The organism is Brevibacterium sp. S22 (genome assembly GCF_004745485.1).
Taxonomy (GTDB): domain Bacteria; phylum Actinomycetota; class Actinomycetes; order Actinomycetales; family Brevibacteriaceae; genus Brevibacterium.
The window spans coordinates 115343-173013 of the sequence record NZ_RHFG01000003.1 but is presented as its reverse complement, the minus strand read 5'-3'; the positions used below and the strand labels follow the sequence as shown (position 1 = coordinate 173013).

Genomic DNA, 57671 nt, shown 5'->3' with positions numbered 1-57671 from the left:
CGCATCCCTGGTCGAGATGCGCCGCGTCCGCGACCTCGCCCCCTACATCGGCCAGCAGGTCGAAGCCAAGATCATCGAGCTCGACAAGAACCGCAACAACGTGGTCCTGTCGCGCCGTGCCTGGCTCGAGCAGACCCAGTCGGCCGTGCGTCACGACTTCCTGCAGACCCTGCAGAAGGGCCAGGTCCGTCCTGGTGTCGTGTCCTCCATCGTCAACTTCGGTGCGTTCGTCGACCTCGGTGGTGTCGACGGACTCGTCCACGTCTCCGAACTGTCCTGGAAGCACATCGATCACCCGGGTGAGGTCGTCACCGTGGGTGACGAGGTCACCGTCGAGGTCCTCGACGTCGACATGGACCGTGAGCGCGTTTCGCTGTCGCTCAAGGCCACCCAGGAAGATCCTTGGCAGCACTTCGCTCGCACGCACGTCATCGGACAGATCGTGCCGGGCAAGGTCACCAAGCTCGTTCCGTTCGGTGCATTCGTGCGCGTTGAAGACGGCATCGAAGGCCTCGTCCACATCTCCGAGCTGGCAGTGCGCCACGTGGATCTGCCCGAGCAGGTCGTCTCGGTCGAAGAGACCATCTACGTCAAGGTCATCGACATCGACCTCGAACGTCGCCGCATCTCGCTGTCGCTGAAGCAGGCGAACGAAGGCGTCGACCCCGAGGCCGAAGAGTTCCTCGACCCCGCTCTCTACGGCATGCCGCAGGAGTACGACGAGGACGGCAACTACAAGTACCCCGAGGGCTTCGACCCCGAGACCAACGAATGGGTCGAGGGCTACGAGGCTCAGCGCGAGACCTGGGAGCAGCAGTACGCCGCCGCTCAGGAACGCTGGGAAGAGCACAAGAAGCAGGTCGCCAAGGCCATCGCAGCAGACGCCGAGGCTTCCGCGGCAGACGCCGTCGGTTCTGCCGAGGCTGCTCCCGCCACCGGATCGTTCTCCTCCGAAGAGGCAGGCGACGAGGGCACCCTGGCCAGCGACGAAGCTCTCGCAGCCCTGCGTGAGAAGCTTGCAGGCAGCTGATAGCAGCCACCACTTGGGCTCCCGGTCGAAAGGCCGGGAGCCCTTTGTGTATGCCCCCATGACTCGGTCGCGCTTGCGCCCCTGGCTGTGGTACACACTTCTGCTGTGCATCGGCAGCCTGACCATCTTCGGCTCCGTCGCTGCCGACCCTGGCGGCAGCGTCGTCGCCTCCAACGACGACACCTCCCTGTTCATCTGGTGGCTCGGACACGGCGCACACGTGGTCGCCGGAACGCTCGGATTCGGACCGGGGGAGACCGGCGGCCTGCTGTACACGGAATCGATGAACGCCCTCGGCGGGGGAGTCAACGGCGCCTGGAACACCTCTCTGGCCGGCTTCGCGGTCCTGCTGGCACCCGTGACCTGGGTGGCCGGACCCATCGTGAGCTACAACCTGCTCATTCTCACCTTCCCGGTGCTGGGCAGCCTGGCGACGGCGGTGCTCTTCCGCCGCTTCCTCGACCGGCTGCCCGCATTCATCGCCGCAGCCGGAGTCGGCTTCTCCAGCTATGTCATCGCCCAACTCGGCGGCCACCCGAACCTCGCATACGTCGTCACCCCGCCGCTGACCGCCTGGGCGATCCTCGCCCTCCTCGACCTCGGACGAATCAGGCAATACCACGGCCGCTCCCTGCTCAGCGCCCGCCGCTTCTGGCTGCTCGGAGGCGGTTTCGGACTCCTCCTCGGCTTCCAGTTCTACGTCTCCACCGAAGTCTTGGCCGGCACCTTCCTCGCCGCCCTGTGCCTCCTGCTCAGCCTCGCCGTCTTCGGCCGCCGCCTCCACGCCGCCCGTTCCTGGCTGACTCTCGGCCTCGGCTCCGCCCTCGCCGGCATCATCGCCCTGCTGTGTGCCATCCCGCTGCTGGTGACCATGGCCGGTCCGAACGCACCGCAGGGTGCCATTCGCCCGCACGGAGTGTGGAACACCGATCTGCTCGACCCGGTCCTTCCCGCTGCCCCGGCCTGGCTGAGCTCCGGAGTCTCCCCACTGCCCCGGATCATGGACATCGACCCGGCCGAACTCGGCGCCTACATCGGGGCACCGGCCCTGTTGGCGGCCGTCATCATCGTGGTCGGATTCGCACACCGATCTGCACACGCAATACCGCTGCGCATCGCCGCGGGAACAGGCATCCTCGTCTTCCTGCTGGCGCTCGGCTCCCCGATCCTCCTCGGGGGCCGTGTTCTCCTGGAGACCGGCCCGTTCGCCCTGGTCGAAACCATTCCCGTGCTCAACAACATCCTGCCCATGCGCCTCGTCCTCCATTCCACGATTGCGCTGTTCGCCGTGCTCGGCATCGGTCTCCAATGGGCGCTGGCCCACTCGACGCTCCGGCGCGCCCGATACCTCCTCATGCTTCTCGTCCTCGCCGCCGTCACCGTCGTCCCTGCTCCGCAGACTGCCCACGAGGTGAGCGTGCCCGCCTTCTTCGAAGAATCCATCGCCGAGGCGATTCCCACCGGATCCGTCGTCAAGACCTTCCCCCGCCCCCTGGCCTGGGCAGAGCCCCACGCCGACGAAGCCATGGTGTGGCAGGCGGTGAGCGGTTTCCGCTATCGAGAGACCGGCGGCTACTTCATCGGTTCCAGCCCGGAGTCGCCGGTGATCTATTCCGCACCCGAGGATGCCCTCGACGAACTGCTGCACGGTTCTGTGTTCGACGGGGAGCCCATGCCGGACGCGAAGAGCCCGGAGGTCGCTTCGGCGGTCGCCGAGCTGCGGGATTCCGGGGTCGACTTCATCGTGCTGGCCCCCGAGGCTCCGCTCCTGCCCGGAGGCGACGGCGAATACGAAGATTTCCTCGACATCGCCGTCGGAGATCCGATCATCGCTGATGAGGGAGTGCGGGTCTACCGGCTCGACCGGTAGGATGAACCCATGCTGAGAATCGGTCTCACCGGCGGAATCGGCGCCGGAAAGTCAACGGTGTCCGCGATGCTCGTCGACCACGGTGCAGTGCTCGTCGACGCCGACCAGATCGCCCGTGAGGTCGTCGAACCAGGACAGCCGCTGTTGGAGAAGCTGGCCCAAGCCTTCGGCCCGCAGGTGCTGCACGCCGACGGTTCGCTCGACCGGACGGCCCTGGCGTCGGCAGCCTTCGTCGATGCCGAACACACAGCGCAGCTCAACGGACTCATGCATCCGGCGATCCGCGACCGCACCGCCGAACACTTCGCCCGGCACGCCGACGCCGAGCTCGTCGTCCACGATGTGCCGCTGCTCGTAGAGAACTCCATGACGCCCGCCTATCACCTCAATCTGCTCGTCGACGTACCCGCCGAGGTGCGGCTGCAGCGACTCATGGACTCTCGCGGAATGGACCGTGAAGACGCCGCCGCACGGATCTCCCGCCAAGCCGATGACGACACCCGCCGGGCAGCCTGCGACGTCATCATCGACAATTCCGGCCCGGTCGAGGAGACGACCGAGGCGGTCAGGCAGCTCATCGATTCGCGGATCCGACCGTTCGCCGCCAACCTTGCGGCTGAACAGCGGGCGCCGAAGGCGGGACTCGACCTCGTCGACCCAGCGGACGCGGACTGGGCCGGTGACGCGCAGAGAGTGATCGCAAAGCTGCGCTGCGGCTCAGGCGACGAGTTCGCCGTCGAACACATCGGGTCCACCTCTGTGCCGGGTCTGCCCGCCAAGGACGTCATCGACCTCCAGCTCCTCGTGCCCGACCTCGACACCGCCGGAGCTCTGGCCCCTCGCCTGGCCGAACTCGGCTATCCGGGCACAGAGATGGGCGACCACCTCGGCGAGGGTGCGACCGAAGGGAAATGGTTCCACGCGAATGCCGACCCCGGCCGGGCCGTCAACCTGCATGTGCGTTTGGCCGACTCCGTCGGGGCGCGCTTCGCCCGCGCATTCCGGGATCTGCTCACCGAGGATGCGGCGGAGCGCGATCGATACCTGCAGGTCAAGAGCGACCGCCTCGCCGCAGCGAAGGCGAAGGGCGGGACGGACGCGCAGATGATGCGAACGTACGCGGAGTCGAAGGAGCCGTACTTCCTCGAGATGCGTCGCAGGCTCGTTCCCGACAGCTTCGGCTGACACGGTGACACACCGCGGCGGGCATGTCGCCGACGGTGTCATTCCGGCTCCGATCTGCCCAATGTCAGGGGCGGGGTCTAGGGTTGGACTATGAGCTCAGAACGCCCCCTGCCAGCGATCGGCCACCGTCCCGACGTCACCCGCGAAGTGGCGCCCTTCGAGGTCGTCTCCGAGTACTCGCCCTCCGGTGACCAGCCGACGGCGATCAATGAGATCTCCGACCGGCTCGACGCGGGGGAGCGGGACATCGTCCTCCTCGGTGCCACCGGTACGGGCAAGTCTGCGACGACTGCATGGCTGATCGAGCAGGTGCAGAGACCCACCCTCATCATGGCGCCGAACAAGACTCTGGCCGCTCAGCTGGCCAACGAGTTCCGACAGCTGCTGCCCAACAATGCGGTCGAGTACTTCGTCTCGTACTACGACTACTACCAGCCCGAAGCCTATGTGCCGCAGACGGACACGTTCATCGAGAAGGACTCCTCGATCAACGACGAGGTCGAGCGGCTCCGGCACTCGGCCACGAATTCGCTGCTGACCAGGCGCGATGTCGTGGTGGTCTCGACGGTGTCGTGCATCTACGGTCTCGGCACACCGGAAGAATACGTCGACCGGATGGTCACCCTCCACAAGGGTGACGAATGTGACCGGGACGAACTGCTCAAACGCTTCGTGTCCATGCAGTACGCCCGCAACGATATGGCCTTCACCCGCGGAACCTTCCGCGTCCGCGGGGACACCGTCGAGATCATCCCGCAGTACGAGGAGCTGGCGCTGCGGATCGAGTTCTTCGGCGATGAGATCGAGACCCTCCAGACTCTGCACCCGCTGACAGGGGAGATCGTGCGCGACGAGGAGACCATCCACGTGTTCCCCGCCAGCCACTACGTCGCCGGTGAGAACCGGATGGCGAAGGCGATCAGCGGAATCGAGGAGGAGCTGCAGAAACGGCTGAGCGAATTCGAGACGCAGAACAAACTGCTCGAAGCCCAGCGGCTGAAGATGCGCACGACCTACGACCTCGAGATGATGGAGTCGATGGGCTTCACCTCCGGCATCGAGAACTACTCCCGGCATATCGACGGGCGCGACCCCGGTTCGGCGCCGAACTGCCTGCTCGACTACTTCCCCGAGGACTTCCTCCTCGTCGTCGACGAATCCCATGTCACAGTCCCGCAGATCGGCGGCATGTATGAAGGCGATATGTCGCGCAAACGCACCCTCGTCGAACACGGATTCCGCCTGCCCAGTGCCATGGACAACCGGCCGCTGAAGTTCGATGAGTTCCGGGAGCGCGTGGGACAGAGCGTGTACCTGTCCGCCACGCCCGGCAACTTCGAACTCGGCAACGCCAACGGCTACGTCCAGCAGATCATCCGTCCGACCGGCCTCGTGGACCCCGAGATCAGAGTCAAGCCGACGAAGGGGCAGATCGACGACCTGCTCGATGAGATCAAGACCCGCGTCGATACGAACGAACGTGTGCTCGTGACGACGCTGACGAAGAAGATGGCCGAAGACCTCACCGACTATCTGCTCGAGCACGATATCCGTGTTCAGTACCTCCACTCGGACGTCGACACCCTGCGACGTGTGGAGCTGCTCACCGAGCTGCGTGCCGGTGAGTTCGATGTGCTGGTCGGCATCAACCTCCTGCGTGAGGGTCTCGACCTGCCCGAAGTCTCCCTCGTCGCGATCCTCGACGCCGATAAGGAAGGGTTCCTCCGGTCGTCGACATCGCTCATCCAGACGATCGGTCGTGCTGCTCGTAACCTCAACGGCCAAGTGCACATGTATGCCGACACCATCACGGATTCGATGCGCACAGCCATCGACGAGACCGACCGCAGGCGCGCCATCCAGATCGCCCACAACGAAGAGCACGGAATCGACCCGGCCCCGTTGGTCAAGAGGATCGCGGACATCACAGAACGTCTGCAGCGTGAAGACGAAGACACTCGTGAGCTGCTCACCGAATTCGACTACGGCAAGGGCAAACGGGGTTACAACTCGACACTGACCGACGAACAGCGGGACGCCGCGTCCAAACCCGGTTCGCTGCGCCCGCCGGCAGCCGACCTCACCGAGCTCATCGAATCGCTGACTTCGCAGATGCATTCGGCGGCCGCGGAGCTGCAGTTCGAACTCGCCGCACGTCTGCGCGATGAGCTCTCCGACCTCAAGCAGGAGCTGCGCCAGATGAAGGAGGCCGGGCACGCCTGAGCCGCACCTGTGGCGCGCGAACGATGTTTGCGTGTTTATACTGGTGTGCTGGCGAAAGGGAGTATCCCGTCCATCCGCGGTCGTCACCACGACCCCTCGAGGGGTCCGGTTGCGGAGCGCACGCAGAATCACCGCGTGGGAGAGACTTTCGACCTGGATACATCCTATTCACCACGAAAGGCTTCCATGGATACCCTGTCCTCCACGCTCGCCGCCGGCGGCAATGCTGCGGCTGCGAGCGAATCTCCGATTCCCGTCTGGTTCATGATCACCTCGGGAATCATCGTCGTTGCGATTCTCGTCTTCGACCTTCTCCTGGTCGTCAAGCGACCACATACCCCGTCGATGCGGGAAGCGAGCATCTGGGTCGCCTTCTACGTCGCTCTGGCACTGGCCTTCGCCGGTGCGCTCTTCGCCATCGGCGATGCCCAGCACGGCAGCGAATTCCTCACCGGCTGGCTGCTCGAGTACTCATTGAGCATCGACAACCTGTTCGTCTTCATCATCATCATGGGCAGCTTCTCGGTACCGCGGAAGTACCAGCAGGAAGTGCTCATGGTCGGCATCATCATCGCCATCATCTTCCGCGGCATCTTCATCCTCGCGGGTGCGGCGATCATCAACGCCTTCGTCGAAGTCTTCTTCATCTTCGGCATCTTCCTCCTCATAGTCGCCTACCGGCAGGCCTTCGGCTCCGAAGACGACGGCGACGGCGAGAACGGCCTCATCCGGTTCCTGCGGAAGCGGATCAACGTCGTCGACGAATACCACGGCAACAAGCTGCGAGTGACTCTCGACGACAACAAGAAATACTGGACCCCGATGTTCATCGTGTTCATCGCCATCGGCTCGACCGATGTGATGTTCGCACTCGACTCGATCCCCGCGATCTTCGGCGTCACGCAGAACGCCTTCCTCGTGTTCACCGCGAACGTGTTCGCCCTCATGGGACTGCGTCAGCTGTACTTCCTGCTCGGAGGACTCGTCGACAAGCTCGTGTACCTCCACTACGGAATCGCAGCGATCCTCGCCTTCATCGGCGTCAAGCTCGTCATCCACGCTCTGCACTCGAGCGATTGGGAGTTCCTCTCCTGGGGCCATTCGATCCCCGAAGTCCCGACGTGGCTGTCCCTGACCTTCATCGTCATCGCCATGGTGGTGGCTACGGTGGCCTCACTGATGAAGATGAAGAAGGACGGAATCTCGTTCAAGGACATCAGCTCCGACGAGTCCGAAGAGGCCTGAGCCGAACGGACCCGGTTGTGCAGGCACCGCCTCGGCGCCTGCACAACAAGAGCGGGGTCCGTCTCGATCTCTCGAGACGGACCCCGCTCCTCTCTGCTCCTCCCGGGCCGACCCGGACGGGCAGGACGGCCCTCAGCCCTCGGCGAACGGCCCGAACACAGGAGTCCACTCGCGGACGACCGTCGACTCGATGACACCGACGGAAGCATAGGGATCCTCAGCGAGATGCCCTTCGACCTCGCCGCGATCGGCGGCACTGACGATCAGCAGCCCTCCCGGCTGCGGATCATCGTCCAGGGGACCGGACGCGAGGATCCTCCCGGCCTCGTTCATCTCCGCTTGCCAGCGGCGATGCGCGGGGCGGTGTTCCATCCGCGTATCCGTATCAGGACCATAGTGATATGTGACGGCGAAGACCGGCATATGTGACTCCTCGGTGTCGAGCAATAGGATGGAACCAGTCTAATCGGAAAGGTCTGTGCATCAGCGTGGCCAGATTGCAGGAGATCCCAGCAGAATTCGCGGACGACGACACGATCTATGAGTCGTTCGGCGAATACTGCGCAGAGATCGGCGTAGAGCCGTACCCGGCTCAGGACGAGGCGTTCCTCACGATCCTCGCCGGGGACAATACGATCATGGCGACACCGACGGGATCGGGGAAGTCGCTCGTCGCGCTCTTCGCCCTCTACCAGTCCTTCACCCGTGGGATCCGGTCCTACTACACTGCCCCGCTCAAGGCGCTGGTGAGCGAGAAGTTCTTCTCCCTCATCGACGCCTTCGGCGCCGAGAACGTCGGGATGATCACCGGTGACTCCACCGTCAACGCCGATGCTCCCGTCATCTGCGCCACAGCAGAGATCCTGGCTAATCAGGCGCTGCGCGAAGGAGGAATGCTCGACGCCGGAATGGTCGTCATGGACGAATTCCACTATGTCGCCGATCCCTCACGAGGCTGGGCCTGGCAGGTTCCCCTCCTCGAGATGCCGCAGACCCAGTTCGTCCTCATGTCCGCCACCTTGGGCGACACCACCGACATCCGACGGACGATGACGGAGACGACCGGCCGCGACTCCTCCGTGGTCACCTCGGCGACCAGGCCCGTCCCATTGGACTACGAATATTCGACCGAGACGCTCTCCGACACTCTGCGCGGACTCGTCCGCAACGGCAAAGCACCGGTCTACGTCGTCTCCTACTCCCAGAACGGAGCCATCGACCTCGCCACCAACCTGCTCTCGGTCGACCTCGCCTCCAAGGAACAGAAAGCCGCGATCGCCGGGGCCATCAAGGGCTTCACCTTCAGCAAGGGATTCGGGCAGAGCCTGCGCAAGCTGCTCCTCCACGGCGTCGGCGTCCACCACGCAGGAATGCTGCCGAAATACCGTCGACTCATCGAACAGCTCGCACTGAAGGGCCTGCTGCTCGTCATCTCCGGCACCGACACCCTCGGTGTGGGCATCAACGTGCCCATCCGCTCCGTGCTGCTGACCGGACTGACGAAGTTCGACGGCCGGAAGATGCGCAGACTCACCGTCCGCGAGTTCCAACAGCTCGCCGGACGAGCCGGCCGCGCGGGATTCGACACCCGCGGCTACGTCATCGCCCAGGCCCCCGAACATGTCATCGACAACCTCAAAGCCGAAGCCAAGGCCGCGAACGACGACAAGAAGAAAAAGAAGAAGGTCAAGAAGAAGGCCGCCCCCGTCGGATTCGTCGGCTGGTCGGAAGAGACCTTCACGAAACTCATCGAGGGCGAATCCGAGACCCTGCGCCCGCGGATGAAGATCGACCATTCGACGATCCTCAACCTCGTCGCCCGTCCCGGCTCCGATGTGTCCACCATCAGCGACTTCATCGACAAGACCCACGAGAACCAAGACCGTCGCCTCGACCTCAAACTGACCGCGATCAGCATCGGGCGCTCCCTCATCGACGCCGGCCTCATCGAGGTCCGCGGGCGAGAACTCGTCGCCACTGAGGACCTCGGCCCCCAGTTCGCGCTCAACCAGCCTTTGGCGCCGTTCGTCCTCGCCGCACTCGACCTCCTCGACGAAGATGACGACAACTATGCCCTCGATGTCGTCTCCATCGTCGAAGCGACCACCTCGGTGCCGTTCCAGATCCTGAAAGGTCAGCTCGACCGGATCAAGGGGGAGACGCTGGCCGAACTCAAGGCCGAAGGCGTCGAGTACGCCGAACGGATGGCGATCCTCGACGAGATCGAGAGCCCCGCACCGCTGGCCGAGGTGCTCGACCCGGCCTTCGACCATTTCGTCGAAACCCATCCCTGGCTGCACCGAGGCGGCTTCGAACCCAAATCCGTCGTCCGCGATATGTGCGAACAGGCCATGGGTTTCACCCAGTTCGTCGGCTACTACAGCCTCGCCCGGGCCGAAGGCAGCCTGCTGCGCTACCTCACCGACGTCTACCGTGCGCTGCTGCACAATGTGCCCGCAGAGAACCGGACCGAGGAGCTCGAGACCATCATCGAATGGTGTGGTGAGACCATCGCCCGCACGGACTCGTCACTGCTCGACGAGTGGCGGACCCTGCAGGGCCTCGACCCCACCGAACACTCCGATGATCTGCCTGCACTCGACCGGCGCTTCTCCGAGAACACGAAGATCTTCACTGCAGAGATCCGCAACGCCATGTTCCACCGGGTCCTGCTGGCCGAACGTGCGAACTACACCGAGCTCGGCCGCCTCGACGCCGAATCCGGATTCGACTCCCGCGCTTGGGAGGACGCGATCGAGGACTTCTACGACGAATACGGGGAGCTGCTCGTCGACCAGAAAGCCCGCGGTCGGGAATATATCGACATCACACCCGGTTCAGACACATGGAGCGTCCGACAGATCCTCGCCGATCCCGACGACAACAAAGATTGGGCCATCGACGCCGAGGTGGACGTGGCCGCCAGCGACGAATCCGGAGACATCGTGCTGCGCATCCTCTCCGTCGGAGAGGTCGGCGGATGATCCGGAGACCGCTGCGAATACAGCAATGTCAGTGCCGAGTAATACAGTGGTCAGGTGATGAAAACCAATAACGGTGAGCAAGTGACAGGCGTCTCCCATCTCGACACCCTGTGGGTCAAAGGCGCGCGAGCACACAATCTCAAGAACGTTGAGATCGCGCTGCCCCGCGACTCGATGGTCGTGTTCACCGGCTTGTCCGGTTCCGGCAAATCCTCGCTTGCCTTCGACACGATCTTCGCCGAGGGGCAGCGACGCTATGTCGAATCCCTGTCCTCATATGCGCGGATGTTCCTTGGGCAGATGGACAAGCCCGATGTCGACTTCATCGAAGGACTGTCTCCGGCGGTGTCGATCGATCAGAAGTCGACCTCACGCAACCCGCGTTCGACCGTCGGCACGATCACCGAGGTCTATGACTTCCTGCGCCTGCTGTGGGCACGGATCGGCATCCCCCACTGCCCTGTCTGCGGTGAGGTGATCACGAAGCAGACCCCGCAGCAGATCGTCGATCAGCTGCTCGAACTCGAGGAGCGGACGAAGTTCCTCGTCCTCGCCCCCGTCGTCCGCTCCCGCAAGGGCGAATTCGTCGACCTCTTCACCGATCTGCAGTCCAAGGGCTTCTCCCGCGCCGTCGTTGACGGTGAGCAGATCAGCCTGAGCGAACCGCCGACCCTGGAGAAGCAGTACAAGCACACGATCTCCGTGGTCGTCGACCGCCTCGTCGCCAAACCCGGAATGCGTCCCCGCCTGACCGATTCCGTCGAGACCGCCCTCGGGCTGGCCGACGGACGCATCGACATCGACCTCGTCGACGCGGGAACGACCCGCACATTCTCCGAGCACATGTCGTGCCCGAATGAACACCCGCTGACGATCGACGAGATCGAACCCCGCTCATTCTCCTTCAACTCACCGTTCGGCGCCTGCCCCACCTGCGACGGCATCGGCACCCGCCTGCAGGTCGACGAAGACCTCGTCGTCCCCGACGAGGACCTCAGCCTGGGCTCCGGCGCGATCGCCCCCTGGTCCGGCGGAAAACAGGTCTCGAAGTACTTCAACCGTCTGCTCAAGGGCCTCGGTGACGAGGTCGGCTTCGATATGAAGACGCCGTGGAAGAAGCTGCCGAAAGCGGCGAAGACCGCGATACTGACCGGCAAGGACTACAAGGTCCACGTCAGATACAAGAACCGCTTCGGCCGTGAACGCACGTATTCGACCGGCTTCGAAGGCGTCTACCAATACATTCAGCGCAAACACGAGGAAACCGAATCCGACTGGTCGCGGGAACGCTACGAGTCCTATATGCGTGAGATCCCGTGTGCCAGCTGCCAGGGCACGCGTCTCAAACCGGAGATCCTCGCCGTCAAGGTCGGGGACAAGTCCATCGCCGAAGTCTCCGAACTCGCTCTCGACGAGGCCGCCGGCTTCCTGGGGTCTCTCGAACTCAGCGACCGCGATGCCGCCGTGGCGGCGCAGGTGATGAAGGAGATCAACGCCCGCCTCGGATTCCTCCTCGACGTCGGCCTCGACTATCTCAGCCTCAATCGGGCGGCCGGCACTCTCTCCGGCGGCGAAGCTCAGCGCATCCGCCTGGCCACGCAGATCGGCTCCGGACTCGTCGGCGTCCTCTACGTCCTCGACGAGCCCTCGATCGGTCTGCACCAGCGCGACAACCGCCGACTCATCGAAACGCTCAACAAGCTCAAAGACCTCGGCAACACCCTCATCGTCGTCGAACACGATGAGGACACCATCGAATCCGCTGACTGGATCGTCGATATCGGCCCCGGTGCCGGCGAGCACGGCGGAGAGGTCGTCTACTCCGGTCCCGTCGCCGGACTCAAAGATGCCGCAGGATCGATCACCGGTGACTACCTGTCCGGTCGCCGCGAGATCCAGATGCCTCCCACCCGCCGCCCCGTCGACAAGGACCGGATGGTCACCGTCGAGAAGGCCGTGGAGAACAACCTGCGCGACGTCACGGTGTCCTTCCCGCTCGGCATCCTCACAGCCGTCACCGGCGTCTCCGGTTCGGGCAAATCGACTCTGGTCAATGAGATCCTCTACACACAGATGGCGAACGTCCTCAACGGCGCCTCCAGAGTGCCCGGACGCCACAAGCGAGTGACCGGTCTGGACAGCCTCGACAAGGTCGTCCACGTCGACCAGTCGCCGATCGGCCGCACCCCGCGGTCGAACCCCGCCACCTACACCGGGGTCTTCGACCACGTCCGCCGCCTGTTCGCCGAAACGGAATCGGCGAAGGTGCGCGGGTATCTGCCCGGACGGTTCTCCTTCAACGTCAAGGGCGGACGCTGCGAGAACTGCAGCGGCGACGGCACGATCAAGATCGAAATGAACTTCCTGCCCGATGTCTATGTCCCCTGTGAGGTCTGTCAGGGCGCCCGGTACAACCGGGAGACCCTGGAGGTCACCTTCAAGGGCAAGAACATCGCCGAAGTCCTCGACATGCCCATCGAGGAGGCCAACGACTTCTTCGCCGCGATCCCCGCGATCTCCCGCCACCTCAAGACCCTCGTCGAGGTGGGGCTGGGCTATGTCCGACTCGGCCAGCCGGCGACGACTCTCTCCGGTGGCGAGGCCCAGCGTGTCAAGCTCGCCGCCGAACTGCAGAAGCGCTCCCGCGGGCGCACCGTCTATGTGCTCGACGAACCGACGACCGGCCTGCACTTCGAGGACATCTCCAAACTGCTCATGGTCCTGCAGGGGCTTGTCGACAAGGGCAATACTGTCATCGTCATCGAACACAACCTCGACGTCATCGGCAACGCCGATCACATCATCGACCTCGGGCCCGAGGGAGGTCGCGGCGGAGGTCAGATCATCGCCCAGGGAACTCCCGAAGAGGTCGCCGAGGTGGCCGAATCGCACACCGGACGATTCCTCAAACCGATGCTCCAGCCCTGATCCGAATGCCTGACCCATCCAGCTACCGTCCGGCCACCGGGTCGATTCCCACCTCCGCCGGGGTCTACAAGTTCCGTGACCCCGACCGGCGGGTGATCTATGTCGGGAAGGCGAAGAACCTCCGGAACCGACTCAACTCGTACTTCGCCAATCCCGCCCAACTGCACCCGCGGACCTCGACGATGGTCCACACCGCGAATTCGGTGGAATGGACCGTTGTCGACACCGAGGTCGAAGCGCTGCAGCTCGAATGGACGTGGATCAACGAGTTCAACCCGCGGTTCAACGTCATGTTCCGCGACGACAAGTCCTATCCGTACCTCGCGATCACCATGAACGAGGATGTGCCCAGGGCATTCATCACCCGCGGAAAACGGCGCAAGGGCGTTCGCTACTTCGGCCCCTTCGCTCAGGTGTGGGCGATCAAGGAGACCCTCGACCTGCTGCTCAGGGCGTTCCCGATGCGCACCTGCACCTCCGGTGTCTACCGGAGGGCCGAACGCAGCGGTCGGCCCTGCCTGCTCGGCTATATCGACAAATGCGCTGCCCCCTGCGTCGGTCAGATCAGCAAGGACGACCACAAGGACCTGGCCCGCAGCATCTCCGATTTCATGTCCGGCAACACCGGTCGCTTCATCAGCCACCGGCAGAAGGAGATGGCCAGTGCCGCGGCGGACCTCGACTACGAGCGGGCGGCACGTCTGCGTGACGAGATCTCCGCTCTGCAGAAGGTCCTCGACAAGTCGGCCGTAGTCCTGTCCGTCAGCGCCGACTGCGACATCTTCGCACTCGTCACAGAGGAGCTCGAAGCCTCCGTCCAGGTCTTCCATGTGCGCCAGGGCCGCATCCGCGGCCAGCGCGGTTGGATCATCGAGCGCTCCGACGACCACACTCCGGCCGAACTCACCACCGACTACCTGCGACAGGCCTACTCCGGTCTCGACGCCGAAGCCATTCCGAAGGAGATCCTCGTCGACACCCTGCCGGCGGATCTGGACTCCCTGGAATCCTGGCTGAGTCAGCAGCGCGGCTCCCGAGTGACCGTGCGCGTGCCCGAACGCGGCGAGAAGAAGGCCGCGCTGGAGACCGTGGAGAAGAACGCGAAGGAAGCGCTCGTTCAGCACAAGCTCAAACGCTCGTCCGACCTGACGACCCGCAGCCAAGCGCTCAAGGAGATCCAGGAACACCTCGACCTGGCGGAAGCGCCGCTGCGCATCGAATGCATCGACATCTCCCACACCCAAGGGTCGAACGTCGTCGCCTCCCTCGTCGTGTTCGAAGACGGAATGGCGAAGAAGCGCGACTACCGTCACTTCGCCATCCATGGGGAAGCTGCGGCCGACGACACGGCTTCGATGTACGACGTCGTCTCCCGTCGCTTCACCCGCTACCTCGAACAGATGACCGCCGAGGAACCCGATGAGCGCTTCGGCTACCGGCCCAGCCTCCTCGTCGTCGACGGTGCGGGGCCGCAGGTCGCCGCCGCCACGAGAGCGCTGACCGATCTCGGCATCGTCGACATCTCCGTCGTCGGCCTGGCCAAACGCCTCGAAGAGGTCTGGGTCCCGGACGATCCGTTCCCCGTCATCCTGCCACGCAACTCCGAAGGACTCTTCCTCATGCAGCGGCTGCGCGATGAGGCTCACCGCTTCGCCATCTCCTATCACCGATCCAAACGCGCTAAGGCGATGACGAGCTCGGTGCTCGACGACGTCCCGGGCCTGGGGGAGTCGAAGCGCACCGCTCTGCTGCGGCATTTCGGATCCGTGAAGAAGGTCCGCGCCGCCACCGCCGAAGAGATCTGCGAGGTCAAGGGAATCGGTCCCTCCCTCGCCGCGAAGATCGTCGCGGCTCTGGCCGACTGAGCTCTGCGAATCTGCCCTAGAGTAGTGCCCAGACACATTGTGCCCACCGACCGAACGGGCACGATCAGAGGAGGACGAGTGAGCATACAGGCCGAATCGAACGGATCCGACCACCCCATCGAGGTTGTGCTCGTCACCGGAATGTCGGGAGCCGGTCGCACCACTGTGGCCAATGTGCTCGAAGACATGGACTGGTACGTCGTCGACAACCTGCCCCCGCAGATGATGCGTCCGCTCGTCGAGCTCGTCGCCCGCGCCGACGGCGCCCTGCCGAAGATCGCAATCGTCATCGACGCCAAGGGACGGACGAAGTACACCGAACTGCAGGAGACGATCAGCGACTTCGTCGATCAGGGACTGTCCCTGCGCATCGTCTTCCTCGACGCCTCCGACGAAGTCCTCGTCCGACGCTTCGAATCGACGAGGCGGCCCCACCCCCTGCAGGGGGAGGGGACCCTGCTCGAAGGCATCGAAGCCGAACGCTCCCAGCTCGAGTCGCTGAGGCACCGGGCCGATATCATCATCGACACCTCCGATCTCAATGTGCACCAGCTGTCGGCGGAAGTGCGCAAACGCTTCAGCGACGACGACACCCCGCCGCTGCGTCTGACGGTCATGAGCTTCGGGTTCAAATACGGACTGCCGAAGGACGCCGACCACATCGCCGACGTCCGCTTCCTGCCCAACCCGTACTGGATACCCCACCTGCGCGGGCACAACGGACTCGACTCCGATGTCGCAGCGTACGTCCTCGAACAGAACGGCGCCGAGGAGTTCATCGAACGCTATGCCGCAACCCTGGCCACGGTCGCAGAAGGCTACCTGCACGAGGGCCGCGGCTACGCGATGATCGGCATCGGCTGCACCGGCGGCAAACACCGGTCGGTGGCGATCAGCGAACGCGTCGGCAAGCTCCTGTCGGCGCAGACCGGCATCCCCGTGACCGTGCGTCATCGCGATCTGGGAAGAGAATGACATGGAGACCGAAGATCTGCCTGTCATCACCACGGGCGCTCAGAACGATGGTCCGGGTATCGTCTCCTTCGGCGGCGGACACGGGCTCTATGCGGCGCTGAGGGCATTCCGTCTGCTCACCGAAGACCTCACCGCCGTCGTCACCGTCGCCGACGACGGCGGCTCCTCCGGGCGTCTGCGCGACGAACTCGGCGGTCTGCCACCCGGAGATCTGCGGATGGCTCTGGCTGCGCTCTGCGATGACGGCACCTGGGGTCAGACCTGGCGTGATGTCATCCAGCACCGTTTCGAATCCGCAGGGGAGCTGCACGGCCACGCAGTGGGCAATCTGCTCATCGCCGCGCTGTGGCAGATCCACGGCGACCATGTGGCCGGCCTGGACTGGATGGCCAGACTGCTGCGCGCCCACGGCCGTGTGCTGCCGATGTCCTCTGTGCCGCTGACGATCGAAGCCGATGTGAAGTTCCCCGGATCATTCCAAGTCGTGCGCGGACAATCCGTGCTCGCCTCCACCATCGGCCACGTCGAGACCGTGCGCCTCGACCCGGCGGCTCCACCCGCCCGCTACGAGACGATCGAAGCAGTCGAGACAGCTGATGTCCTCAACCTCGGCCCAGGTTCCTGGTACACCTCGGTGATGCCGCACCTGCTCGTGCCCGCCTTGGCGGAGGCGATCGTGGCCTCGACAGCGGTGAAATCCCTCACTCTCAACCTCAGCTCCACCGACGGTGAGACGAAGGATCTGAGCCTCGGCGAACACCTCGTCTCGCTGCACCGGCATGCTCGCTCACTGACCTTGGACTATGTCCTCGTCGACGAGGCCGCCACCGAACTCGAACCCGACCTGCCGGAGCGGGCCGAGGACATGTTCGGAGCGAAACTCTGGGAACGTCCTCTGCGCTCACGGAAGCAGGGACAGCATGACAGCCTCAAACTCGCGGCATGCTACCGTGACATGTTGTTGGACGCCGGGATCGGCGTCGCCGAGCAGTGGTAGAACTTCAGGTGCAGGAGGACGAGCTATGGCACTGACCGCTCAGGTCAAGGACGAATTGGCGCGAGTGAAGATCACACGCACCTCCGCCCGCAAGGCCGAGGTGTCTTCGATCTTCCGGTTCTCCTCCGCTCTTCACCTCGTCAACGGCTCCATCGTCTTGGAAGCCGAACTCGACACGGCTCAGGCAGCCAAACGGCTGCGCGCGGAGATCAAGGACCTCTACGGCCAACATGCAGATATCGTCGTCATCAACGCTGCCGGGATCCGCCGCTCCAACCGCTATCTGCTCCGGGTGAGCCGCGACGGCGGAGCCCTGGCCCGCCAGACCGGACTCGTCGACAACCGCGGCCGTCCCGTGCGCGGACTGCCCTCGGCCATCGTCAACGGCTCCGTCGCCGATGCCGAAGCCGCCTGGCGCGGTGCCTTCCTCGCCCACGGATCCCTGACCGAACCGGGACGCTCCTCTGCCCTCGAGGTCACGTGCCCCGGCCCCGAAGCGGCCCTCGCCCTCGTCGGTGCCGCCCGTCGGCTCGGCCTGAGTGCCAAGGCCCGCGAGGTCCGCGGAATCGACCGCGTCGTGATCCGCGACGGCGACGATATCGCCGCCCTGCTCACCCGCATGGGCTCCCACAGCGCCGTCTTGGTCTGGGAAGAGCGGCGGATGCGCCGGGAGGTCCGGGCGACCGCGAACCGACTGGCGAACTTCGACGATGCGAACCTGCGCCGCTCTGCCCGTGCAGCTGTGGCCGCCGGTGCCCGAGTGGAACGCGCCCTCGAGATCCTCGGCGAGGAGGTCCCCGAACACCTCCGCTACGCCGGACAGCTGCGGGTGACCCACAAGCAGGCGTCCCTCGAAGAACTCGGTCAGCTCGCCGACCCGCCGATGACGAAGGACGCAGTGGCCGGACGGATCCGACGTCTGCTGTCCACAGCGGACAAGCATGCGGAAGAACTGGGAATTCCCGGCACCGAAGCCAGTCTGACCCCGGAAATGCTCGAGGATCGCTAAGATCGAGGCATGAGACGAATCGCCATCAACGGCTTCGGCCGAATCGGCCGCGCCCTGTTCCGTCTGTCCCTCGAACCCGATACCGATTTCGAGGTCGTGGCCATCAACGATCTCACCGATACGACGACCCTGGCCCATCTGCTCACCCACGATTCGGTGTGGCCGCGCTTCGACCACGACGTCGACTTCGCCGCGGAGGCGATCATCGTCGACGGACGTGAGATCGCAGTCACCAGCCAAGCCGACCCGGAGGCCATCGACTGGAATTCGCACGACGTCGAACTCGTCGTCGAGTCCACCGGACGCTTCACCCGCCAGGATCAGGCCGAGGCCCACCTCGGCGGCACCGTGAACACGGTCGTGCTCTCCGCTCCTGGGAAGGACGTCGACGCCACCCTCGTCATGGGCGTGAACGAAGACACCTTCGATCCGGCCACGCATTCCGTGGTCTCGAACGCCTCGTGCACGACGAACTGCATGGCCACCGTCGTCAAAGCCCTCGACGACGCGCTGGGCGTCGAATCCGGACTGCTCAACACCGTCCACGCCTACACGGGCGACCAGATGCTCGTCGACGGACCCCACCGGGATCTGCGCCGCGCCCGCGCAGCCGCCGTGAACATCGTGCCCACGACGACGGGAGCCGCACGCACCGTCGGGCGCGTCATGCCCCACCTCGAAGGCCGACTCGACGGTCTGGCGGTGCGCGTGCCCGTGCCCGCCGGATCGATCATCGACTTCACCTTCACCACGGGCACACCCGCCGACCGGGATGAGGTCAATGCAATCCTCGCCGCTGCAGCGGAGGGATCACCCTACCTCGACTTCTCCGCCGACGAACTCGTCTCCAGCGACATCGTCGGCACCACCGCCTCGGCGATCGTCGACTCCAAACTCACGATGGTGCTGGGAGACCAGATCAAGGTCGTGGCGTGGTACGACAACGAGTGGGGCTACACGAACCGACTCAAAGACATGGTCAGCTATATTCTCAGCGAAAGGGACTCATGAGGACATTCGACGATGCGGGCATCTTCGCCGGCCACACTGTGCTCGTCCGCAGCGATCTCAACGTGCCGATGGACGAGGGCACGATCACCGACCGCGGTCGCATCCTCGCCTCGGCCGGTACGATCAGGTCCCTCGCCGAGGCGGGAGCCAAGGTCATCGTGATGTCGCATCTGGGTCGCCCCCAGGGCGAACCGGATCCGCAGTTCTCGCTGGCTCCGATCGCCCCCGAACTCGCGGCGGCCATCGACCGTCCGGTCGCCTTCGCTACGGACACCGTCGGTGACGATGCGAAGACGAAGGCTGCTGCCCTGTCCGACGGTGACGTGCTGCTGCTGGAGAACCTGCGGTTCAATCCCGGCGAGACGGCGAAGGACGATGCTCAGCGCCAGGAATTCGCCGCCCAGCTGGCTGCCCTGGCCGATGACTTCGTCTCCGACGGATTCGGTGTCGTCCACCGCAGACAGGCCTCGGTCTCCGACATCGCCGGCCCCCTCCCGCACTACGCGGGAACCCTCGTGCGTGCCGAGGTCGAAGTCAGCGACCGGCTGCTCAACGACCCCGCCTCACCCTTCACCGTCGTCCTCGGCGGATCGAAGGTCTCGGACAAGCTCGGCGTCATCGACAACCTCATCGAACGTGCCGACAATCTGCTCATCGGCGGAGGAATGGTCTTCACCTTCCTCGCCGCCCTCGGCCACGACATCGGTTCCAGCCTGGTCGAGAAGGACCGCATCGACGACGTCAAGGGCTACCTCGAACGATCCGAATCAGGCGGTGCACACATCATCCTGCCCACCGATATCGTCATGGCCGCCTCCTTCGCCGCCGACGCCGAGAACTGGGTCCGTCCCGTCGCCGAACTCGAGGACACCCCGGCAGGAGCGGACGGACTCGGCCTCGACATCGGACCCGAATCGGCCAACGCCTACGCCGAGATCATCGCAGACTCCACCACTGTGTTCTGGAACGGACCGATGGGCGTCTTCGAATTCCCGGCCTTCGCCGCCGGCACCAAAGCCATAGCCCAAGCACTGACCGACGACGGCACCGGCGACGGACAGCGGCTGACCGTCGTCGGCGGCGGTGACTCCGCGGCCGCCGTGCGCAGCCTCGGCTTCGCCGATGACGCCTTCGGCCATATCTCCACCGGCGGCGGTGCCAGCCTCGAATACCTCGAAGGCAAGACCCTGCCCGGACTCGACGCACTCGGATGAGGAAGACAGACACCATGAGCGACCGCACCCTGCTGCTGGCAGGCAACTGGAAGATGAACCACGACCACCTCGAGGCGATCTCCGCCGTCCAGAAACTCGCCTGGGCACTCGAGGACGCGAAACTCGACGAGAGTCACTGCGAAGTCGTCGTCATCCCGCCGTTCACCGACATCCGTTCGGTGCAGACTCTTGTCCAGGGCGACAAACTGTGGCTGAAATACGGGGCCCAGGACGTCTCCCAACATGCACCTGGGGCGCACACCGGCGAAGTCGCCGCATCGTTCCTCTCCCGCCTCGGCTGCAGCTATGTGGTCATCGGCCACAGCGAACGCCGAGCGGACAACTACGAGACCAACGAGGTCGTGGCTGCGAAGACCAAGGCCGCGATCTCGGCCGAACTGACTCCGATCCTCTGCGTGGGGGAGTCCCTGGAACAGCGCCAGGGCAAGAGCCACGTCGAGTTCACCCTCGGACAGCTCGACGAATCCCTGGCCGGACTCGACGCCGCAGATCTCTCGGGACTCGTCATCGCCTACGAACCCGTGTGGGCGATCGGCACCGGTGAGACCGCAACAGCCGCCGACGCCGCCGAAATGGCTTCGGCCATCCGCGAGCGGATCGCACAGAAGTACGCCGACAGCCTGGCCCAGACGACCCGCATCCTCTACGGCGGATCAGTCAAGGCCGACAATGTGGCCGAGATCGTCGCCTCCGCGGATGTCGACGGCGCACTGGTGGGAGGCGCAAGCCTGAGTGGACCGGACTTCGCCGCTTTGTGCAAGGCCGCGGTCGCGAAGTAGACTGACAGACGCATCATTCGACGAAGCCCTCGACGAAACATAGGTTGAATCCGACGTGGAAATCCTGAACATCATTCTCATCGCGCTGCTTGTGCTCACGAGCATCTTCCTCACTCTGCTGATCCTCATGCACAAAGGCAAGGGCGGTGGCATGTCTGACATGTTCGGCGGCGGAATGTCCTCGTCGCTGGGCTCCTCGGGTGTGGCCGAGCGCAACCTCAACCGGTTCACGACGCTGATGGCGATCATCTGGGCGGCCTGCATCATCCTGCTCGGCATCCTCACCCGCTTCAACGCCTGAGACATCGTTCCCAGCTGATGCCGAGGCAATAAGACACCTGCACCGAGGCGGGTCGCCGGTGGACGAATGAGAAGGACCCCGACCGAATCGGTCGGGGTCCTTCTCATTCGTCGATCGCTCTGGCCACGAGCACTGCCGACCAGACGCGGGCAGATCAGTCGAGGCCGAAGTGGTGGAGGGGGCTGATCGACGCGATCGCCTTTCGCAGCTGTTCGAGCCCGCGGGCGCGGTCAAGCAGATGTAGGCGCAGCACGGGCCGTCCCTTCTCGGTCAGCACCGCAGCATCACCGGCGGCCTGAGCGCGCTGCAGCTGAGCGAAGCCGTAGCCTCGTCCCGGCACCAGCAGATCCGTGCGAGCCTCACCGGTGATCTGGAGGAACACTCCGTTCGGATGCCCGCCCTTGTGATACTGACCGGTCGAATGCAGGTAGCGGGGACCGAAGCCGAACGTCGTCTGCACGCCCGCATGAGCGGATACGAGCGGACGCAGCTCCGCCGACTCGGCATCGGCAATCCGATCGAGGTAGACCTGAATCCCGACGTACCCGTACTCGTCGACCTGTGCGAAGAGCTCCTGCAGAGCACCGACGAGATCCGTTGCTTCGTCGACGACGTCGAGGACGTCGATCTCTCCCTCACGGAACGTCGGCAGCTCGGATCGGTCGGAGTCCGGTCCGTCGAGCAGCTGCCTGGCCTGCGCCTTCGCCGCTTCCACATCGGGCTGGTCGAAGGGATTGACTCCGATGCTGTATCCGGCGATGGCTGTGGCGTACTCCCAGAACAGGAACAGCTCACCCAATCCGCCCGTGATCGTGGCTTCGAAACCGGACGGTGCGCCCAGCTCCGCGCCGTCGGCCGAAGGGCCGAGCAGACACAGCAGCGCGTCCGCTCGCGCATCGGAGAACCCGATGTCGGCGGGGGAGTCGACGACGACAGGAAGGATGCCCTGCCCGTCCTTGCCCAGCGATTCCGCGACGAGCTGTTCGACCCAGGCACCGAGGCCGCGCAGCTGCGGTGCTGTTTCGGCGAGGACGAGCTTCTCCGTCGTCCTGGCGTGGGCGATGCTCAGCCAGGTGCCGAATCGCAGAGCCGGGTTGTCCAGACTGTCGGCGGCCAGGCCCCGGGCGGACTCAGCCGCCTCGGCGACGATTCCGCGCACATCGGCACCGGCCAGACCCGCGGGAACGAGCCCGAAGGCCGAGAGTGCGCTGAAGCGTCCGCCGACCGAGGGATCGGCGAGGAACGTCGCGAGGAAACCCTGCTCGGCGGCCAACGCCTCGAGCTCCGTCCCCGGATCGGTGATTGCGATCATCCGGGACGCCGGATCGACGTCGATCGTTTCGAAAGCCGCTGCGAAGCTGCGTCGGATCGAATCCGTCTCGACTGTGGTTCCGGACTTCGAAGCGATGATGAGGACCGTGTGTTCGAGGTCGGTGCCGATCGCCTCGGCGACCTGGTTCGGATCCGTCGAATCGACGATCTCGAGCCGGACGCCCGCGGTCTGTGCCATCACTTCGGGGGCGAGTGACGATCCGCCCATTCCGGCCAGGCTGATCGTGCGCAGATCCTGCTCCTGCAGTCGTGTCCGCAGGGAATCGATCTGATCGAGCAGCTCTGCGGCCGCCTGCGGCAGATCCACCCAGCCCATCCGGTCCGCGGCATCCGCGGCACCGTCGAACAGTTCGGAATCCTGGCTGCTGAGTCGGGAGGCCAGACCGGCGTCGATGAGACGCGCAGCCTCGGCATCGAATTCTTCGCCGACCGGGACAGAGAGTGAGAGCTTCATGAGAGTTCCAGCGCAGTACGGATCGTGTCCTGCAGTTCGGTCCAGCTGACGTCGAACTTCTCCAGACCCTGCTCTTCGAGCACGGTCATGACGTCGGCGTAGTCGATGCCCAGTCGCGCCAGAGCATCGAAGACCTCGTCGGCGGCACGATAGTGCTCCGGCGTGATCTGCCCGGTGACCTCACCGTGGTCGGCGAAGGCCTCCAGAGTGGTCTCGGGCATCGTGTTCACGGTGTTCGGCGCGACGAGACCGGTGACATACATCGTGTCGGCGTAGTCGGGATTCTTCACTCCCGTCGAGGCCCACAGCAGGCGCTGCGGCCGGGCTCCGGCGAGTTCGAGGACCCGGAAGCGTTCGGATGTGAACAGCTGCGAGTGGATCTCTTGGGCAAGCACGCAATTGGCGATTCCTGCCTTGCCCTTGAGGTCTTCGGCCTTCGGATCGTCGATGGCATCGAGACGGGAATCGATCTCCGAATCCACACGGGAGACGAACACCGAGGCCACCGACCGGATCGTCGAGAGATCATGTCCGGCGACGCGAGCCTTCTCCAGCCCCTGGAGGAAGGCTTCGACGACGTGACGGTACCGAGATAGGGAGAACACGAGAGTGACGTTGACGCTGATCCCGGCTGCGATCGTCTCGGAGATCGCCCGGAGCCCCTCCTCGGTGGCGGGGATCTTGATCATCGCATTGGGTTCGCCGACGCGTTCCCACAGGGACTTCGCCGCGGCCACGGTGCCTTCTGCATCATGGGCCAGCGGGGGAGCGACCTCGATGGACACGCGGCCGTCCTCACCGTCCGTGGATTCGAAGACCGGTCGGAACATGCGGGCCGCCTCGGCGACATCCGCCGTGGTCAGGGCCTCGATGGCCGAATCCACATCGGCGCCGGAGGCACCGAGTTCGGCGATGGCGGAATCATAATCGTCGGAAGCGGAGATCGCGTTCTCGAAGATGGTCGGGTTCGTCGTCACTCCCGTGACGGAGGAGTCCGCGATGAGTCGGGCGAGGTCGCCGGACTCGAGCCGGGTGCGCGAGAGGTCGTCGAGCCAGATCGAGACCCCGGCTTCACCGAGCTGCTGGAGACGTTCACTCATGCTTCCGCCTTTGCTGCGTTGATGGATTCCTTGGCTGCGTCGACGACGGCCGAGGCCGTGATGCCGAACTTCTCGTACAGGGTCTGGTAGTCCGCGGACGCCCCGAAGTGTTCGATGGACACGGCACGACCGGCATCGCCGAGGTACCTGTGCCAGCTCATCGCCGAGGCGGCTTCGATGCTCACACGGGCCTTGAGGGAGCGCGGCAGCACTGTGGTCCGGTAGTCCTCCGGCTGAGCGTCGAACCACTCCTGGCACGGCATTGAGATGACGCGTGCAGCGACGCCCGAGGTCTGCAGAGCCTCGGCGGCTTCGAGGGCGATGGCGACCTCGGAGCCGCTGGCGATGATCGCCACCTCCGGCTGGTCTCCGGAGTCGGTGAGCACATAGCCGCCGCGTGCCGCCTCGGAGACGGGGGCGTACTTCTCACGGTCGAGGACCGGCACGGCCTGACGGGTCAGCACGAGTCCGCTGGGTCCGTCCGTGCGGTCGAGGATCTTCCGCCAAACGACCGCGGTCTCGTTCGCATCGGCCGGACGGACGACGTCGAGGCCGGGGATGGCGCGCAGGGCCGAGAGGTGCTCGATCGGCTGGTGCGTGGGACCGTCCTCGCCGAGGCCGATCGAATCGTGGGTCCACACGAACAGGTTCGGCAGCTGCTGGAGGGCGGCCAATCGCACGGCCGGGCGCTGGTAGTCGCTGAAGACGAGGAACGTGCCGGTGTACGGGCGGGTTCCGCCGTGGAGGGCGATGCCGTTGCCGATGAGGCCGGCGGAGAACTCACGGACACCGAAATGGATATTGCGTCCGTACTCATTGCCGGAGAACGCATCGGTCGAACGGTGCGCGGGCAGGAAGCTCGGCTCACCCTTGATCAGTGTGTTGTTCGAACCTGCGAGGTCGGCCGAACCGCCCCAGAGCTCCGGCATGGTCTCGGCGATCGCATTGAGCACCTGACCGGAGGCCGCGCGAGTGGCGATGCCCTTCTCGCTGGGTTCGAAGACCGGGAAGGCCGCATCGAGACCGGCGGGCAGCTCACGCTTGGACAGGCGGTCGAAGAGAGCCGCGTTATCCGGGTTCGCGCTGCGCCATTCGGCGAAGGATGTGTCCCATTCGAGGTGAGCGGCACGACCGCGGTCGAGGGCCTGACGGGTGTGGGCGAGGACCTCGTCGTCGACGGTGAAGGTCTTCTCGGGATCGAAGCCGAGGATCTCCTTGGTAGCCCGGATCTCGTCCTCACCGAGCGCCGAACCGTGCGATCCGCCGGTGTTCTGTGCGTTCGGAGACGGCCAGGCGATGATCGTCGACAGTCGGATGAACGACGGGCGGTTATCGGCGCGCGCGGCCTCGACGGCGGCGTGGAAGGCTGCGATGTCCTCGTTGTAGTCGTCGCCTGCGGTGAAGTCGACGTGCTGTACGTGCCAGCCGTAGGCGGCGTAGCGGGCGGAGGTGTCCTCGCCGAAGGCGATCGCGGTGTCGTCTTCGATGGAGATCTTGTTGTCGTCCCAGATGACCAGCAGATTCGACAGCTCCTGCGTACCGGCCAGCGAGGACGCTTCACCGGACACACCCTCTTCGAGGTCGCCGTCGGAGGCGAGCACGACGATCGAGTGATCGAACGGCGAGGTGCCGGGGGCGGCCTCGGGGTCGAAGAGTCCGCGTTCACGGCGAGCGGCCATGGCCATGCCCACGGCCGAGGCCAGTCCGGAGCCCAACGGTCCGGTGGTGATCTCGACGCCGGCGGTGTGCCCGACCTCGGGGTGACCCGGGGTCAGCGAACCCCACGTGCGCAGCGCCTTCAGATCGTCGAGTTCGAGCCCGAATCCGGCCAGGTAGAGCTGGATGTACTGGGTGAGCGAACTGTGACCGCAGGAGAGGACGAAACGATCACGGCCGACCCAAGTCGGGTCGGCCGGGTCGTGAGTGAGTCCGTGCTGATACAGGTAGTGGGCGATGGGAGCCAGGCTCATTGCAGTGCCCGGGTGTCCGTTCCCAGCTTTCTGCACCGCATCCGCGGCGAGGAGGCGGGCAGTGTCGACTGCGCGATTGTCGAGTTCAGTCCAGGACAGAGTTGTCATGTCGTCGAGCGATCCTTCGTTCGTCTGAGAGCGTGCATTCAAACTCTACCCGTCGGATGCCGGAAGCGCCGCCCTTGTCTGCCGGTCGCACCAGCGGGGTGCGAGACATTCAGGCTACTGACGGGTAGAGTGTCATCTCGCGCACAGCTGTGATTCGACATTCAACAACTGCTGCGTGACGAGAAGACCGAGCAGAGACCGTCGTCGACAGGAGAGGTGACAGGGTGAGCGAGGGTGCTGATCCCGTGATCGATGCCGCTGGAGCAGACAACGCGGACCGGCGACCCGAGTGGTTCGCGGGCAGGCGTCCCGACCTCGCCGAGGTGGCCCACCAGACCAGACGGCTCCGTCGAGCACTCTCCCGGTTCGGGGCGACATGCCCCGTGTTCTTCGCTTTGACGACCATCGCCGTGTCGTCGGCGATCGGACAGCCGCTGCGCGGCAGCGTCGACCTCGGCGAGCTCGGGCTCTGGACACTGGGCACTCTGCTGCTGCTCACGCCCTTCGCCGCAGCGTTGGCTGTGATGCTCAACGCCCGACGCGGCGGACTGGTGTGGACGACGGCTCTGAGCTATTCCGTCCTCGCCGGCGTCCTCGGTCTGTGCGTCGATTTGGGCGTCCTCGGAACGGATCCGCAGTCGGCCCCGCTGAGCTTCCTCTCGGCACTCATCGTGCAGGTCATCGTGCTTGCTCCCGTGTGCGCCGCAGTGGCCTTCCTCGTCCGCATCGTCAGTGATTCGACTCGCCTTCGCGCGACTGGAAAAAACTTCGACAGCAGGTAGAATCAAGGGCGTGAGCAAACTTCGTCAGAACCGGGAAGAGCAGAGTGAACGACCTCTGCAGAGGGCCATCGACGAGCAGAAACTCGCAACCCGACCACGTTCGATCATCAGTGCCTATATCTCACTGACCAAACCGCGTGTCATCGAGCTGCTCCTCGTCACGACCGCACCCGTGATGTTCCTGGCTGCTCAGGGCCTGCCGAACATCTGGCTGGTCATCAACACCCTCATCGGCGGAGCCGCCGCAGCGGCTTCGGCGTCGGTCTTCAACTGCTATGTCGACCGTGACATCGACGCGAAGATGGAGCGGACGAAGGATCGTCCCCTCGTCACCGGTGAGATCAGCCCCCGCTCTGCGCTGATCTTCGCCTTCGTGCTGGGCATCGGCTCGATCTTCTGGCTCGGCGGATTCACGAACTGGGTCACGGCGGGCCTCACCGCCTCGGCGATCCTGCTCTACGCCGTCTTCTACACCCTCGTCCTCAAACGCCGCACCTCACAGAACATCGTGTGGGGCGGCGCCGCCGGCTGCATGCCCGTGCTCATCGGCTGGTCGGCCGTGACCGGGGGAGTCGCTTGGGAACCGGTGCTGCTCTTCCTCGTCGTCTTCTTCTGGACCCCGCCGCACTACTGGCCGCTGGCGATCAAATACAAGGCTGACTACGACGCCGCCGAAGTGCCCATGCTGCCCTCGAAGGTTCCGCCGACATCCGTCGGCCGGCAGATGATCCTCTACACGTGGGCGATGATCGCATGTTCTCTGGCGCTCATCCCCGTCGCTCCCATGGGCCCGGTCTACACGATCGTGGCCGTGGGCGCCGGAGCATGGTTCCTGTGGTCGTGCTACTCGCTGGTCTCCCGCGCCAAACAGGGCAAGGACGGCACCTCGCTCAAGGCGATGAAGGTCTTCCACGGTTCGATCACCTACCTGTCGCTGCTCTTCCTGGCAGTGGCCATCGACCCGTTCGTCCCCACTCTGATCCCCGGCGTCTGGTGAGCTGACGGCCCACCGCCGAGCACACACTGCGCCTACAGACGAGGCCCGCCACCCACAATGGGTGGCGGGCCTCGTCTGTAGGCGTCCCGGAGCGGGCTTCCTCTGTGTGAGCGCCGGAGGTGGACACCCGCTGAGGGCCCACAGGCGCGGGAGGCGGCTTACGCTGACGGGCAGGTGGTGAAGGCTATTGTGGTCTGGGTTTCTCTGCAATCATCACGTTCTTCGGTGGGCATTTCAGAAGAAGGCGTACCGATTCGCCGGTCAACGATCGAAATGTGTGTACAGCACTGCGGTGCCGCAGCGGCCCAACAGCATGGGCGGTCCGCCTCGCGGCTCGTTCCTGTTTGTGGTCATTGAACCGAGGAGTTTCGGCAGTCGCAGACAGGTACTCGTTCCGACAGTCGCAGACAGAAGCACACTCAGGCAGTCCCAGGCAGGGAATCGTTCAGACCGTCGTTGACAGGGGTGCGCTCAGGCAGACTGAGCGATCAGGCGGTCACACGTTCGGACGGTCGCGGACAGCAGCGTGATCAGACTGCCGCGGTCAGGAAGCGACCGGACGAAACGTCGATGCTTCTCGGGTATGCGCTGTCGAGGACGGCGACACTGGCCGCGATCGTAGCGGACAGCCCGACCATGTGCAGAGCCACGATGGCTTCGGGCACGCCGAGGAAGTACTGCACATATCCGATGACTCCCTGCACGATCTCGACGATGAGGAGCACGATCAGCGGCGCGACCATCGCGGTCTGCACCTTCTTCCGGGCGACCACCAGGGCGGAGATCGTAGCGATGACGAGCAGCCACACCGGTGCGGCATGGAGTCGTGTGATCCAGATGTTGTCGAGGTTGTTGCGGGTCGAGATCGTCGAGCCCGAGTGAGGTCCGGCACCGGTGGTCAGCACGCCGAATATGACGATGACGGCGGTGAGGCCGAGGATGATCCAGCCCAGTGCCGGAAGGGGCGACGGAGCCTTGGCATTCAGTCGCACGCCTGTGTCATAGGTGCGGCGGACGAAATAGGCGGCAACACCGACGGCGACCGCCGAGGGAACGAAGTGTCCGGCGACGACCCAGGGGTTGAGCTTCGTCCACACGGTGATTCCGCCGACGACGGCCTGGACGGGCACGATGGCCAGCAGCCCGATATTGAGCCAGAAGAGGTCCGGGCGCTTCTTCCGGTGATTCCACAGCATGAGCGCAATGCACACGCCGAGGATCGCCAGAGCCACTGCGAGGAGGCGGTTGCCGAACTCGATGGCGCCGTGGATGCCCATCTCGCTGGTGGCCACGAGCGAATCGGGGGTGCATTTCGGCCAGTCCGAACACCCGAGTCCCGAGCCGGTGAGCCGGACGATTCCGCCGGTCAGGATGATCCCGGCCTGGGCGATGAGCATGGCCCAAGCGGCGATGCGGATCTTCTTCGTGACCACTTCTCTCCTCATTCGAATCGGAACCACCTGCGTGCCGCAAGCGTTCCCACAAGCCCCCATACCAGGAGCACGATGATTGCCTTGATATCTGTGCCGCCGTCTCCGATGGCGGACCGCATGGCGTCGCCGAGTGCACCGGAGGGCAGGTAGCCCACAACTGTTCCCCATTCTCCCGGATGCGCGATGACGAGGCCACCGACGCCGGCCATGAGCACCCAGATGAGGTTCGTGGCCGCCAATGTCGCCTCGGCGCGGACGGTCCCGGCCATGAGCAGTCCGAGAGACAGCAGCGAAGCGGTGCCGAGCAGTGTGGCCAGGACGAGTCCGAGGACGTCGACGGGTCCTCGGAAACCGAGAGCCGCCGCGACGGTGAAGACGAGCGCGTACTGGATGAGGACGACGACGATGACGGCGCCGAGCTTGCCGAGGATGAGCCCGTTCGTGCCCAGCGGAGTCGTCGCCAACTGCCGCAGCACTCCGTACCGGCGGTCGAAGGCGGTCGCGATCGCCTGACCGGTGAATGCGCTGGAGGCCAGGCTCAGGCTCAGCGCCCCGGGTACGGCGATCGACAGCGGATCGGCACCGGCGTCGATGACGCCGAGGCCGGTGAGCAGGGGTGTCTTCGCGAGGAAGACGAGCAGGCCGAGGGGGAAGATGACTGAGAGCAGCAGCTGTTCGCCGTTGCGCAGAACGGACAGGGTCTCGAACTTCGTCTGGGAGACGATGCGCCTGAATGTCATCGCAGCGGCCTCCCCGTGAGCTCGAAGAACACATCGGACAGGGACTGCCTCTGCATTCCGATGTCCGTGATCTGCAGCCCGGCCTCGGCGATGGCCGTGCATGCGGCCGCGATCTGCGCCGCTGTCGGCGCCCCGTCGATGGTGATGAGGGAGTCCTGCGCCGAGGCTGGGCCGAGCTCACCGAGTCGATCGACCAGATCGGCGGGGACGGGGGAGTCCAGACGAATCGTCAGCGACCGTGACCCGGCGGAGGCGCTGCGGAGCTCTTCGGGTGCTCCTTGGGCGATGATGCGTCCACGATCGATGACGACGACTTCGTCGGAGAGCTCCTCGGCTTCGGCGAGGTCGTGAGTGGTGAGGACGACGGCGACTCCGCGTTCGGCGAGATCGCGGATGAAGCTGTGGACGACCTCGCGGGCCTGCGGATCGAGGCCGGCGCAGGGCTCGTCGAGGAAGACCAGCCGGGGCCGGCCGATGAGGGCTGCGGCCAGAGCCACGCGCTGTTTCTGCCCGCCGGAGAGTCTGCGCATCGTGCGACCGGCGAAGTCGTGGAGTCCCAGGGGATCGGCGAGCTCGTCGACCGGCCGGGGGTTCTCATAGAGGGAGGAGAGATGGCGCAGCACCTGCAGGGGCTTCGAGCTCATCGGCAGTCCGCCGTCCTGGAGCATGACCCCGGCCAGCTGCGACGTCGTGGCATGATCGGTGACCGGATCGTGGCCGAAGATCTCCACCGTGCCTGAGTCCGGACGACGGGTGCCGACGGCCAGAGAGATCGTCGTGGACTTGCCGGCGCCGTTGGGGCCGAGTACGCCGAGGACGGATCCGGTCTCGGCCGTGAGGTCGATTCCGTCGACGACACGGTGGGTGCCGTAGGAATACTGGAGACCGCGAATGGTCAGGGCCGGAGTGGACACCAGGCCATTCTACGACGCGTCGAAACCGGTGTCGAAACGGCAGATGAGCGGCGTCGAATCGGGTGATGGTTAGGCTCACCTAGTTTTACGGAACAAATTACGCAACACTAATGTTGTGTTAGTCAAGGAGGTGGATTATGGCTGCAAACGACACGGAAGACCGCCGAACCCGGCAGAAGGTCTTCCAGTCGGTGCTCGACGAAGGGCCGATCACCGCTTCGTCTTTGGCCAAAGCCCTCGAGCTGACTCCCGCAGCGATCCGTCGTCACCTGGACGCGCTGGAGAGCGAGGGCCTCATCGAGGTCCGTGAACTCGCCGGCAAACAGGCGGGCAGGGGCCGACCGGCCCGGCACTATGTGGTCACGACGGCCGGACATGATTCGGTCAGTCATTCCTACGACGAGTTGGCCGTGAATATCCTGCGCTTCATGGAGGACAAACACGGCAGATCGGCTGTGGAGGACTTCACCGAAGACCTCGTGGGCCGACTGCGGGACCGACTCGGACCGGAGCTCGACAAGCGCGGCGGCACCACAGTGGCGTCTCGCTCACGTGCACTCGCTGCTGCACTCACACGGGAAGGGTACGCCGCCTCGGCGACACCGGTCGCGGCCGGAACCCCGTTGGAGGCGATGCAGCTGTGCCAGGGGCACTGCCCGATCCAAGCCGTGGCAGCGGAGTACCCGGAGATCTGCGAAGCAGAACTCGCGATGTTCTCCGACTACCTCGGCGTCGATGTGCGCCGGCTGTCGTCGTTGGCACAGGGAGACCATGTGTGCACCACCCACATTCCGACTTCGGAACTGACCAGACCACTCATCCACAGCAATGATCGACCTCAAGGAGGTTCACGATGACTGACACAGGAAATCGGATCATCGATGCGAACCCCGAGCTCAAAGACCTCGGGCAGTACGCATACGGTTGGCACGACGAGAACGACGCAGGAGCGACCGCAGCTCGCGGACTGAGCGAAGACGTCGTGCGCAACATCTCGAAGCTCAAGGACGAACCCGAGTGGATGCTCAAGCGTCGGCTCAAGGCGCTGCGCCTGTTCGACAAGAAGCCGATGCCGAACTGGGGCGCCGACCTCACCGGAATCGACTTCGCCGACATCAAGTACTTCGTCCGCTCCACCGAAGGACAGGCGACTTCCTGGGAGGACCTCCCCGAGGACATCCGCAACACCTATGACCGTCTGGGCATCCCCGAGGCGGAGAAGCAGCGCCTCGTCGCCGGTGTCGCAGCTCAGTACGAGTCCGAGGTCGTCTACCACCAGATCAACGAGGAGCTCGAGGCCCAGGGTGTCATCTTCATGGACACCGACACGGGTCTGCGCGAGCACCCGGAGATCTTCGAGGAGTACTTCGGCTCGATCATTCCGTCCGGCGACAACAAGTTCGCCGCGCTGAACACCGCGGTCTGGTCCGGCGGATCCTTCGTCTACGTCCCCAAGGGCGTCCACGTCGAGATCCCGCTGCAGGCCTACTTCCGCATCAACACGGAGAACATGGGCCAGTTCGAGCGCACGCTCATCATCGCCGACGAGGGATCCTCGGTGCACTACGTCGAGGGCTGCACCGCTCCGATCTACAAGACCGACTCCCTGCACTCGGCCGTCGTCGAGATCATCGCGAAGAAGGACGCGAAGGTCCGCTACACGACGATCCAGAACTGGTCGAACAACGTGTACAACCTGGTCACCAAGCGTGCCATCGCCGAAGAGGGCGCCTCCATGGAATGGGTCGACGGCAACATCGGCTCGAAGGTGACCATGAAGTACCCGGCCATCTGGCTCACGGGTGAGCACGCTCGCGGCGAGACGCTGTCCGTGGCCTTCGCCGGCGAGGGACAGCACCAGGACACCGGTGCGAAAATGGTCCACGCCGCTCCGCACACCCATTCGTCGATCGTGTCGAAGTCCGTGGCCCGAGGCGGCGGTCGCGCCGGCTACCGGGGACTCGTCCACGTCCACCCGGGCGCTGAAGGCTCGTCGAACAACGTCCTCTGCGACGCCCTGCTCGTCGACAACGTCTCCCGTTCGGACACGTACCCCTACATCGACATTCGCGAAGACGACGTCACACTCGGCCATGAGGCCACCGTGTCGAAGGTCAGTGAGGATCAGCTCTTCTACCTCATGTCCCGCGGCATGGAGGAGACCGAGGCGATGGCGATGATCGTGCGCGGCTTCGTCGAGCCCATCGCACGTGAGCTCCCGATGGAGTACGCCCTCGAACTCAACCGCCTCATCGAACTGCAGATGGAAGGCGCGGTCGGCTGAGACCCGACCCAGCGCCCACTGCACTCAAAGGAGTAAATCTGTGACTGATACCACCAATCCGCTTGGCCTCTCGGAGCATTCGCACGGTTCCGAAGTCCAGGTGCCCGATTCGAAGCGCGATGCCCGCACCCGCAGCTTCGACGTCGCCGACTTCCCCGTGCCCACCGGCCGGGAGGAGGAATGGCGCTTCTCTCCCGTGCGCAAGTTCAGCGAGTTCTTCGAGGACACCGCCACCGAGGCGACGCTGAAATTCGAGTCGGACCTGCCCGAGGGCCTGTCCGTCGAGGAGATCTCGCTCGAGTCCGCTCAGGAACTGGGCATCCTCGAACCCGAGGACCGTGCCGCGGCCGTCGCCGCCAACCGAGCCGCTGCCGTCACGCACTACTCGGTCCCCGCAGACACCGAACTCGATCGCGCTGCGATCATCCACGCCGACGGCACCGGTGAGGCACTCGGCCACGGCCATGTCGTCGTCACCGTAGGAGCGAACTCCAAGGCGACCATCGTCGTCGAGCACGAGGGACTGGCGCGGTATTCCGAGCTCGTCTCACTCGTCATCGGCGACGGCGCGGATGTCACCTTCGTGTCGCTGCAGCTGTGGGACGACGGCTCCCAGCACCTCGGTCAACACGACGCGATCGTGGGCAAGGACGCGAAGTTCAAGCACATCCACATCACCCTCGGCGGTGAGGTCGTGCGCCTGAACACGAACGTGCGCTACTCGGCTGCCGGGGGAGAGGCCGAACTGCTCGGCCTCTACTTCGCCGATGCCGGTCAGCACCTCGAGCACCGGACCTACATCGACCACAACACTGCGAAGGCCCAGTCCAACGTCCACTACAAGGGCGCTCTGCAGGGCAAGGACGCGCGCAGCGTGTGGATCGGCGATGTGCTCATCCGTCCCGAGGCCCTCGACATCGACACCTACGAGCTCAACCGGAACCTCATCCTCACCGACGGTGCCCGGGCGGACTCGGTGCCGAACCTCGAGATCGAGACCGGTGACATCGCCGGTGCCGGCCACGCCTCCTCGGTGGGCCGCTTCGATGAGGAGCACCTGTTCTACCTCATGAGCCGCGGCATCCCCGAAGACGTCGCTCGTCAGCTTGTGGTGCGCGGATTCTTCAACGAAGTGATCCAGAAGATCCAGGTGCCCGAGATCGAAGACGTGCTCAACGAACGCATCGAGGACGAACTGTCCCGGAGTGTTCTGTGACCATGATCGACGTGGCGGCCACCGACGAGGTGGCCCCCGGCGGAACCATGCGCATCGAGATCGGCGAGTTCGAGATCTGCGTGGCTCGCGACTCCGACGGCACGATTCACGCCATCGACGACCTGTGCACCCACGGTGAGGTGTCGTTGGCCGAAGGGGACGTCGAGGACAGCACCATCGAATGCTGGCTGCACGGATCGCAGTTCGACCTGACGACGGGCAGACCGGTGAATCCGCCGGCGTTCGAACCCGTCGCGGTCTATGACTGCAAAGAGATCGCCGGCCGCATCCTCGTCGACCCGAACACAACCCTCAACTGACCTCAAGACCGAAGAAGAAGGATCATTATGTCCACTCTCAAGATCGAAGACCTGCATGTCGGTGTCAACACCGATTCCGGTCTCAAGCCCATCCTCAACGGCATCGACCTCGTCATCAACTCGAACGAGACCCACGCCATCATGGGGCCCAACGGCTCCGGCAAGTCGACTTTGGCCTATGCCCTGGCCGGTCACCCCAAGTACGAAGTGACCTCCGGTTCGGTCACACTCGACGGTGAGGACGTCCTCGAGATGTCCGTCGACGAGCGTGCGAAGGCAGGCCTGTTCCTGGCCATGCAGTACCCCGTCGAGGTTCCCGGCGTGACCGTGACGAACTTCCTCCGTTCGGCCAAGACCGCCATCGATGGTGAAGCTCCCAAGCTGCGCAACTGGACCAAGGACCTCAAGCAGGCTATGGAGGACCTGCGGGTGGATCCCGCGTTTGCCTCGCGCAATGTCAACGAAGGCTTCTCCGGTGGTGAGAAGAAGCGTCACGAGATTCTGCAGCTCGAGATGCTCAAGCCGCGCTTCGCCGTTCTCGACGAGACTGACTCGGGCCTCGACGTCGATGCGCTGCGCATCGTGTCCGAAGGCGTCAACCGCGTCAAGGACGCCACCGACGTCGGCGTCATGCTCATCACCCACTACACGCGCATCCTCAACTACATCAAGCCCGATCACGTCCACGTGATCATCAACGGCAAGGTGGCAGAGGAAGGCGGACCGGAACTGGCCGAACGCCTCGAGAACGAAGGCTACGACCGCTTCTTCACCGCCGGCGTCTGATGTTCTCACGTCTGAGGGGCGACTTCCCGATTCTCGACGTGAGGGTCGGGGAGTCGCCGCTGTCGTATCTCGACTCGGGTGCCACGTCGCAGAAGCCGCAGTGCGTCATCGACACCTTCACCGAGTACTTCCAACAGCGCAACGCCGCCGTCCACCGGGGCGCGCACGCCCTGGCCGTCGAGGCCACGGACGCGTTCGAGAACGGTCGGATCGCCGCTGCCGGGCTCGTGGGCGGCACGCCGGAACAGGTGTGCTGGACGAAGAACGCCACCGAGGCGCTCAACATCGTGGCGCTGGGCATGGATCGGGCCAGCCGCGGATTCGGGGGAGAGGCCGCAGCGCGCTTCGCCCTCGGTCCCGCCGACTCGATCGTCGTGACCGAGATGGAGCACCACGCGAATCTCGTGCCGTGGCAGCAGCTGGCGGCCTCCACCGGAGCGCAGCTGCGCTGGCTGCCGGTCACCGATTCCGGTGAACTCGATCTGGCCGTCCTCGACACGATCGTCGACGAATCGACGAAGGTGCTCGCCTTCACGCACGTCTCCAACGTCCTCGGCACGATCAATCCGGTCGGCCGACTCGTCGAACGGGCTCGCGCCGCCGGAGCGTACGTCGTCCTCGATGCGTGCCAGTCCGTACCGCATATGCCCGTGGACCTCGTCGACCTCGACGTCGACTTCGCAGCGTTCTCCGCTCACAAGGCGCTCGGACCCACCGGCCTGGGTGCTCTGTGGGGCAGGTCCGAGCTGCTCGACGCTCTGCCGCCGGTGCTCACCGGCGGCTCCATGATCACCACGGTGACCATGGAGGCGACCGAGTTCATGCCCGCTCCGCAGCGGTTCGAAGCCGGCACACAGCCCGTGGCTGAGGTCGCTGCCTTTGCGACTGCGATCGGCTACCTCACCGAGGTGGGGCTGGACAATGTGTTCGACCATGAGAAGGAACTCGCCCGTGTCCTCCTCGACGGGATCGGGCAGATCCCCGGAATCCGCGTCCTCGGCGATGCCGCTGACCGGATCGGGACGGTGGCTTTCGACGTCGACGGCGTCCACGCCCATGACGTCGGACAGTACCTCGACTCTCAGGGTGTCGCCGTGCGGGTGGGCCACCACTGCGCCCAGCCGCTGCACCGCCGCTTCGGGGTCACCGCTTCCACGCGGGCGAGCACGTACCTGTACAACAACGTCGAAGACTGCACCCGCTTCCTTGCTGCTCTGGCAGAAGTGCGGCCCTTCTTCGGGGTCGCATGAGTTGGGGAGTGAACCGATGAGCACGCAGATGCAGCAGCTCTACCAGCAGGTCATCCTCGACCAGTCCCGGGCACGCATCGGCAACAGCGAACTGCTCCGTGACGCCGCAGCCTCACCGCATGGCTATTCGCATCAGGTGAATCCGACCTGCGGCGATGAGATCGAACTCGAGACCGAGCTGTCGGAGGACGGAACGATCGCGGTGCGGTGGATCGGAGACGGCTGTTCGATCTCGATGGCCTCGGCCTCGGTGCTCTCCGAGCTGGCCGCGGACTCCTCCGTCGAGCAGATGCTCGAGATCGAAGCGGCGTTCCACGAACTCATGCATTCTCGTGGGACAATTGAGGCGGATGAGTCGATCCTCGGGGACGCTGCGGCGTTCACCGGGGTGTCGAAGTTCCCCGCCAGGATCAAATGCGCTCTCCTGGCATGGATGGCGTTCAAGGACGCACTCAACCAAACACAAGCAGCTCGTGAGGAGAAACACAATGCCTGAAGTCATTGACGCACCGCAGAATGCCAGCGTCGACGAAGTGCGCGAAGCGATGATGGACGTCGTCGATCCCGAGCTCGGTGTCAACATCGTCGATCTCGGACTCGTGTACGGAGTCTCGGTCGAAGACGACGGCACCGCCGTGATCGAGATGACCCTGACCTCCGCGGCCTGCCCGCTGACCGACGTCATCGAGGATCAGACCGCACAGTCGCTCGAGGGAATCGTGCCGGCCTACCGGATCAACTGGGTCTGGATGCCGCCATGGGGTCCGGAGAAGATCACCGAGGACGGCCGCGAACAGATGCGCGCCCTCGGCTTCAATATCTGAGACCTTCATCGACTGAGTCGATCAGAGGCGCGTCCCCGCGGGGACGCGAACGATCACATCGCCGAGGTGGGGCTGCCTGACAGAGGCAGATCCACCTCGGCGATCGTCGTTGTTCTCGGCGAATCGTCATTGACTCAGGAATCTGCGGTGGCGGCCGGGGTCGTGGAGATCACCGCCCCGCGGGCACCGAGCACATGCGCGGCGTGAAAGAATGGTTCGGGCCGAACACCAGCATCGCGCAGACCTTCCAAGGAGAACCATTGACGATCATCGCTGCCGCAGACGGGTCTGCTCTGGGCAACCCCGGACCCGCCGGGTGGGCCTGGTACATCGACGACACCTCCTGGCATGCCGGCGGGTGGAAGAATGCGACGAACAACCGCGGTGAGCTCATGGCGGTGCTCGATCTGCTCGATTCCACCGCGAAGGCGGACGACGACCTCAAGATCTTCTGCGATTCTCAGTACGTGATCAATGCCCTGACCAAATGGATGCCGGGCTGGAAGCGCAAGGGCTGGAAGAAGGCAGACGGCAAGGAAGTCCTCAACCGTGACCTGCTCGAACTCCTCGACGCAGCCCTGAAGGGCCGTGAGGTCGAGTTCGAATGGGTCAAAGGGCACAACAACCATGCGATGAACGAGGCCGCCGACGATCGTGCCAGAGCCGCAGCCACGGCGTATCAGAACGGCACTGAGGTCCCGGAGGGCCCGGGCTACGTGCCCGCGGGGACGCCGTCGTCCCGTTCGGCGTCCAGCAAGGACACGCCCCCCACGGCGGAATCAGCGCCTGCCTCGGGACAGGCATCCGCCACGGCGCCGGCGCCCACCTCGACGCCCGCACAGTCAGCGGAGGCAACGACCGTTGTGTCCTGCCGAGTGCCCGCCTCCGTTGCAGACGAACTCATCGCTCGGGCACAGGCCCGCGGCATCCACCCCCAAGAATTTCTGGCCGAGATGATCGGCCGCAGTTTGGAGACAGAATGATTCAGGCTTCCGGCCTCGAAGTCGCCGTCGGCGCCCGCACACTCATGTCCGAGGTGTCCTTCCGTGTCGACAAGGGCGATCGGGTCGGTCTCGTCGGCCGCAACGGCGCCGGCAAGACGACCCTGACGAAGGTGATCATGGGCGGCCATCCGGCGTCGGAGGGGTCCGTGTCGATCTCCGGCACCGTCGGCTACCTGCCGCAGGACCCACGCAGCGGCGACCTCGAAGCCACGGGCCTCGAGCGCATCCTCTCCGCCCGTGAGCTCGACGTCCTCGTCAAGCGATTGCGCAAGGCCGAACGCCAGATGGCTTCACCCGATGAGAAGGTGGCGACGAAGGCCATCGACCGCTACCCGCGCATCGAGGCCGAATTCATCGCCGCCGGCGGTTATGCCGCGGAGTCCGAAGCCTTCGCGATCGCCGCGAACCTCGGCCTCGACGAAGATCTGATCAGTCAGGAGATCGGGACCCTCTCCGGCGGTCAGCGCCGCCGTGTGGAACTCGCCCGGATCCTGTTCTCAGCTCCGGACACGATGATCCTCGATGAGCCGACGAACCACCTCGATGCCGAATCCGTGCTGTGGCTGCGCGACCATCTCAAGGCATACTCCGGTGGACTGATCATCATCAGCCACGACCTCGACCTCATCGATGAAGTGGTCAACAAGGTGTTCTTCCTCGACGCCACACGTCAGACCATCGACATCTATTCGATGGGCTACCGGCTCTACCTCAAACAGCGCGAGGACGACGAGCGACGCCGCCGCCGCGAACGTGCCAATGCTGAGAAGAAGGCTGCGGCCCTCAACGCTCAGGCGAACAAGATGATGGCGAAGGCGACGAAGACCGTCGCGGCACAGCAGATGGCCAAACGCGCCGACCGACTCCTCGCCGGGCTCGAAGACGAACGCGCCACGGAGAAAGTCGCGAACCTGCGCTTCCCGGCCCCGGCCGACTGTGGTCGCGTGCCGCTGACGGCTGAGGGACTCTCGCGCAGCTTCGGCTCGACCGAGGTGTTCACCGGCGTCGACCTCGCCATCGACAAGGGCACACGAGTCGTCGTACTCGGCTACAACGGGGCGGGGAAGACGACGCTGCTGCGCCTGCTCGCTGGCCTCGACGAACCCGATTCCGGAGAAGTCGTTCCCGGCCACGGGCTCAAGCTCGGCTACTACGCTCAGGAGCACGAGACCCTCGACCTTGAGCGCACAGTGCTCGAGAACATGTCGCGGAACTCCCCGCATCTCGATGACACCGCAGTGCGCAATGTGCTCGGTTCATTCCTGTTCTCCGGCGATGACGTCCACAAACCGGCCGGGGTGCTCTCCGGTGGTGAGAAGACGCGTCTGGCTCTGGCGACTCTGGTGGTCTCGAGTGCGAATGTGCTTCTGCTCGATGAGCCGACGAACAACCTCGATCCGGCCTCCCGCGAGGAGATCCTCTCGGCGATCCGCCGCTACGAGGGTGCGATCGTGCTCGTCACCCACGATGAGGGGGCTGTGTCCGCGCTCGATCCCGACCGTGTGCTGCTGCTGCCCGACGGCGACGAAGACCTGTGGAACGACACGTATCTCGATCTCGTCACCCTCGCCTGAGCAGGCTCACTGAGAGCGGAAGCGCTCCTCGAACAAGGCATCCTCTTCGGCTTCGTCGTGCCCGCGCACGGTGGGCGAGGCCCAGCGATTGCGCCCGTAGCGGCTGCCCGGTTGGCTGCTGATCTTCGCACCTGCGTCGAGGGCGGCCTTGTCGATGACGACCATTCCGCTGTCGGCATCGCTGCGTTCGACGACCTCGGCGGAGGCCTTGCGTTCTCGACGGGCCGAGATCACCACGGCGATGATGATCATGATTCCGAAGGCGAACCACTGGAGCATATAGGACAGGTGGTTGCCCGGATCGAGCTCGGGCATCGGAAGCGGGGTCAGTCCCTCCTCCGAGGCACCACCGGTCTCCTCCGGTGAGGCCTCGACGTACACATTCGAGTAGCCGTCAGCCATTCCGGGGATGCGTGCGGGATCGATGGCCCTGATGAGGCCCTGCGGATTCTCGTCGTCGGAGCCGTCCTGAGCGGGACGCAGATGAGTGACGACCGTCTGCTCACCCTGCGGTGCAGGCGGCACGGAATCCTGTTCTGCGGTGAAGCCGCGGACGACGGCGATCGTGGATCCGCCGGTGACCTCGAACGGAGTGACCACGTAGAAGCCGGGTGTGTCCTCGACCGTGCGGTTGCGGGCGAGGACGGTGTCCTCGTCGGAGTACCGTCCGCTCAGCTCGACCTGAGTCCATTCGTCGGTGGTGGCCAGTGTGGACTTCGGTTTCGGCAGCACCGAGGAGATGTCGACGGGGTCGGCGGAGTAGTTCGCGGTGATCGTCGCGATCTCCTGCTCGCGCTGATCGCGGCGGTCCTTCTGCCACAGGGCGAGGAACACGCAGGCGATGATGACGATGATCGCCATCGCGATGTACTTGAGCCAGCGTGCGGAGAAGAGGAAGGAATAGCGGCTCAACCGGCGTCCTCCGGAATCTCGTCGACGGAGACGTCGGTGATGAAGAAGTCGCGCAGCGTCAGGAAGTCACGCAGATAGTCCAGGTGTTCGTCACAGGCCAGCCACGTCTTCTTCCTGTCCGGAGTGTGAACGCGGGGGTTGTTCCACAGCAGGGCGCGGGTCGCGAACGCCCGGCATTCCTTCGCGGAACACTGCAGCTGCTCGCTCAAGCCTGGTCACTCCTGTCGTCATTCTCTTCTACGGTCTCACCCGGGATGGTCTCACCGGAGGTGGTGTCATCCGGGGTGGTCTCATCCCGGTGTGGGCCGGTCGCTGCGGGGGCACCTTGTGGACCTGCATCGTCGACAGTCTCTTCGTCGACGGCATCACCGTCGAGGGTGTCCCCGGGGATCGTCTCACCGTGAGCCGGCGGCAGTTCCGCCAGCGGAGCCTGATCGAGCAGTGCCGAGCGGTCATCGCGTGTGCGTTCCCGGCCGGCGTTGGCGAAGATCACCGCCGGGTAGGGCAGGGCCACGGCTCCGGCAACACACACCCACATGAGGATGTGCATGTCGGCGACGAAAGCGAAATAGGCGGCCACGAAGCAGACCGTCCTGATGCCCATGGTGATCGAATACTTGATGATCCGAGACCTCATATCGTCATCAAGGGCGGTGTCTGCCGTTGTGATCTGCTGCGAGTGCCTGACCATATCCTTCTTCGATCGATGACTGCCAAACATGATACTCGTCCTTTGTGAGAGTCGTATCCATCGGCCAAGGGACAGGATAGGTTTGTCCACGATAGATTTGAAGTACACAGTCGATCAACAGGAGACCAACGTGTCAGAACCACGCACAGTCCTCGTCACCGGCGGCAACCGCGGAATCGGTCGCACCATCGCCGAGGAATTCCTCGCCCAGGGGGACAAGGTGGCAGTCACCTCCCGCAACGGTCAGGCCCCGGAGGGAGCGCTGGCCGTGGCCGCCGATGTCACCGACAGCGAATCGATCGATCGGGCGTTCACCGAGATCGAGGAGAAGCTCGGTCCCGTCGAGGTCGTCGTGGCCAATGCCGGAATCACTGCCGACAACCTGCTCATGCGGATGAACGATGACGAGTTCGAAGACGTCATCAACACGAACCTCACCGGTGCCTTCCGGACCGTCAAGCGCGGAATCACCGGGATGATCCGCGCGAAGAAGGGCCGCATCGTCCTCATCTCCTCGGTGTCGGGTCTCTACGGGGTGCCCGGTCAGGCGAACTACTCCGCGTCGAAGGCCGGGCTGGTCGGCTTCGCCCGTTCCATCACCCGTGAGGTCGGCTCCCGCGGAATCACCGCCAATGTCGTCGCCCCCGGCTTCATCCGCACGGATATGACCGATGAACTCAGCGAGAAGCAGCAGAAGGAATACCTGTCGACGATCCCGGCGAAACGATTCGCCGAACCCGGTGAGGTCGCCAAGGTCGTCCGCTGGACGGCGTCCGACGAAGCCGCGTACATCTCCGGTGCCGTCATCCCCGTCGACGGCGGACTGGGCATGGGCCACTGACCCAGACGGCGCCGGGCCGGCCACCACCGGATCCTGGGCCGCAGACGATGCGGCCCGGCCGGGCCACAGCCCGTAGACTTCGATACAGAGACACCGCCCGAAGCGGCGTCATGCACACGCAACCACCTTCCTTTCGAAAGGACCACCATGGGAATTCTTGACGGAAAGCGCATTCTCGTCACCGGCGTGCTCACCGAGGCGTCGATCGCCTTCGCCGCTGCTCGCATCGCACAGGAGCAGGGAGCCGAGGTCATCCTCTCGAGCTTCGGCCGCCAGATGAAGATCACCCAGGTGATCGCCGAACGCCTGCCCCAGACCCCGAACGTCATCGAACTCGACGCCACGAACGAAGAGGATCTCGCGGCACTGCCCGAACGCCTCGGCGGCAATATCGACGGCATCGTCCACGCCATCGCGTTCGCGCCGAAGGACGCCCTCGGCGGAGTCTTCCTCGACACCCCGTGGGAGTCGGTCTCGGGCGCCATCCACGTTTCGGCATACTCGCTCAAGGCGATCGCCGTCGCGGCCAAGCCTGCGCTCAACAAGGGTGCCGGAATCGTCGGTCTCACGTTCGACGCGACCATCTCCTGGCCCGTCTACGACTGGATGGGTGTGGCCAAGGCCGCCTTCGAATCGACCGCCCGTTACCTCGCCAAATACGTCGGCGAGGACGGTGTGCGCGTCAACCTCGTCTCAGCCGGACCGCTGAAGACCACCGCCGCCACCTCCATCCCCGGCTTCGGCACTCTGGAGGACATGTGGGGCGACCGCGCACCCCTGGGCTGGGACCAGACGGACACCACTCCTGCCGGAAAGGCCATCGTCGCGCTGCTCTCCGACTGGTTCCCCGCCACCACCGGTGAGATGGTCCACGTCGACGGCGGCTTCCACTCCACCGGAGCCTGAGACAGCTCATGCCTGTGCTCATCCTCGCTCGCCACGCGAAGGCGGAAGCGCACGGTCCGACCGACTTCGAACGGTCACTGGACCCAAAGGGCCTGGCTCAGGCGGTCGAAGCCGGAGCCGAGATCGCCGAACGCTGGTCACCCGATGTGGCCATCGCTTCAGCGGCCCGACGCACCGTGCAGACAGGGCAGGCAGTCGTCGAAGCCGTCAACCGTGCGCACGGAGGATCACTCGACGAACCGGGTGAACTGGATCTGCGTGAGGATCCCTCCTTGTATGCGGGGTCCGTCGACGATTGGCTGGATGCGATCAACTCCATCCCTGCAGACGCAGAGTGCGCGTATATCGTGGGTCATCAGCCGACCGTCGCCGAGGTGGTCGGCCACCTCAATCCGGAAGGCGGGGTTCCCGGTGCATTCCGTCCCTCCTCGATCGCGGTCTTCGACCTCGAGAGCTGGGACGTGGAGCCGGGACAGTACCCGGCCCCGCAGATCCGGGTCTTCCACGGAGTCTGAGCTGACGCATCCGCAGCGCTGAACGAACCCATGAACTGAGGCCCTCCGAGTCGTTCGGAGGGCCTCAGTGACCGTCAGAAGGCAGCGCCGAGGAACGTTCGCTCGCGCGCACTCAATCGTTCGTCCCAGCGTCGATGATCGTGAGCACCTCACGCAGGTCCCGCTTCGTCACGGACTCATCGGCAGCCTTAACGAGAGCCGGTTTTGCGCAGAAGGCGATGCCCAGCCCGGCAGCTTCGATCATGCCGATGTCATTGGCCCCGTCACCGATCGCCACCGAGGCGGCGCGGTCGTATCCGCCGGCTGCCAGCAGATCCTCGAAGATCTCGGCCTTGGCGCTCGGGTCGATGACTCGTCCGCTCGTCCGACCGGTGAGATGCCCGTCGACGACCTCGAGTCCGTTGGCGAAGACGTCGGTGATGCCAGACTGCGCGGCCACCGGAGCGATGATCGCGGTGAAGCCGCCCGACACCAACGCCACCTGACCACGGGAGGAATGCACCGCCGCGACCAGGTCGGCAGCCCCCTCGGTGAGGGTGATCTGCTCCCGCACCTCATCGAGCACTGTCTCCGGCAGACCGCTCAGAAGTGCGACCCTTTCGGCCAGGGAGGCGGCGAAGTCGAGCTCACCGGCCATGGCACGTTCGGTGATGGCAGCGACCTGGTCCCCGACTCCGGCATGGGCGGCGATGAGGTCGATGACCTCTTCGTTGATGAACGTCGAATCGACGTCCATGACGAGCAGTTGGACGGGGATCTGGGAGGCTGAAGTCTCATTCACCCCTTCATGGTAGCCACAGCCATGATGTAGTCCGCGGCGGCGGGGTGCAGCTGAGACAGCAGAGCCCCGAACTGCGGCGGGGCGACCGTGGCCGGTGCGAGCACCGAGCGCATCCGGTGGTGGATGTCGAGGGCGGCGTAGATCGCCCGGGAATCCGCTTCGGTGGGGATGAGCCGCGAGATCGGGTGCATCGTCGACAGTTCCTCCTGCCAGTCCCGCCATGGTCCCTGCCGCCATTCCTCGGGGACGTCAATGGTCTCGATCAGCCGCAGACCTTCCATCACCAGCAGCCGCAGACGACGCAGCGCCTCCGCAGCGGTTCCGACCGTGACCGGACGGAACACCGTGGGCTGGCAGGCGAGGATCTCCACGTTCGCCTCGGCGCCGATGAGGGCGATCGCCGCCTGTTCGTCACCGCGGTGAAGGACGACGGGGGCGCTGTGGCGCCCGACCTTCGTCCGAGCGGTGCGATCGACCGGGGGAGTCGTATGCGGCAGCGACGGGTGGTGCAGCGCCAAGCGGGCATGAGTGATTCCGGCGGCGGCCGCCGCGGCTGCGAACAGCAGCAGGCCGGTGGGTACGGACGTGTCGAACACCTCATCGGAGACGATGAGAGGAACATCACGTTCATCATCGAGGAAGGCAGAGGCGACCTCGTCAGGGGGCAGCGTCGAGCGCAGACGGTGGTTGATGGCCAGTGTCAGCAGCAGTGAGTCGGTCGTGAGGTCCATGTCGAACCAGGATAGACGGCTCGTCTGCGATAGAGTCTGAGGATATGAGTGAAGTCCTGAATCTGGATTCCGTGTCCGTGCGCCGGGGGGCCAATTTCCTCCTCGACGATTTCTCGCTGGCCGTCGCCGAGGGCGAACATTGGGCGGTGCTCGGACCCAACGGTGCGGGCAAGACGACTCTGCTCGAACTCGCGGCCGGCCGCATGCATCCGACGACGGGTACGGTCAGCATCCTCGAGGAGCAGCTCGGACGCGTCGACGTGTTCGAGCTGCGTCCGCGCATCGGCTATGCCTCGACGATTCTGGCCAACCGCATTCCGAGCTCCGAAGCGGTCCTCGACACCGTGCTCACCGCCGCCTACGGCGTCACCGGACGCTGGGTGGAAGAATACGAGCAGGATGATATCGACCGCGCTCACGATCTGCTGGCCGCCTTCCACATCACGCACCTGGCCGATCGCACCTTCGGCACGCTGTCCGAAGGCGAGCGCAAACGCGTGCAGATCGCGCGTGCGCTCATGACCGACCCGGAACTGCTGCTGCTCGACGAGCCGGCGTCGGGACTCGACTTCGGGGGGCGTGAGGAGCTGCTCGGTGCGCTCTCGGAGATCCTGTCGTCGAAGTGGGCACCGGCGACGATCATGGTCACCCACCATGTCGAGGAGATCCCGGAGGGCATCACACACGTGCTGCTGCTGTCCGAGGGCACCGATCTGGCCGCCGGCCCGATCGAAGAGACCCTGACGGCCGAGAATCTCGCTGCGACCTTCGGCATCGACGTCAAGCTCACCCGGGACGGCCAGCGCTACCACGCACGTTCCGCTCTCTGAGATGGAGCTGCTGTCGAGCCTGAGCCTCGAACCGTGGCAGATCGGTCTCATCGTCGTCGCCGGAATCGCGGCGGGTGCCATCAATGCCGTCGTCGGGTCCGGAACGCTCATCACCTTCCCAGCGCTTGTCGCCTTCGGGGTGCCGCCGGTGGTGTCGACGATGAGCAACGCGGTCGGTCTGATCCCCGGCAATATCGCCTCCTCATTCGGATACCGCGAAGAGCTGCGAGGGCAGTGGAGACGGATCCTCGGGTTCGTTCCCGCCTCCCTGCTCGGGTCTCTGACCGGGGCGTATCTGCTGTTGCACCTGCCCGAGGATGCCTTCGAGACGATCGTTCCAGTCCTCCTCTTCGTGGCTCTGATCATGGTTGTGGGACAGCCGTACCTCTCGCGCTACCTGAAGAACCGGTCGCTGCGTCGAGCCCAGGAATCCGGAGTCGAACACATGGCCGCCGAGGCGGGGGACACGCTGACGACAGGACGGTACCTGGCCGTCCTCCTCGTCGTCTTCCTCACTGCGATCTACGGCGGATACTTCGCCGCCGCGCAGGGCATCATCCTCATCGCCCTGCTCGGTCTGCTGCTGCCCGATGACCTGCAGCGACTCAACGGACTGAAGAACGTCCTCGTCCTCGTCGTCAATACGGTCTCGGCGAGCACCTACATCATCGTCGGTCATGATCGGATCAATTGGATCGCCGTCATCTGCATCGCCATCGGCTCGCTCATCGGAGGGTATTTCGGGGCGCGGATCGGCAGAAGGTTCTCGCCGGTGCTGCTGCGCACGGTCATCGTGATCCTCGGACTCGTCGCGATCTGGCGGATCGTCACGCTGTGATCGGAGACGAGCAGTGAACGGAGCACCGCCGTGAACACTCCGGCCAAAGCTCCTCTGACGAGGCGCCAGATCATCGATCGCGCGAGTGAACTCGGGATCGGCTCCGAGCGCCTGCGCTTCTTCGACGAGGACGTGCTCGCCGCGGACGCATCCCGAACCTCTGACTCCGGATCGGTCACTGCCGCCGAACTGCACGACTACACGCAGCTGACCGACGTGGCCCTGCGCCGAGTGCGCGAACCCGCCGAAGGCCTCTTCATCGCCGAGTCCTCGAAGATCATCCGCCGGTCCCACGCCTCCGGAATGGTGCCCCGGTCCTATCTGACGAGCCCGAAATGGCTGTTCGACTTAGCCGATGTCATCGCGACCAACGATGTGCCGATCTTCATCGGCACGGATGCCGCCGTCGAATCGCTGACCGGCTTCCACCTCCACCGCGGCGCCCTGGCCGCCATGCACCGTCCGACTCTTCCCGCTCCCGCCGCAGTGGTCGCCGATGCCAGACGCATCGTCGTCATCGAGGACATCGTCGACCATACGAATGTCGGTGCGATCTTCCGGTCGGCAGCGGCCTTCGGCGTCGACGCCGTTTTGGTGACCCCGCGCTGCGCCGATCCGCTCTATCGCCGGTCGATCAGAGTGTCCATGGGCACGGTGTTCCAGGTTCCCTGGACCCGCATCGGCTCCTGGCCCGACGGCATCCGCACACTCCAGGACGCTGGTTTCCATGTCGCGGCCCTTGCCCTCGATGACGATTCCGTGGGGCTGCGCGATTTCGCTGACATTGCTCCCGAACGCACCGCGGTCATCTTCGGCACCGAAGGCGACGGCCTGCATCGATCGACGATCGCCGCGTGCGATTCGACCGTGATGATCCCCATGAGCGGGGGAGTCGACTCCCTCAACGTCGCGGCCGCCTCGGCGGTGACTTGCTTCGCCCTGCAGGAGGGGTAAAGGCTGAGTCAGTGCTTCAGGCTACGGTGTGATCATGAGTGAGTCGGTGGAAATCTTTCGAACTGAAGATGGCGGCGTCCGGTTGGATGTACGTACTACACGGGACTCTGTGTGGCTGACACGAAAACAGTTGGCTGAGCTGTTCGGCCGGGATATCAAGACGATCGGCAAACACATCGCTAATGCCCAACGCGAAGAACTCGCCGGCCTTCCAGTTGTCGCAAAATTTGCGACAACTGCATCGGACGGAAAGACCTACCAGGTCGAACACTACGACCTCGACCTGGTGCTCTCTGTCGGATACCGGGTGAAATCGGCAGAGGGGGTGCGCTTTCGGAAATGGGCGAACAACGTTCTCCGGCGATATGTGATCGACGGCGCTGCACTCAACGAACGGCGGCTGTCTGAGATCGGCACGATCGTGTCCGTTCTGGCTCGGTCGAATGACGAACTGGTGTCGGGAGTGGCAGATGTGCTTTCGACCTACGTTCCGAGCTTCTCGCTCCTGCGCGACTTCGATGAGGGCAGCATCCTTGCGTGGCCGAATACGGCGCCGGACTGGTCGCTGACGGTGGAAGGTGCACGCGACATCATCAGACGTTTGGCACAGAGGTTCCCCAACGATCAACTCTTCGGAAACGAGCGCGGTGACGGTCTGGAAGGCATCATTGGGGCGATCTACCAAGGATTTGGCGACCACGAGCTTTATCCCACAGTTGAGGAAAAGGCCGCGAATCTGCTCTACTTCGTTGTCAAGGACCATCCTCTTTCCGACGGGAACAAGCGCAGTGCAGCTGCTCTGTTCGTCACCTTTCTCGATCGCAACAATGCACTGATCGGCCGCGACGGGCATCAGCGCATCGCGAACAACGCTCTCGCCGCCATCACGCTGCTGGTTGCTATGAGTGATCCTTCAGAGAAGGAGCTGATGATTGCTCTCATCATTCGTATGATCATCCCGGAGACATGTTGACCAGAACCACCCTCGAGAGCGAGCGAATGTCGATGAACCGCAGCACCTTAGCCCATGCCCTTGAAGCCGGACGCATCACCGGTGAGGTCGCCACACCGAGGGAGAACAACCTCTCCCATATCCGCCGTTTCCTCGACCAGGAACGACAGTTCGACTTCGGCGTCGAGCTGACCCGCGACTGGGACTTCGAATCCGTGTTCGCGCTCATGGTCGAACGCTGCGGTCTGCGGCCCGATCCCGAATTCGTCGAAGGCGTGGACACGATCTCCACAGACAGATGCATCGCGGCCCTGGAGAAGCTCGCCGAGGCGGTCGGTGAGGTCAGCCGTGCCGGTGGCCGGATCCTCTTCGCCACAGGTCACCCGGCCGGGCTCCTGCCCGTCCACATGGCCATCGCCCGAGCCGCGAAGTCCGCCGGAGCGGTCATCGACACTCGGGATCACTTCATCCCGGTTCCGGAGATCGGCGGTGACGTCCGGCAGATCAACAACGTCTGGACCTGGCACCTGCACGGCGGCAGCCCGCACACCCACCTGGCAGAACCTATGCATGCGCTTCTCGACGATTTCGCTGCCCGCGGCGGATCGGCTCCCGAACTCGTCGTCGCCGACCATGGGTGGGCCGGAGCTGCCTCGAGCAGGGGACTGCGGACCATCGGCTATGCCGACTGCAATGATCCGGCGCTCTTCGTCGCCGAATCGCAGGGGCAGATCGAGGCGACCGTCCCGCTCGATGACGATGTGGTGCCGAACCTCTATGCCCCACTCATCGATTTCGTCATCGCACGAGCCGGACTGGACTGACAGGCGGGACCGTTCCGACAGGTGCCACCGGACAGACCGGTGGCACCGGACCGAACGACACCGTCAATCGATCTCGTTGGCCAGGTCCTCGATCACCTCGGCGCCGGGTAGGGACGCAAGGGTGGAACCGGAGAGAAGCAGCTTGGAGCCGCGGATACCGGAACCGATGATGAGTTCGTCGGCCTCGGCGACCCGGGAATCGATGAGAACCCGGTAGTTCTCTGGCAGACCGACCGGTCCGATCCCGCCGTACTCCATCCCGGATTCGCTCACGGCGCGCTCGAGCGGGAGGAATGAGGCCTTACGGACGTCGAGGAGCTTTTTGACTCGTTTGTTGACATCGGCGCGGGTGTTCGCGAGCACCATGCATGCGGCGATGCGTTCTTCGCCGCCCCGTGAACCGGCTACGAGGACACAGTTCGCGGAGGTGGCCGGAGGCAGATCCGTGGCACCGAGGAGAGCTGCGGTGTCCGCGATCTGCGGATCGATGGCGAATACGTCGACATCCCCGGAAACCGTCTGAAGAGCAGCGGCCGTCGATTCGGCCATGAGCTCCGGAGCTTCTGCGGCGGATTGGAGATTGAACTGGGTGGAGAGGCGTTCCTTCGTGGTCATGGCCACAGTGTAGGAGATCCGTGTCGAATCGCTTTGTCTGGGCCCATCAGTTAGAATTGACTGTCGCTCCGTGTCCGGTTCCTACGGTTCGGAGCGTGTCCAGCAGACGAATTCGGGCACTGGCAGATGGGTCGGACCCATATCAGGCGCCTGAAAGAATTCAGCAGAGGTAAGAATATGAAGAAGGACATCCACCCGGAATACGCGCCGATCGTGTTCAACGATCTGGCTTCCGGCACCAAGTTCCTCACCCGCTCCACCGCTAAGAGCGACAAGACCATCGAGTGGGAAGACGGCAACACCTACCCCGTGATCGACGTCGAGATCTCGTCGGCCTCGCACCCGTTCTACACGGGCAAGCAGCGCATCCTCGACTCCGCCGGCCGCGTGGAGAAGTTCAAGGATCGCTACAAGGGCTTCGGCAAGCGCTGATCTCAGGCGTTCCCAACAGCTTCATACGAACTGCCCCGCACACCGAGAGTGGTGTGCGGGGCAGTTTGCTGTCTGCAGACCGTCTGTGTCCGATGCGACGTCCCCGCGGGGACGCGTCAGGTCGCGTCCTCTTCCCGTGGGGACGAGATGGATTGTGTCCCTGCTGGGACACAGCCTCTCACAGATCAGTCGACGGTGACCGAGACCTCGGAGGAGGGACTCACCCGAGCCGCCGGGTGGTAGAGCGACGCGACGCCGGTCGCGTTGTCGAGGCAGTTCGCGATTCCGTGAGCGACCTTCTCCTTCGCGGAGACGACGGCGTCCTTGATGTCCAGACCGGTGGCGAGGCCCGCCGCAATCGAGGAGGCGAAGGAGCAGCCGGCCCCGTTGACGAGTTTGTCGTTGACCTTGCGCGAACGCAGAGTCGTCACGGTCTCACCGTCGAAGAGGATGTCGACGGCATCATCTCCGGCGAGGCGGGCCCCGCCCTTGACGACGACGTTCTTCGCACCCTGCCCGTGGATGATCTTCGCAGCCTCGATCATGCCTTCGACGGAGTCGATGGGGTCGAGACCGGCCAGGGTCGCAGCCTCTTCGAGGTTCGGGGTGACGACGGTGGCCAAGGGCACGAGGTTCTCGACGAAGAGATCCTTGAGATCGACCATGGTGCCTGCGCCCTTGCACACGAGTACGGGATCGAAGACGTAGGGCAGTTCGTTGGTCTTCAGCTCTTCTGCGAGGACCAGTGCCGAGTCGACGGAGCCGAGCATGCCGGATTTGATGGCGGTGAACTCGTGCACGGCCAGCGTCGATTCGAGCTGACGGGTCACGACCTCTGGCTCGATGAACTCGAGGACGTGAGCGAATCCGTCATTGGGATCGAAGGTGACGATGCAGGTGACGACGGCAGTGCCGAACGCACCGTATTCGTCGAACATCTTCAGGTCGGCTTCGAGTCCGGCTCCTCCGGAGACATCGGATCCGGCGACGGTGAGCACCTTTGCGGTCATAGTGGTCCTTTCAGGTAAAGCGTTCGCGAAGAAGTCTACGCGGGTTCAGGCCCCTGCGTAGCCGTGCTGGCGCCAAGCTTCGTAGATGGCGATCGACGCCGAATTCGCCAGGTTGAGTGAACGGCGTGCCGGCAGCATGGGAATCCGCACCGCCATGTCCACATGCTCGTCGTTGATGACCTCGTCGGGCAGCCCCGTCGATTCGCGGCCGAAGAGGAGGACATCGCCGTCTTGGTAGTCCACCTCGGCGAAGGAATCGTCCGTGTGTGTGCTGAACGCGATCACCCGACGCTCACCGAGGTGGCCCCACAGCTCATCGATCGACCGATGAACGGTGACATGGGCGAGGTCGTGATAGTCGAGACCGGCTCGGCGCAGCTTCGCATCGGAGAGATCGAAGCCGAGGGGTTCGACGAGATGGAGATGGACTCCGGTGACCGCTGCGAGTCGGATCGCGTTGCCGGTGTTGCCGGGGATCTCGGGAGTGTGGAAGACGATGTCGATATTCATATCCCCCTCATCTTCTCACCCCGCGATCTGCTGGTCAGACAGTGCAGTCGCACTTTCGCCTGCACTGTCCTGCCGCTGTGGTGAGTATGATCACTGGTCCGTCTTTCGCACGAGCAGGTAACCCTGTCGGTTCGCCTCCGGATAGCGGCCGACCCGGTCGGGTTCGCGTTCGAGTCGGGTGGCCGGAGTGAAACCGTGCGGTTCGAGGGCGGTGAGGACCTGATCGATCGAACGACGGTGGAACTCGAGATCGACAGGGAAACCTGCGAGATCGGAGACGTGGTCGATCCGGTCGCCGAGTTGGAACGCCAACTGGAACCAGCCGCCCGGACGGAGGACACGAGCCGCCTCGGCGAAGGCGGGAGCGAGCACATCATCGGGGACGTGGATGGTCGAGTACCAGGCGACGAGGCCGGCGTAAGAATCGTCGGCATAGGGCAGGGCGGCCATCGACCCGACATCGAACGGAAGCGTCGGATAGAGAGCCCGGGCGAGTTCGATCATGGCAGGGGAGAGGTCGAGGCCACGTGGGGTGAGCCCGAGAGCGGCGAGGAATGAGGTGATGCGACCGGGGCCGCAGCCGATGTCGAGGACTTCGGACGAGCCGGTGCCGAGGACAAGTTCGGAGAAGGCCCCGAGGACTGCCCGGTCATGGGGTTTCGCGGTGAGTTCATCGGCGACCCAGTCCGTGTAGGTCTGCGCGATCGCTTCATAGGAATCGCGCGTGGTCGCCTCATGGGTGCGCATTTCATCAGCCGGGGACGCCTGTGCCATGTCTGCGCCGTGGCCGTTGTCTGCGCTGTGGCCGTTGTCTGCGCTGTCGTCAGTCATGACGTCACCCTACCCGCCGGTGGTGACATGGCCGCTGCGGAGGAGCTCGATGATCAGCTTGACTGCGTAAACGAAACTCAATCGAACTGAAATCATTTTCCATGATCGCAGAGTGATGTGGTTGGATTTCTCGTGTCAGCGCCGGATTCTAGGGTGGAGGCGCGGTCGGTGGTCGTGGGGATCGCCGGACCGGAAGACCGAAGGGGCTGCGGAAAGGGAGCGCCATGAGAGACGACAAGCCTGTCAAGGTGGCCGAGCCAGGCGCCGCCGGGGGCGGGTACGGCTTTGACCTCGGCCTCTTTATCGCATGGAGGATCGAAGCCGAACGGCGACACGCCCGGGAGGGCAGAGTTGCTGCCTGAATCTTGCCAATTTAGAACACCAGTTCGATAATGGATGTCATGTCAGCAGCACCAGTCATCGAACAGCTCAGCCGGGAGGCGGGGATCTCCACGGCTGCGGCACTGTTCGATAAGACCCCACCCCATCCGGTGGACCCTGTGCTCTCTCCGCTGTTCCGCCGCGGTGGTCTGCCGCGTGGGGAACTCGTCACCGTCACTGGTGAGCTGTCGTTGAGCTGCGGCCTGGCGACGGTCGCCGCGGCGACCCGGGAGCAGAAGTGGTGTGCCGGCATCGGACTCGACGAACCGTCCGTATCCTCGATCGCCGACCTCGGCGTCGACCTCGACCATTTCGTCAACCTCGCGACTCCCGGCGAGGACTGGCTGCGGGTGGCTTCGATCCTCATCGAATCCTTCGACATCATCCTCGTCGATCCCGGATTCGCTCCGAGCGCTTCGGAGCGGGCTCGACTCCTGGCGAAGATCCGTGAACGACGAATGAGCCTCATCAGTCTCCGCCCCCTGTCCGGCAGCACGGAGCAGATCGAGATCACCGATACCCGCTGGTCGGGTGCCGAACACGGTCGCGGACGCCTGCAGTCCTGCCTCGTCCGCGCCCGTTCGCAGACAGGAACCCATCGGTTCCTGCTGCCCGGACCGTCAGGGACTCCCACCAGCGTCCCCGCGGGGACGCTGGAAGTGGTGGCAGGCGGCGACTCCGCGGGAACGTTCGCAGAGGCCTCCGATATCTCTGACACCGCCGTCGAAGCAGCCGGCGTCCCGGCAGAGGATGCGGGCGCGGCCGACGATCCTCGGTGGTCGACGATCACAGCGCTGCGGCAGGTGATCAGCCATGTCGGATGAGCCCGGCCGCATCCTCGTCCTCACCGTGCCCGACTGGCCGGCCGTGGCTGCAGCGGTCGAACACGACATCGCGCCGGGCCGTCCTGTCGCGGTCCTCCACGCAGGTAAGGTCATCGCCGCCAATGCTTCCGCCCGTGCCGCCGGAATCACCGCCGGGAACAATAAGCGCGCCGTGGGATACCGGTGTCCGGAAGCCCACGTCGCGCTCTGGGACGAAGAGGCCGACAATCGGCATTTCAGTGCCGGGGTCGGTGCCCTCGAAGATCTCGTCGCCCGGTTCACTCTGCTCAGTCCCGGAACATTGGCGATTCCTCTCGACTCGCTCAGACACGGTTATGCCGACGAAGCCGATGCCGTCGAAACATTGGTCTCGGCTCTCGTCGACGACACCGGATGGGAGTTCTTCCCCGGAATCGCCGACACCGTCTTCGCCGCAGTCCTGGCCGCCGGTCAGGCGCGCCGAGTCGAGCCCGGACAGACTGTAGACTTCCTCTCCGCCCAGCCGATCACCACCTTGGAATACGCCGGCGCCGAGGCGACCGCGCTGATCGAGGTCTTCCTGCAGCTGGGGCTGCGCGCCCTCGGCGACTTCGCCCGCCTTGCAGCCAAAGACGTGAACGCACGGTTCGGCGCCTTCGGACGACATCTGCACGACTTGGCCTCCGGACGAGAAGGGGCTCCGCTCACCGACCACGTCCGCGGCGAACAGCTCGACGTCGAACTCGACCTCGACACTCCGACGACCCGCAGCGACCCCCTCGGCTTCCTCGCCCGCCAGCTCGGTGCAGATCTGCTGGCCAAAGTGCGCAGGCAGGGGTTGGTCTGCACCCAGATCACGATCGAACTCGATGCCGCGGCCGGCCAGTCCTCATCTCGAACGTGGCGGATCGAAGACATGCAGGAGAATGCGATCGCTGACCGCCTGCGGTGGCAGGCCGAGGGCTGGCTGGCCGGAGTGAGCACCGGAGCTGAGAATTCCGAACCGAGACAGAACCCCGGGTCGAGACACAACTCCGGGTCGGGGCGGAGCACCCGTCCGGGACACGCTCCTCTTTCGGCACAGGCGGACCCACAGGCGCTCGACATCGTCGACGAACCGGCACCCGATGCCGAGGACTTCGCTGAAGACGGGATCATCGCACTGCGCCTCATCGCAGCCGAACTGACCACCCCGATCGGCGCCACACGCAGCCTGTTCGACGAGAACACCGGGCAGATCACCCACACGCTCGAACGTCTGCAGGGACTGTTCGGTCCCGATGCCGTTCTGGTCCCCGGCCTCCAAGGCGGGTGGGACCCCGCCGAGACGAACCTGTGGACTCCGTGGCAGCAGGCAGCCGTCCCCGAACGCAGTCCTGCCGCGCCCTGGCCCGGTGCCCTGCACGCACCCCGTCCGACGACCGTCGAACACTCCGCCGTCGATGTGCTCGCAGCCGACGGCTCATCGGTGGAAGCACGTCCCTCGGGGTTGGAAGCCGCACCGGCGACGATCAGATTCCCCACCGGGCAGACCGAGACCATCACCGACTACTCGGGTTCCTGGCCCATCGAATCCGGGTGGTGGGACCCGAGCCGAGCCGTCTATCGGACGCGTCTGCAGGTGGTCACCGACGCCGGCCGCGCCCTCCTGCTGAGCAAGGAACACGGCCAGTGGTACCTCACCGGCCGCTATCGCTGACCGGCCGCCATTGACCAGCGACCCGCTGACTGACGACCACATCTGAGAGGAGGAGACCCTGATGGGCTTCTCGAACCCGCGCACCCCCTGGTCGAAGCTGGCGCGCAGACTCGAAGGAAAGGACAGCGTCGACAGATCGGCTGTCGATAAGCAGCCTGTCGATAAGCATGCCGACGGGTCCGACGCTCCCGCATTCTCCCGCCCCGACCGCTACCAGGTCTCGGTCGGTCCCGGCGGTTCGGACGGGCGCAGTCGCTATGGAGCCGGCACCGGTCAGGGACCCGACGGTGGACCGCTGCTGCAGAGAACGAGCGTGGACTGGGCGGAGCTGCACGTGCATTCCCAGTTCAGCTTCCTCGACGGAGCCTCCGACCCCGAAGAGCTCGTCGCCGCCGGAGCCGCCGCCGGACTGAGCTCTTTGGCACTGACCGACCACAACGGACTCTACGGTGCTGTCCGCTTCGCCCATGCCGCCGCCGAGGTGGGACTGGACACCGTGTTCGGCTCCGAGCTGTCCGTGGGACTGACAGAGAAGATCCCCGGCCAGACCGATCCCGACGCCACCCACCTGCTCGTCCTCGCCCGCAGCGTCGAGGGCTATCACCAGCTCTCCCAGACCATCACCGCGGCGAACCTGCGCGGTGAGAAGAACCGCCCGCTCTTCGACCTCGAAGAACTGGCAGCCGCGGACGGCGACTGGATGATCCTCACCGGATGCCGCAAGGGCCCGCTGCGACGGGCACTGGGCGATGACGACGGCGGGCTCGGCGCTCTGCGTGAACTCACCTCACTCTTCGGAACCGACCGGGTCGCCGTCGAACTCAGCCGGGACGGAACCCCGGATGACGATGAGCGGCTGCGCCACCTCGGCGAACTGGCCCAGCGGACGG

The 57671-nt window shown here is 64.7% G+C and carries 55 protein-coding genes and 1 pseudogene (2 of these 56 running past the window's edge); 40 read left to right on the top strand and 16 right to left on the bottom strand.

What is annotated here, in order from left to right; translation table 11 throughout:
• From rpsA to EB835_RS04835, 5 genes are all read left to right on the top strand, one after another.
• Window positions 1-1030: the 3' portion of a 30S ribosomal protein S1 gene (gene rpsA / locus EB835_RS04855; RefSeq protein ID WP_135808348.1), read on the top strand. Its footprint begins 455 nt before the window's first position; 1030 of the gene's 1485 nt are visible here — the last part of the coding sequence; its start codon lies beyond the left edge, outside the window; it ends in the stop codon at window positions 1028-1030.
• Between the two features lie 58 nt (window positions 1031-1088).
• Window positions 1089-2900, top strand: coding sequence for a hypothetical protein (locus EB835_RS04850; RefSeq protein ID WP_240688551.1), 1812 nt, complete (start codon window positions 1089-1091; stop codon window positions 2898-2900).
• 9 nt (window positions 2901-2909) lie between these two features.
• A complete protein-coding gene (gene coaE, locus EB835_RS04845; RefSeq protein WP_135808346.1) occupies window positions 2910-4085 on the top strand; it encodes a dephospho-CoA kinase in 1176 nt (391 codons plus the stop codon).
• A gap of 90 nt (window positions 4086-4175) precedes the next feature.
• Window positions 4176-6308: an excinuclease ABC subunit UvrB gene (gene uvrB, locus EB835_RS04840; RefSeq protein WP_135808345.1), complete on the top strand. Its 2133-nt coding sequence runs from the start codon at window positions 4176-4178 to the stop codon at window positions 6306-6308.
• A gap of 186 nt (window positions 6309-6494) precedes the next feature.
• The gene (locus EB835_RS04835; RefSeq protein ID WP_135808344.1) at window positions 6495-7553 is read left to right on the top strand and encodes a TerC/Alx family metal homeostasis membrane protein; all 1059 of its coding nucleotides are present in this window, start codon (window positions 6495-6497) and stop codon (window positions 7551-7553) included.
• A 132-nt stretch (window positions 7554-7685) separates the two neighbouring features.
• Here EB835_RS04835 and EB835_RS04830 read toward each other — a convergent pair whose 3' ends face one another.
• Window positions 7686-7976, bottom strand: coding sequence for a YciI family protein (locus EB835_RS04830; protein ID WP_135808343.1), 291 nt, complete (start codon window positions 7974-7976; stop codon window positions 7686-7688).
• A 65-nt stretch (window positions 7977-8041) separates the two neighbouring features.
• Here EB835_RS04830 and EB835_RS04825 point away from each other — a divergent pair, with 65 nt between their 5' ends.
• From EB835_RS04825 to secG, 10 genes are all read left to right on the top strand, one after another.
• Window positions 8042-10537 carry a DEAD/DEAH box helicase gene (locus EB835_RS04825; protein WP_135808342.1) on the top strand — a complete coding sequence of 832 codons (2496 nt, stop codon included), beginning with the start codon at window positions 8042-8044 and terminating at the stop codon, window positions 10535-10537.
• Between the two features lie 57 nt (window positions 10538-10594).
• Entirely contained in the window at window positions 10595-13465 is a 2871-nt protein-coding gene (gene uvrA, locus EB835_RS04820; protein ID WP_135808460.1) for an excinuclease ABC subunit UvrA, read from the top strand.
• Window positions 13466-13470: 5 nt separating this feature from the next.
• Window positions 13471-15330, top strand: coding sequence for an excinuclease ABC subunit UvrC (uvrC, locus tag EB835_RS04815; RefSeq protein ID WP_135808341.1), 1860 nt, complete (start codon window positions 13471-13473; stop codon window positions 15328-15330).
• A gap of 78 nt (window positions 15331-15408) precedes the next feature.
• Window positions 15409-16305 (top strand): RNase adapter RapZ, encoded by an 897-nt coding sequence (gene rapZ / locus EB835_RS04810; protein ID WP_135808340.1) that lies wholly within the window; start codon window positions 15409-15411, stop codon window positions 16303-16305.
• A gap of 1 nt (window position 16306) precedes the next feature.
• Window positions 16307-17302 carry a gluconeogenesis factor YvcK family protein gene (yvcK, locus tag EB835_RS04805; RefSeq protein ID WP_135808339.1) on the top strand — a complete coding sequence of 332 codons (996 nt, stop codon included), beginning with the start codon at window positions 16307-16309 and terminating at the stop codon, window positions 17300-17302.
• A 25-nt stretch (window positions 17303-17327) separates the two neighbouring features.
• Window positions 17328-18311, top strand: a complete 984-nt coding sequence (gene whiA / locus EB835_RS04800) for a DNA-binding protein WhiA (RefSeq protein WP_135808338.1) — start codon at window positions 17328-17330, stop codon at window positions 18309-18311.
• A gap of 9 nt (window positions 18312-18320) precedes the next feature.
• A complete protein-coding gene (gene gap, locus EB835_RS04795) occupies window positions 18321-19322 on the top strand; it encodes a type I glyceraldehyde-3-phosphate dehydrogenase (protein WP_135808337.1) in 1002 nt (333 codons plus the stop codon).
• A complete protein-coding gene (locus EB835_RS04790) occupies window positions 19319-20536 on the top strand; it encodes a phosphoglycerate kinase (protein WP_135808336.1) in 1218 nt (405 codons plus the stop codon). The genes gap and EB835_RS04790 overlap by 4 nt, the downstream gene beginning before the upstream one ends.
• Window positions 20537-20550: 14 nt before the next feature.
• A complete protein-coding gene (gene tpiA / locus EB835_RS04785) occupies window positions 20551-21336 on the top strand; it encodes a triose-phosphate isomerase (RefSeq protein WP_135808335.1) in 786 nt (261 codons plus the stop codon).
• A gap of 55 nt (window positions 21337-21391) precedes the next feature.
• Window positions 21392-21637, top strand: coding sequence for a preprotein translocase subunit SecG (gene secG, locus EB835_RS04780; RefSeq protein ID WP_092013651.1), 246 nt, complete (start codon window positions 21392-21394; stop codon window positions 21635-21637).
• Between the two features lie 154 nt (window positions 21638-21791).
• Here secG and EB835_RS04775 read toward each other — a convergent pair whose 3' ends face one another.
• From EB835_RS04775 to tkt, 3 genes are read right to left on the bottom strand one after another with little or no spacing between them, the layout of a single operon-like run.
• The gene (locus tag EB835_RS04775; protein WP_135808334.1) at window positions 21792-23423 is read right to left on the bottom strand and encodes a glucose-6-phosphate isomerase; all 1632 of its coding nucleotides are present in this window, start codon (window positions 23421-23423) and stop codon (window positions 21792-21794) included.
• Window positions 23420-24523 (bottom strand): transaldolase, encoded by a 1104-nt coding sequence (tal, locus tag EB835_RS04770; RefSeq protein WP_135808333.1) that lies wholly within the window; start codon window positions 24521-24523, stop codon window positions 23420-23422. The genes EB835_RS04775 and tal overlap by 4 nt, the downstream gene beginning before the upstream one ends.
• Window positions 24520-26601, bottom strand: coding sequence for a transketolase (gene tkt, locus EB835_RS04765; RefSeq protein WP_135808332.1), 2082 nt, complete (start codon window positions 26599-26601; stop codon window positions 24520-24522). Before tkt ends, tal begins: the two co-directional genes overlap by 4 nt.
• 224 nt (window positions 26602-26825) lie before the next feature.
• Here tkt and EB835_RS04760 point away from each other — a divergent pair, with 224 nt between their 5' ends.
• Window positions 26826-27383, top strand: coding sequence for a hypothetical protein (locus tag EB835_RS04760; RefSeq protein ID WP_135808331.1), 558 nt, complete (start codon window positions 26826-26828; stop codon window positions 27381-27383).
• A gap of 10 nt (window positions 27384-27393) precedes the next feature.
• Window positions 27394-28380, top strand: coding sequence for a heme o synthase (locus EB835_RS04755; RefSeq protein ID WP_135808330.1), 987 nt, complete (start codon window positions 27394-27396; stop codon window positions 28378-28380).
• A 530-nt stretch (window positions 28381-28910) separates the two neighbouring features.
• Here the strand turns inward: EB835_RS04755 and EB835_RS04750 are convergent.
• The 3 genes from EB835_RS04750 to EB835_RS04740 are packed head-to-tail and all read right to left on the bottom strand — an operon-like array spanning window position 28911 to window position 31467.
• Window positions 28911-29813 carry a COX15/CtaA family protein gene (locus tag EB835_RS04750; RefSeq protein WP_240688550.1) on the bottom strand — a complete coding sequence of 301 codons (903 nt, stop codon included), beginning with the start codon at window positions 29811-29813 and terminating at the stop codon, window positions 28911-28913.
• Window positions 29814-29821: 8 nt separating this feature from the next.
• Window positions 29822-30553 carry an ABC transporter permease gene (locus tag EB835_RS04745; RefSeq protein WP_135808328.1) on the bottom strand — a complete coding sequence of 244 codons (732 nt, stop codon included), beginning with the start codon at window positions 30551-30553 and terminating at the stop codon, window positions 29822-29824.
• The gene (locus tag EB835_RS04740; RefSeq protein WP_135808327.1) at window positions 30550-31467 is read right to left on the bottom strand and encodes an ABC transporter ATP-binding protein; all 918 of its coding nucleotides are present in this window, start codon (window positions 31465-31467) and stop codon (window positions 30550-30552) included. Before EB835_RS04740 ends, EB835_RS04745 begins: the two co-directional genes overlap by 4 nt.
• A gap of 137 nt (window positions 31468-31604) precedes the next feature.
• Here EB835_RS04740 and EB835_RS04735 point away from each other — a divergent pair, with 137 nt between their 5' ends.
• The 10 genes and pseudogenes from EB835_RS04735 (at window position 31605) to EB835_RS04690 (ending at window position 40725) form a co-directional block, all read left to right on the top strand.
• The gene (locus EB835_RS04735) at window positions 31605-32324 is read left to right on the top strand and encodes a helix-turn-helix transcriptional regulator (RefSeq protein ID WP_135808326.1); all 720 of its coding nucleotides are present in this window, start codon (window positions 31605-31607) and stop codon (window positions 32322-32324) included.
• Window positions 32321-33751, top strand: a complete 1431-nt coding sequence (gene sufB, locus EB835_RS04730) for a Fe-S cluster assembly protein SufB (RefSeq protein ID WP_135808325.1) — start codon at window positions 32321-32323, stop codon at window positions 33749-33751. Before EB835_RS04735 ends, sufB begins: the two co-directional genes overlap by 4 nt.
• A 40-nt stretch (window positions 33752-33791) precedes the next feature.
• Complete coding sequence (sufD, locus tag EB835_RS04725) at window positions 33792-34967, top strand: Fe-S cluster assembly protein SufD (protein ID WP_135808324.1); 1176 nt, start codon at window positions 33792-33794, stop codon at window positions 34965-34967.
• Complete coding sequence (locus EB835_RS04720) at window positions 34964-35287, top strand: non-heme iron oxygenase ferredoxin subunit (RefSeq protein WP_135808323.1); 324 nt, start codon at window positions 34964-34966, stop codon at window positions 35285-35287. The genes sufD and EB835_RS04720 overlap by 4 nt, the downstream gene beginning before the upstream one ends.
• A gap of 27 nt (window positions 35288-35314) precedes the next feature.
• Window positions 35315-36073, top strand: a complete 759-nt coding sequence (gene sufC / locus EB835_RS04715) for a Fe-S cluster assembly ATPase SufC (RefSeq protein WP_135808322.1) — start codon at window positions 35315-35317, stop codon at window positions 36071-36073.
• On the top strand, window positions 36073-37323 hold the full coding sequence (locus EB835_RS04710) for a SufS family cysteine desulfurase (RefSeq protein WP_135808321.1): 1251 nt from the start codon (window positions 36073-36075) through the stop codon (window positions 37321-37323). The genes sufC and EB835_RS04710 overlap by 1 nt, the downstream gene beginning before the upstream one ends.
• Window positions 37324-37339: 16 nt before the next feature.
• On the top strand, window positions 37340-37819 hold the full coding sequence (gene sufU / locus EB835_RS04705) for a Fe-S cluster assembly sulfur transfer protein SufU (RefSeq protein WP_168216631.1): 480 nt from the start codon (window positions 37340-37342) through the stop codon (window positions 37817-37819).
• A complete protein-coding gene (locus EB835_RS04700) occupies window positions 37812-38147 on the top strand; it encodes a metal-sulfur cluster assembly factor (RefSeq protein WP_135808320.1) in 336 nt (111 codons plus the stop codon). The genes sufU and EB835_RS04700 overlap by 8 nt, the downstream gene beginning before the upstream one ends.
• Window positions 38148-38407: 260 nt before the next feature.
• A pseudogene (locus EB835_RS20535) lies at window positions 38408-38836 on the top strand (ribonuclease H); the annotation flags it as partial.
• 290 nt (window positions 38837-39126) lie between these two features.
• Window positions 39127-40725 (top strand): ABC-F family ATP-binding cassette domain-containing protein, encoded by a 1599-nt coding sequence (locus EB835_RS04690; RefSeq protein WP_135808318.1) that lies wholly within the window; start codon window positions 39127-39129, stop codon window positions 40723-40725.
• Between the two features lie 6 nt (window positions 40726-40731).
• On the opposite strand, the gene EB835_RS04685 is transcribed toward EB835_RS04690, so the two are convergent.
• Genes EB835_RS04685 through EB835_RS04675 form a run of 3 tightly spaced genes read right to left on the bottom strand, consistent with a single transcriptional unit; the run spans window position 40732 to window position 42358 of the window.
• A complete protein-coding gene (locus tag EB835_RS04685) occupies window positions 40732-41637 on the bottom strand; it encodes an SURF1 family cytochrome oxidase biogenesis protein (protein ID WP_135808317.1) in 906 nt (301 codons plus the stop codon).
• On the bottom strand, window positions 41634-41846 hold the full coding sequence (locus EB835_RS04680) for a hypothetical protein (RefSeq protein WP_135808316.1): 213 nt from the start codon (window positions 41844-41846) through the stop codon (window positions 41634-41636). Before EB835_RS04680 ends, EB835_RS04685 begins: the two co-directional genes overlap by 4 nt.
• Window positions 41843-42358: a DUF3099 domain-containing protein gene (locus EB835_RS04675; RefSeq protein WP_240688549.1), complete on the bottom strand. Its 516-nt coding sequence runs from the start codon at window positions 42356-42358 to the stop codon at window positions 41843-41845. Before EB835_RS04675 ends, EB835_RS04680 begins: the two co-directional genes overlap by 4 nt.
• Before the next feature lie 100 nt (window positions 42359-42458).
• Here EB835_RS04675 and EB835_RS04670 point away from each other — a divergent pair, with 100 nt between their 5' ends.
• The 3 genes from EB835_RS04670 to EB835_RS04660 all read left to right on the top strand — a co-directional run bounded on the left by EB835_RS04670 (window position 42459) and on the right by EB835_RS04660 (window position 44590).
• Window positions 42459-43169, top strand: coding sequence for a beta-ketoacyl-ACP reductase (locus EB835_RS04670; protein WP_135808315.1), 711 nt, complete (start codon window positions 42459-42461; stop codon window positions 43167-43169).
• 147 nt (window positions 43170-43316) lie between these two features.
• Window positions 43317-44075 carry an enoyl-ACP reductase FabI gene (fabI, locus tag EB835_RS04665; RefSeq protein ID WP_135808314.1) on the top strand — a complete coding sequence of 253 codons (759 nt, stop codon included), beginning with the start codon at window positions 43317-43319 and terminating at the stop codon, window positions 44073-44075.
• Between the two features lie 8 nt (window positions 44076-44083).
• Window positions 44084-44590, top strand: coding sequence for a SixA phosphatase family protein (locus EB835_RS04660; protein WP_135808313.1), 507 nt, complete (start codon window positions 44084-44086; stop codon window positions 44588-44590).
• Between the two features lie 112 nt (window positions 44591-44702).
• Here EB835_RS04660 and serB read toward each other — a convergent pair whose 3' ends face one another.
• Window positions 44703-45371 carry a phosphoserine phosphatase SerB gene (serB, locus tag EB835_RS04655; RefSeq protein WP_135808312.1) on the bottom strand — a complete coding sequence of 223 codons (669 nt, stop codon included), beginning with the start codon at window positions 45369-45371 and terminating at the stop codon, window positions 44703-44705.
• The gene (locus EB835_RS04650) at window positions 45368-46102 is read right to left on the bottom strand and encodes a hypothetical protein (protein ID WP_135808311.1); all 735 of its coding nucleotides are present in this window, start codon (window positions 46100-46102) and stop codon (window positions 45368-45370) included. Before EB835_RS04650 ends, serB begins: the two co-directional genes overlap by 4 nt.
• 44 nt (window positions 46103-46146) lie before the next feature.
• Here EB835_RS04650 and EB835_RS04645 point away from each other — a divergent pair, with 44 nt between their 5' ends.
• The 5 genes from EB835_RS04645 to EB835_RS04625 are packed head-to-tail and all read left to right on the top strand — an operon-like array spanning window position 46147 to window position 50500.
• Window positions 46147-46932 (top strand): ABC transporter ATP-binding protein, encoded by a 786-nt coding sequence (locus EB835_RS04645; protein ID WP_135808310.1) that lies wholly within the window; start codon window positions 46147-46149, stop codon window positions 46930-46932.
• A 1-nt stretch (window position 46933) separates the two neighbouring features.
• Window positions 46934-47770, top strand: coding sequence for a sulfite exporter TauE/SafE family protein (locus tag EB835_RS04640; protein ID WP_135808309.1), 837 nt, complete (start codon window positions 46934-46936; stop codon window positions 47768-47770).
• 30 nt (window positions 47771-47800) lie between these two features.
• Window positions 47801-48724: a TrmH family RNA methyltransferase gene (locus tag EB835_RS04635; RefSeq protein WP_135808308.1), complete on the top strand. Its 924-nt coding sequence runs from the start codon at window positions 47801-47803 to the stop codon at window positions 48722-48724.
• Between the two features lie 34 nt (window positions 48725-48758).
• Window positions 48759-49697 carry a Fic family protein gene (locus EB835_RS04630; RefSeq protein ID WP_135808307.1) on the top strand — a complete coding sequence of 313 codons (939 nt, stop codon included), beginning with the start codon at window positions 48759-48761 and terminating at the stop codon, window positions 49695-49697.
• A 32-nt stretch (window positions 49698-49729) separates the two neighbouring features.
• Window positions 49730-50500 (top strand): phosphatase, encoded by a 771-nt coding sequence (locus EB835_RS04625; protein WP_135808457.1) that lies wholly within the window; start codon window positions 49730-49732, stop codon window positions 50498-50500.
• Window positions 50501-50563: 63 nt separating this feature from the next.
• Here EB835_RS04625 and EB835_RS04620 read toward each other — a convergent pair whose 3' ends face one another.
• Entirely contained in the window at window positions 50564-51115 is a 552-nt protein-coding gene (locus tag EB835_RS04620) for a YbaK/EbsC family protein (protein WP_135808306.1), read from the bottom strand.
• Window positions 51116-51292: 177 nt separating this feature from the next.
• Between EB835_RS04620 and EB835_RS04615 the strand changes: the two genes are divergently transcribed.
• A complete protein-coding gene (locus tag EB835_RS04615) occupies window positions 51293-51547 on the top strand; it encodes a type B 50S ribosomal protein L31 (RefSeq protein ID WP_009375892.1) in 255 nt (84 codons plus the stop codon).
• A gap of 185 nt (window positions 51548-51732) precedes the next feature.
• On the opposite strand, the gene EB835_RS04610 is transcribed toward EB835_RS04615, so the two are convergent.
• From EB835_RS04610 to EB835_RS04600, 3 genes are all read right to left on the bottom strand, one after another.
• A complete protein-coding gene (locus tag EB835_RS04610; protein ID WP_135808305.1) occupies window positions 51733-52557 on the bottom strand; it encodes a PfkB family carbohydrate kinase in 825 nt (274 codons plus the stop codon).
• 45 nt (window positions 52558-52602) lie between these two features.
• Window positions 52603-53067, bottom strand: coding sequence for a tRNA (cytidine(34)-2'-O)-methyltransferase (locus EB835_RS04605; RefSeq protein ID WP_135808304.1), 465 nt, complete (start codon window positions 53065-53067; stop codon window positions 52603-52605).
• Between the two features lie 90 nt (window positions 53068-53157).
• On the bottom strand, window positions 53158-53898 hold the full coding sequence (locus EB835_RS04600; protein WP_240688547.1) for a class I SAM-dependent DNA methyltransferase: 741 nt from the start codon (window positions 53896-53898) through the stop codon (window positions 53158-53160).
• A gap of 224 nt (window positions 53899-54122) precedes the next feature.
• Here EB835_RS04600 and EB835_RS20245 point away from each other — a divergent pair, with 224 nt between their 5' ends.
• From EB835_RS20245 to EB835_RS04585, 4 genes are all read left to right on the top strand, one after another.
• Entirely contained in the window at window positions 54123-54260 is a 138-nt protein-coding gene (locus EB835_RS20245) for a hypothetical protein (protein ID WP_168216630.1), read from the top strand.
• Between the two features lie 39 nt (window positions 54261-54299).
• Window positions 54300-55103 carry a DNA recombination/repair protein RecA gene (locus EB835_RS04595; RefSeq protein ID WP_240688546.1) on the top strand — a complete coding sequence of 268 codons (804 nt, stop codon included), beginning with the start codon at window positions 54300-54302 and terminating at the stop codon, window positions 55101-55103.
• Window positions 55093-56781: a Y-family DNA polymerase gene (locus EB835_RS04590; protein WP_135808303.1), complete on the top strand. Its 1689-nt coding sequence runs from the start codon at window positions 55093-55095 to the stop codon at window positions 56779-56781. Before EB835_RS04595 ends, EB835_RS04590 begins: the two co-directional genes overlap by 11 nt.
• Before the next feature lie 61 nt (window positions 56782-56842).
• On the top strand, window positions 56843-57671 hold the 5' end (the start) of the coding sequence (locus EB835_RS04585; RefSeq protein WP_135808302.1) for an error-prone DNA polymerase. Its footprint extends 2573 nt past the window's final position; only the first 829 of its 3402 coding nucleotides appear in the window; it begins with the start codon at window positions 56843-56845; the stop codon falls past the right edge of the window.

Excerpts from the sequence above, each read along its gene's own strand:
- EB835_RS04615 (WP_009375892.1), top strand. The coding sequence starts at position 51,293 with ATGAAGAAGGACATCCACCCGGAATACGCGCCGATCGTGTTCAACGAT.
- yvcK (WP_135808339.1), top strand. The coding sequence starts at position 16,307 with ATGGAGACCGAAGATCTGCCTGTCATCACCACGGGCGCTCAGAACGAT.
- EB835_RS04640 (WP_135808309.1), top strand. The coding sequence starts at position 46,934 with ATGGAGCTGCTGTCGAGCCTGAGCCTCGAACCGTGGCAGATCGGTCTC.
- uvrC (WP_135808341.1), top strand. The coding sequence starts at position 13,471 with ATGCCTGACCCATCCAGCTACCGTCCGGCCACCGGGTCGATTCCCACC.
- coaE (WP_135808346.1), top strand. The coding sequence starts at position 2,910 with ATGCTGAGAATCGGTCTCACCGGCGGAATCGGCGCCGGAAAGTCAACG.
- EB835_RS04645 (WP_135808310.1), top strand. The coding sequence starts at position 46,147 with ATGAGTGAAGTCCTGAATCTGGATTCCGTGTCCGTGCGCCGGGGGGCC.
- EB835_RS04830 (WP_135808343.1), bottom strand. The coding sequence starts at position 7,976 with ATGCCGGTCTTCGCCGTCACATATCACTATGGTCCTGATACGGATACG.
- uvrB (WP_135808345.1), top strand. The coding sequence starts at position 4,176 with ATGAGCTCAGAACGCCCCCTGCCAGCGATCGGCCACCGTCCCGACGTC.
- gap (WP_135808337.1), top strand. The coding sequence starts at position 18,321 with ATGAGACGAATCGCCATCAACGGCTTCGGCCGAATCGGCCGCGCCCTG.
- EB835_RS04600 (WP_240688547.1), bottom strand. The coding sequence starts at position 53,898 with ATGACTGACGACAGCGCAGACAACGGCCACAGCGCAGACAACGGCCAC.
- EB835_RS04590 (WP_135808303.1), top strand. The coding sequence starts at position 55,093 with ATGTCGGATGAGCCCGGCCGCATCCTCGTCCTCACCGTGCCCGACTGG.
- sufB (WP_135808325.1), top strand. The coding sequence starts at position 32,321 with ATGACTGACACAGGAAATCGGATCATCGATGCGAACCCCGAGCTCAAA.
- EB835_RS04850 (WP_240688551.1), top strand. The coding sequence starts at position 1,089 with ATGACTCGGTCGCGCTTGCGCCCCTGGCTGTGGTACACACTTCTGCTG.
- EB835_RS04790 (WP_135808336.1), top strand. The coding sequence starts at position 19,319 with ATGAGGACATTCGACGATGCGGGCATCTTCGCCGGCCACACTGTGCTC.
- EB835_RS04650 (WP_135808311.1), bottom strand. The coding sequence starts at position 46,102 with ATGGACCTCACGACCGACTCACTGCTGCTGACACTGGCCATCAACCAC.
- EB835_RS04675 (WP_240688549.1), bottom strand. The coding sequence starts at position 42,358 with ATGTTTGGCAGTCATCGATCGAAGAAGGATATGGTCAGGCACTCGCAG.
- EB835_RS04660 (WP_135808313.1), top strand. The coding sequence starts at position 44,084 with ATGCCTGTGCTCATCCTCGCTCGCCACGCGAAGGCGGAAGCGCACGGT.
- EB835_RS04700 (WP_135808320.1), top strand. The coding sequence starts at position 37,812 with ATGCCTGAAGTCATTGACGCACCGCAGAATGCCAGCGTCGACGAAGTG.
- fabI (WP_135808314.1), top strand. The coding sequence starts at position 43,317 with ATGGGAATTCTTGACGGAAAGCGCATTCTCGTCACCGGCGTGCTCACC.
- tpiA (WP_135808335.1), top strand. The coding sequence starts at position 20,551 with ATGAGCGACCGCACCCTGCTGCTGGCAGGCAACTGGAAGATGAACCAC.
- tkt (WP_135808332.1), bottom strand. The coding sequence starts at position 26,601 with ATGACAACTCTGTCCTGGACTGAACTCGACAATCGCGCAGTCGACACT.
- uvrA (WP_135808460.1), top strand. The coding sequence starts at position 10,595 with ATGAAAACCAATAACGGTGAGCAAGTGACAGGCGTCTCCCATCTCGAC.
- sufC (WP_135808322.1), top strand. The coding sequence starts at position 35,315 with ATGTCCACTCTCAAGATCGAAGACCTGCATGTCGGTGTCAACACCGAT.
- EB835_RS04735 (WP_135808326.1), top strand. The coding sequence starts at position 31,605 with ATGGCTGCAAACGACACGGAAGACCGCCGAACCCGGCAGAAGGTCTTC.
- EB835_RS04775 (WP_135808334.1), bottom strand. The coding sequence starts at position 23,423 with ATGAAGCTCTCACTCTCTGTCCCGGTCGGCGAAGAATTCGATGCCGAG.
- EB835_RS04595 (WP_240688546.1), top strand. The coding sequence starts at position 54,300 with ATGTCAGCAGCACCAGTCATCGAACAGCTCAGCCGGGAGGCGGGGATC.
- EB835_RS04835 (WP_135808344.1), top strand. The coding sequence starts at position 6,495 with ATGGATACCCTGTCCTCCACGCTCGCCGCCGGCGGCAATGCTGCGGCT.
- EB835_RS20245 (WP_168216630.1), top strand. The coding sequence starts at position 54,123 with ATGAGAGACGACAAGCCTGTCAAGGTGGCCGAGCCAGGCGCCGCCGGG.
- whiA (WP_135808338.1), top strand. The coding sequence starts at position 17,328 with ATGGCACTGACCGCTCAGGTCAAGGACGAATTGGCGCGAGTGAAGATC.
- sufU (WP_168216631.1), top strand. The coding sequence starts at position 37,340 with ATGAGCACGCAGATGCAGCAGCTCTACCAGCAGGTCATCCTCGACCAG.
- EB835_RS04610 (WP_135808305.1), bottom strand. The coding sequence starts at position 52,557 with ATGACCGCAAAGGTGCTCACCGTCGCCGGATCCGATGTCTCCGGAGGA.
- EB835_RS04690 (WP_135808318.1), top strand. The coding sequence starts at position 39,127 with ATGATTCAGGCTTCCGGCCTCGAAGTCGCCGTCGGCGCCCGCACACTC.
- EB835_RS04620 (WP_135808306.1), bottom strand. The coding sequence starts at position 51,115 with ATGACCACGAAGGAACGCCTCTCCACCCAGTTCAATCTCCAATCCGCC.
- EB835_RS04745 (WP_135808328.1), bottom strand. The coding sequence starts at position 30,553 with ATGACATTCAGGCGCATCGTCTCCCAGACGAAGTTCGAGACCCTGTCC.
- EB835_RS04710 (WP_135808321.1), top strand. The coding sequence starts at position 36,073 with ATGTTCTCACGTCTGAGGGGCGACTTCCCGATTCTCGACGTGAGGGTC.
- EB835_RS04605 (WP_135808304.1), bottom strand. The coding sequence starts at position 53,067 with ATGAATATCGACATCGTCTTCCACACTCCCGAGATCCCCGGCAACACC.
- EB835_RS04630 (WP_135808307.1), top strand. The coding sequence starts at position 48,759 with ATGAGTGAGTCGGTGGAAATCTTTCGAACTGAAGATGGCGGCGTCCGG.
- EB835_RS04625 (WP_135808457.1), top strand. The coding sequence starts at position 49,730 with ATGAACCGCAGCACCTTAGCCCATGCCCTTGAAGCCGGACGCATCACC.
- tal (WP_135808333.1), bottom strand. The coding sequence starts at position 24,523 with ATGAGTGAACGTCTCCAGCAGCTCGGTGAAGCCGGGGTCTCGATCTGG.